A 57375-nucleotide genomic window follows, 5' to 3' on the forward strand; every position below is an offset into this window, starting at 1 on the left:
ATGCTTCGCGGGTAAACCCGCACCCACAGGGGGGTATCGCATGCTTGCTAAATCAGTTTCCTGCGCTACAGCGCAGCCCCTGGGGCAGGGCTGTTTCCTCCCACCTGGCCACTCGTCTGGTCTACGCCTTCTGGGCTATTCCAGCACCGACCAAAGGCGCCTATGCTCGCCACGGCAAAAAACAATTACACGCGTGCGGCGTACAACACTGTCGGCAGCCCCTTGAGTGGAGCGTAGTTGCTGGGCATCAGGGAGCTTTCATGAATCAGCGTACCAAGCCGGCGCCTTCCGGCTTCAGTGACCAGCAACTGCATACCTTGTTCGAGTTGATCAGCGATGGCGTCTGGGATTGGGACGCCAATACCGGCTACGTTTACCGCAACCCAGGTTGGTACGCCATGCTCGGTTACCCCGTGCATTCCATGGACAACTCGGTGCTCACGTGGGAGAACGTTATACACCCAGAGGACTACCCCAGGGTGATGGCGCACTTCGATGCGTACATCAACCAGCGCAACGAGCGCTACCTGGTCGAGTATCGCTGCCGCTGCAGCGATGGCAGTTACCTGTGGATCGAGGATCGCGGCTATGTCATCGCCCGCAACCCGGATGGCTCGGTAGCCCGTATGCTCGGTGCTCACCGCGACATTGATGTTGGCAAGCGCCAGCTGGCGCAGCTGGAGCGTCGCAACCAGTCGCTCGAAGAGCTGGTTGCCGAGCGCACCCGTGAACTGTCGAAGGTCAATGAGCAGCTGCAACGCCAACTGAACGAGAACCGCGAGCTCGCCGAGCGCGATGCCCTGACCCGCCTTGCCAACCGCTACCGGCTGGAGGATTCGCTCAAGCGTGAGTGTGAGCGTGCCCAGCGCTTTCGCCAGCCGTTTTCGGTCATCGCCATGGACATGGACGACTTCAAGCCCATCAATGACCACTTCGGTCATGCCCGCGGTGATGCCGCCTTGGTACAGGTGGCCGACACCTTGCGCCACGGTTTGCGCGCTGCAGACCTGCTGGCCCGCTGGGGCGGTGACGAATTCGTGGTGGTACTGCCGCATACCACGCTGCCAGAGGCGAAAAGCCGTGCGGCCCAGTTACGCCAGGGCCTGGCGCAACTGGCGCCGGTGGGGGACTGGCCGCTGACCATGAGCTACGGTGTGGTGCAGTGGCAGGAGGGTGACGACCGCCAGTCGGTGCTGGCGCGTGCCGACAAGGCGCTCTACCGGGCCAAAGGGGCCGGCAAGAACGCCATTGCCGAGTAGCCTGCCAGGCGCAGGCAAAGGTTAGATGTGCAGTGCGTGCCCCAGGGCGCGCAACGCTGCCTCCTGCACCGCCTCACCCAACGTGGGGTGAGCATGGATGGTGCCCGCCACGTCTTCCAGGCGTGCGCCCATCTCCAGCGACTGGGCAAACGCCGTGCACAGCTCCGATACCGCCACGCCCACCGCCTGCCAGCCGACAATCAGGTGGTTGTCACGTCGTGCCACCACGCGTACGAAGCCGGTTTTCGACTCCAGGCTCATGGCCCGACCATTGGCGGCAAAAGGGAACTGCGCGACGATGCAGTCCAGGCCCTGAGCCTTGGCCTGTTCTGGCGTCGTGCCGGCTACCACCACCTCCGGGTCGGTGAAGCACACGGCGGCGATGGCAGCAGGCTCGAAGCGGCGAGCCTTGCCTGCGATCAGCTCGGCGACCATCTCGCCCTGGGCCATGGCACGGTGGGCCAGCATGGGCTCCCCTGCCACGTCGCCAATCGCCCACACATTGCGCATGCTGGTCTGGCACTGCGCGTCGATGGCGATGGCCGCGCCGTTCATCTTCAAGTCCAGGCATTGCAGGTTGTAGCCCTGGGTGCGTGGGCGACGACCCACTGCCACCAGTACCCTGTCGGCTTCCAGGCGCAGCAGCGCCCCTTGGCCGTCACGGGCCAGCAGGTTGCCGGCCTCATACGCTTCGACACTGTGATTGACGTGCACGGCGATACCCAGCGCCTTGAGCGACTCGGCCACCGGTGCGGTCAGTTCGCTGTCGTAGGTGGGCAGGATGCGTTCACGCGCCTCCACCACGCTGACCTGAGCGCCCAACTTGCGATAGGCGATACCCAGCTCCAGGCCGATGTAGCCCCCACCCACCACCACCAGGTGACGGGGCAGGGCCTGGGGCGACAGGGCTTCGGTGGACGAGATCACTGCCCCGCCCAGTGGCAGCATGGGCAGTTCGACGCTGCTGGAACCTGTGGCCAGCAACAGGTGCTCGCACTGGATGCGCTGGCCGTCGACCTCCACCTGCTTGCCGTCCAGAATCTTCGCCCAGCCGTGAATCACCTTTACCCCGTGCTTTTTCAGCAAGGCCGCAACACCGGTGGTCAGCCGGTCAACGATACCGTCTTTCCAGGCCACGCTGCGGCTGATGTCGAGCTGTGGCGAGCTGACGCTGATACCCAGTTGCGAGCCCGTTGCATAACCGGTGGCGTGGTGGAACTGTTCTGCCACGTGAATCAGCGCCTTCGAGGGAATGCAGCCGATGTTCAGGCACGTGCCGCCCAGTGCCTGCCCTTCGACCAGCACGGTCGGGATGCCCAACTGCCCGGCGCGGATGGCCGCCACGTAGCCGCCAGGGCCGCCGCCGATGATCAGCAGTGTCGTTTGAATGATCGGTTGCATGCTTACTCCACGAACAGGCAGGCGGGTTGCTCCAATAGGCCGCGCACGGCCTGGATGAACAACGCGGCGTCCATGCCATCGACCACCCGGTGGTCGAACGAGCTGGACAGGTTCATCATCTTGCGCACAACGATCTGGCCATCGACCACTACGGGCCGCTCGACCATGCGGTTCACGCCAACAATGGCCACTTCCGGCGTGTTCACCACCGGTGTGCTTACGATGCCGCCCAGTGCGCCCAGGCTGGTAAGGGTGATGGTGGAGCCGGTCAGCTCATCGCGGCTGGCCTTGTTGGTGCGCGCTGCATTCGCCACCCGTGCGATCTCGCCGGCATTGGCCCACAGGCTGCCGGCCTCGGCGTGGCGCAACACCGGCACCATCAGGCCGTTGTCGCCCTGGGTGGCGATACCCACATGCACCGCCCCATGGCGGGTGATCACCTGTGCTTCGTCGTCGTAGGTGGCGTTGATCTGCGGGAAATCGCGCAGCGCAACCACCAGTGCACGCACCAGAAACGGCAGCAAGGTCAGCTTGCCGCGGCTGTCGCCATGCTTGGCATTGAGTTGCTGGCGCAGGGCTTCCAGGGCCGTGACGTCGATTTCTTCCACATAACTGAAATGAGCGACCCGGCGCTTGGCGTCCTGCATGCGCTGGGCGATCTTGCGGCGCAGGCCGATGACCGGCACCTGCTCGCTGTCGGTGCGTTTGGCATAACCACCGGGTGCCTGCCCGGCAGCGCTGTGCGGCTTGCTCATGAAGCCATCGAGGTCCTCGTGCAGAATGCGCCCGGCCGGCCCGCTGCCGTGCACGTAGCGCAATTCGATGCCGGCATCCAGTGCACGCTTACGCACAGCCGGTGAGGCCAACGGCTTGTCGCCCGCCTGGCGCGGCACCAGGGCGGCAGCCTCATGCTCGGCCGCTTTCTGCGGTGCTGCCCGTACCGCCTGGGGCCTGGCCGCCTCAGGCACTGGCTCGGCGGCCTTGGCCTGCGGCGCGTCCGTGTGGTTGCCGTTGCCCTCCACCTCGATGCGGATCAGTTCACTGCCCACCGGCATCACTTCACCGGGTTGGCCGCCCAACGCCAGCACCTTGCCGCTGACCGGCGACGGGATTTCTACCGTAGCCTTGTCGGTCATGACATCGGCCACCACCTGGTCTTCTGCGATCACGTCGCCGACCTTCACGAACCACTCCACCAACTCCACCTGGGCGATGCCTTCGCCAATGTCCGGCATCTTGATGACGTGCGTACCCATTCAGACCTCCATGACCTTTTTCAATGCCGCGCCTACCCGTGAAGGGCCGGGGAAGTACGCCCATTCCTGGGCGTGCGGGTAGGGGGTATCCCAGCCGGTCACGCGCTGGGTCGGCGCTTCCAGGTGGTGGAAGCAGTGCTCCTGCACCAGCGACACCAGCTCGGCGCCAAAACCGCAGGTGCGGGTGGCTTCGTGCACCACCACGCAACGACCGGTCTTTTTCACCGAGTCGACGATGGTGTCCAGGTCCAGCGGCCACAGGCTGCGCAGGTCGATCACTTCCGCGTCGACACCGGTTTCCTCCGCAGCCACCTGGGCAACGTACACCGTGGTGCCGTAGGTGAGCACCGTCACATCACTGCCCGGGCGGGTGATCACGGCCTTGTCCAGCGGCACGCTGTAGTAGCCATCGGGCACGGCGCTTTGCGGGTGCTTGGCCCACGGTGTTACCGGGCGGTCGTGATGGCCGTCGAATGGCCCGTTGTACAGGCGCTTGGGCTCGAGGAAGATGACCGGGTCGTCGCACTCGATCGAGGCGATCAGCAGGCCTTTGGCGTCGTAAGGGTTGGAGGGCATGACGGTGCGCAGGCCGCATACCTGGGTGAACATCGCTTCGGGGCTCTGGCTATGGGTCTGGCCACCGTAGATGCCGCCGCCGCAGGGCATGCGCAGGGTCAGCGGGGCGATGAATTCGCCGGCAGAGCGGTAACGCAGGCGCGCCATTTCCGACACGATCTGGTCAGACGCAGGGTAGAAATAGTCGGCGAACTGGATCTCTACCACGGGGCGCAGGCCGTAGGCCCCCATCCCCACCGCCGTGCCGACGATGCCACTCTCCGAGATAGGCGCATCGAACACCCGGGCCTTGCCGTATTTGTTCTGCAGGCCTTCGGTGCAGCGGAACACGCCGCCGAAGTAGCCGACGTCCTGCCCGTACACGACCACGTTGTCGTCGCGCTCAAGCATGATGTCCATGGCCGAGCGCAGGGCCTGGATCATGGTCATGGTGGTGGTGGCCATGGCGGTTTCCGGGTTGATGCCGTTGGTATGGTCGTTCATCTCAAACCCCCAGTTCCTGGCGCTGACGGCGCAGGTGGTCGGGCATGTCCTTGTACACGTCCTCGAACATCGAGGCCGCGCTCGGGATGTGGCCGTTGGCCAGCGTGCCGTACTGCTCGGCTTCCTTCTGCGCGGCCAGCACGGCCGCTTCGAACTCGGCCGTGGTGGCCTGGTGTTCTTCCTCGGACCAGTGGCCGGTCTTGATCAGGTGCTGCTTCAGGCGGGCGATCGGGTCGCCCAGCGGGAAATGGCTCCAGTCGTCAGCGGGGCGGTACTTGGAAGGGTCGTCGGAGGTGGAGTGGGGGCCGGCGCGGTAGGTGACCCATTCGATCAGGCTCGGGCCCAGGCCGCGACGGGCGCGCTCGGCCGCCCAGCGCGAGGCCGCGTACACCGCGATGAAGTCGTTGCCGTCCACCCGCAGCGAGGCAATGCCACAGCCCACGCCCCGCCCGGCAAAGGTGGTGGACTCGCCCCCGGCGATGGCCTGGAAGGTCGAGATCGCCCACTGGTTGTTGACCACGTTGAGGATTACGGGGGCGCGGTAGACGTGGGCAAAGGTGAGGGCGGTGTGGAAGTCCGATTCTGCGGTGGCGCCATCGCCGATCCAGGCCGAGGCGATCTTGGTATCCCCCTTGATCGCCGAAGCCATCGCCCAGCCCACCGCCTGCACGAACTGGGTGGCCAGGTTGCCGCTGATGGTGAAGAAACCGGCCTCGCGTACCGAGTACATGATCGGCAGTTGGCGGCCTTTGAGCGGGTCACGTTCGTTGGACAGCAACTGGCAGATCATGTCGACCAGTGACACGTCGCGGGCAATCAGGATGCTTTGCTGGCGGTAGGTGGGGAAGCACATGTCGGTGCGGTTCAGCGCCAGCGCCTGGGCGCTGCCGATGGCTTCTTCACCCAGGCTCTGCATGTAGAAGGACATTTTTTTCTGGCGCTGGGCGACCACCATGCGGCTGTCGAAGATACGCGTCTTGAGCATGGCTCGCATACCTTGGCGCAGCACCTGCGGGTCGATGCCCTCGGCCCACGGGCCCTGGGCATTGCCGTGCTCGTCCAGCACGCGCACCAGGCTGCCCGAGAGGTCGGAGGTGTCGGCAGCGTCCACATCGACGGGAGGTTTACGGACCTGGCCCGCGTCGTTCAGGCGCAGGTAGGAAAAATCGGTCTGGCAGCCTGGCCGGCCTGTAGGCTCGGGCACATGCAAACGCAGGGGGGCGTACTCGTTCATGCTGTTTACGCTCGCTCGGGGTATTTGTTTTTGTGAGCTTTGAAGCGGTCGCGGCTGAGCACCGGCTTGTGACCAGTAGGTCAGCGTCACCTACATGGTAGTTGCCCTGCGGAAGAATTTTTCTCTCTAGTTGATTGCCTTTGCCGAACAGGCCAGATAAACATTCCGCATAAATACAATAAACCGGTGATTTTGTCTCATGCGCAAACTCGATCGTACCGATATCGGCATCCTCAACAGCCTGCAGGAAAACGCCCGCATCACCAATGCCGAGCTGGCCCGCTCGGTCAACCTGTCACCCACGCCGTGCTTCAACCGCGTGCGGTCGATGGAAGAACTGGGGGTGATTCGCCAGCAGGTCACGCTGCTGTCGCCTGAGGTGCTGGGGCTCGATGTGAATGTGTTCATCCATGTCAGCCTGGAAAAACAGGTCGAGCAGTCTCTGCACCGGTTCGAGGAAGAAATTGCCGAGCGCCCCGAAGTGATGGAGTGCTACCTCATGACCGGTGACCCGGACTACCTGCTGCGCGTGCTGCTGCCCAGCATCCAGGCCCTGGAGCGGTTTCTGGATTACCTCACGCGCTTGCCGGGCGTGGCCAATATCCGCTCAAGCTTTGCCTTGAAGCAGGTGCGTTACAAGACCGCGTTGCCGCTGCCGCCAAATGGTCTGACCTTGCGCGAATAACGGTGGTCCAAGGCTGTCGGCGCCCTACGGCGCCCGACACTATTGTGATTCGCAAGCGGGGCCTGCAAACCGGCAACATTTGCCATTATGCTGCTAGCACCCACCGCCTGTTGACGAGGGAGCCTGAAGGGACGTATGCGCACTATCTGGAAGCCGTTTCAGTCGTTGTATTTTGCTGCGCTGATGATGTTGATCGGCTCGGGCCTGCTCAGTACCTACCTGGCCTTGCGCCTGGCGGCCGACCATGTCGACAGCCTGTGGGTGGGTGCGCTGATGGCGGCCAACTACTTTGGCCTGGCCGTGGGCGGCAAGGTCGGCCACCGGCTGATCGGCCGGGTGGGGCACATCCGCGCCTACGCCACCTGTGCCGGCATCGTCGGCGCGGCGGTGCTGGGCCACGGCCTGACCAACTGGCTGCCGGCCTGGGTGGGGCTGCGCATGATCGTCGGCCTCGGCATGATGTGCCAGTACATGGTCATCGAAAGTTGGCTGAACGAGCAGGCGGACGTCAAATACCGGGGTGCCGTGTTCAGCGGGTACATGATCGCGTCTTATCTGGGCCTGGTACTTGGCCAGTTGATCCTGGTGGTACACCCGGAGCTCGGCCCTGAATTGCTGATGTTGGTGGCGATGTGTTTTGCCCTGTGCCTGGTGCCGGTCGCCATGACCCGCCGCATCCACCCCGCACCGTTACGGCCGGCCCCCATGGAGCCCAGGTTCTTCATCAAGCGGGTGCCGCAGTCGCTCAGTACCGTATTGGGGGCGGGGCTGATCGTAGGCTCGTTCTATGGCCTCGCGCCCCTGTACGCGGCCAGCCAGGGGCTGAGCACCGAGCAGGTCGGCCTGTTCATGGGTAGCTGCATTTTCGCTGGCCTGGTGGTGCAGTACCCCTTGGGCTGGTTGTCCGACCGCTACGACCGGGCTGTGCTGATCCGCAGTGTGGCAGGCGGGCTGGCGCTGGTGGCAGCGCCGTTGGCCATTCTGCCCAGCGTGCCGCTGGAGTTGTTGTTCGGTATCGGCTTTCTGGTGTCGCTGCTGCAATTCTGCCTGTACCCGCTGGCGGTTGCGTTTTCCAACGACCATGTGGAAAGCGAACGGCGCGTGTCGCTGACGGCCATGCTGCTGGTCACCTATGGCGTGGGGGCATGTATCGGCCCGTTGGCGACCGGCGTGCTGATGAAGCTGCTGGGTGTGCAGATGCTGTATGCCTTCTTCGTGTTCTTTGCCCTGGTGCTGGTATGGCGTATCCGCCCCAAAGCGGTTACCGGGCTGCACCAGGTGCAGGACGCGCCACTGGGCCACGTGGCAATGCCGGCCGCTGGCTCGCCGCTGTCGGCAGCACTGGACCCGAGGGTGGATGGGCAGACGGTGCAGGATGTGATGCAGGCCCCGGTGGCGGCAGAAGACACCGAAGCTCCCGAAAAGCAACCGGAGCAACCCGCAAACGATAGGGAATCTGCCAGATAGGGACGGTGGGGCTCGCCTGGCCCTGTCGGCCTTTTGGCGACGGGTTCACCCGCTGGTGTTTGCGGGTGAACCCTTCAGCCCTCAATAGTCGTCTTTGTCGAACCGCCGTGCTTCGCGCTGCAGTTGGTACACGAAGCTTTCCACCTTACGCTGCGCAGGGCCGCTCAGGTTATGGAAGCGCACGCCGGCAAACGTGGTGTTGATGCGTTCTTCGTAATGCAGGTGGCGCAACTCGACCATGGTGTCGACCAGGCCAAGCGGGCTGCCCGCCTTGAACCGCTCGTACACCTGGCCCAGTTGCAGGCGGTCTTCGACATTGCCGTCGAAACGCAGCTTGCAGCCCGTGGCCGACACGTCCAGCAGTTTGCCGCGCAGGGCGCCATTGCCTTTGAGGTGGCTGCCGTCGAGGATGATGTCGACCAGTTGCGACAGTTTCAGCGCGGCGCGGAAAGCGTTGCGGCGCTGGTGGTAGGTCATCTCGACCGGCAGGGCACCCACGTAGCAGCGGTGCCCGTTGACTTCGCTGATCTTCAGCGCATGGTCGCATTCCCAGGCGATACGCACGCCATCATGGAAACCTTCGACGCGAAAGTGCTCGCCGTTCTCGATGAACTTCTCGCCATCGCGGGGGATCATTTCATCCAATGCGAGGGTGTTGCCTTCACGGTCCACGTGCACCACGTAACTCTGGAAGCGGTGGCCGCGGTCGTGGAAGGTGATGATCAGTGGGTCGTGGCTTTCCTGAAGCTGCCGCAGGTTGGCCGCAATTTCCAAAGGGGTGGTCAACACCTTTGGCGGTTGCGGGGCATCGGATTCATTGAACACGGCTTATCGGTCTCCAGGCAAAAGCGACACAGGCAAATTAGCGGCATTTTGCCAGTATGTACGGTGCCTTGATAGAAAAATCACACTTGGTTGAGGGCGCGCGGTTTGGCCAGAGGTGAGGTGTTGCCACGGCTGTTGTACAGCGATGGAGAATCGCCGCCCATGAGGATACGCACCTGGTTGTTGGTGACGTGTTGCTGGACCTGAATGATGCGGCCGTTGGTCTGGTTGACCTGTTGGCACGCTTCCATCAACTGCGAGAGCATGTCCAGGCGCTGCAGCATGGCCTCGCCATGCACGGAAGTGTCAGCGACTGCCTGCACGCCGGCCCGGTCTGCGCTCAGCCCCAGGCTGACCAGCAACTGGCTGCGGCGCTGGCCGTGCTGTTCGAGCAGAATGATCAACGACTGCTTGCGAGCGAGAATCTGCTCCAGCAAGGGCATGTCGCGACCATGCAGGGCCACCGCCTCGTTCTGCAGCAGCTCGAGCAGCTCCTGCATGGGGGCGATGTCTTCTTCGATCAGTTGCAGCAGGGTAGTGTCGTGCATGGCTAACTCTTGGTTTTTTCAAGCGTCCATGAAGTCAGCGCACCGAGCGGTCAGCGCTGTGCTTCAAAATTCAGCAGCTTGCTGGCGACCCGGCCGGCATCGACCTGGTAGCTGCCGTCGGCGATGGCCTGTTTCAGCTCGGCCACACGGGCGTTGTTGACCACGGGCTCATCACGCAGCTTGTCGCTGATCTTTTGCAATTGTTGGGCCTCAGGGCTCAGGTGCACCGTCTCGCCACTGGCGCTGGTGTCTTTTACCGCTTCTTGGCTGGCCGCCGGTTTTTCGGCGCTGCCGGGTGCGCTGTTACCGCGCACACCGCCCGTTACGGACGGGGAATTATTCAAACGACTGAAGTCGATGACCATGATCAGAAACCTCTGGGTTTATGGACGCTTGCCTTGTTTTCGGCCAACCCGCAATAAACTTTAGGCACAAAATGCGTGGCCGGCGTTCCGTCAGCACACAACCCGATTTCTGACACAGTTTAGAAAAAGCGCCTCCTCACCGCCAGTACCCTCCGGCCGCTGGCCTACATGCTAACCTCGACCTGGCCCGGGCCGGTCACCATGGCTTTTACCACGCGCTTGGAATTGAGGTTGCGCACCCGTATCTGTTCGCTGAGGCCTCCCTTGCTCAAGGCTTCGCCCGGCATGCGCACGCTCAGGCTGCCGCTGCGGGCCACGATTACCACGTGGTCGCCTTTGCGCACCACTTCGGCCTGCTCAAGGTGTTGCGGGGTCAGTACCTGGTCGATCACCGTGGGCCGCAGCATTTTCATGCCCACCGCCTGGTCCAGTTCAGTCAGAAAGCCCTGGCCCAGCGTGCCCACATCGCGTTCGCGCAGGGCAACATCGCCGGCGCCCACCACGTTGTCGCGCCTGAGGGGGCGTGTGACCACCACCACGTCCCGGAACAGGCGCACGGTTGCCGGCACGAATACTGTCCATGGCGCCGCGCTGTCGCAGCGCACGCGCACGGTCACCCGGCCAAGCGGTACGTTGGGGCTTTCCAGTGACGCGTCAAGCGCCTGACTGCACAGTGGCATGCGCAGGCGAGGGTCCAGCGGGTTGACCTGGATTTCGTAACGCCCCGCCGTCTGGGTGGTGGCCAGATAATCTTCAACGGTGAATTCAAGAAACCCTTGGGTGACACCGATAAGCTGTTCAGGCATGGTGAACGCGTCCGCCAACGTGCGAACAGGCACCAGCAGGCACAGCGTGGCCAGCAAGCCGGTCAGCAGGCGCGTCAGTCGTCGGGAAAATGTCGTTTTCGTGTACATGGCGCTCAAAAAAGCAAAGCCCGTGCCGACTCACCTGGTGAGTTGCAACGAATGGCTGAAAGGTTAAGGAGTCTGGCATGGCGGGGGTTATGGATTCGGTCAACCAGCGCACACAGCTGGTAGGGCAGAATCGCCTGGAACTGCTGCTGTTCCGCCTCAATGGCGAGCAGCTTTATGGCATCAACGTTTTCAAGGTCAGAGAAGTGCTGCAGTGCCCTGCACTGACCCTGCTGCCCAAGGCCCACCCGGTGGTGCGGGGTGTGGCCAACATTCGCGGGGCGACCATCCCGATCCTCGACCTGTCGATGGCCACCGGTTTGCGGCCGCTGCAGGAGGACACGCGCAGCAGCTTCGTGATCATCACCGAGTACAACACCAAGACCCAGGGCTTTCTGGTGCATTCGGTAGAGCGCATCGTCAACATGAACTGGGAGGAGATCCATCCGCCACCCAAGGGCACTGGCCGCGACCATTACCTGACTGCCGTCACCCGTGTGGACAACCGCATGGTCGAGATCATCGACGTGGAAAAGGTACTGGCCGAGGTGGCGCCGTCTTCGGAGTCGGTGTCCGCCGGGGTGGTGGACGCCGAAGTGCAGGACAAGGCCGTGCTGTTGCGGGTGCTCACCGTCGACGATTCGTCGGTGGCGCGCAAGCAGGTCAGCCGTTGCCTGCAAACGGTCGGTGTGGAGGTTGTGGCACTAAATGATGGTCGCCAGGCTCTCAACTACCTGCACCAACTGGTGGAGGAGGGCAAGAAGCCCGAAGAGGAGTTCCTGATGATGATCTCCGACATCGAAATGCCGGAGATGGACGGCTACACCTTGACCGCAGAAATCCGCAGCGACCCACGCATGCAAAAACTGCACATCTGCCTGCATACTTCGCTGTCCGGGGTATTCAACCAGGCGATGGTGAAAAAAGTGGGCGCCGACGACTTCCTGGCCAAGTTCAGGCCGGATGACCTGGCCCAGCGTGTGGTCGACCGGATCAAGGCAACGCATTGAAAGCAGCCGGGGCAAGCCCCGGCCACAGTGATTGAAAAGAGGCGGCAGTAGTGTCTACGGGTAATTTGGATTTCGAACAGTTCCGGGTATTCCTGGAGAAAGCCTGTGGCATTCTGCTGGGCGAGAATAAGCAATACCTGGTGTCCAGCCGTCTCAACAAGCTGATGGAACAGCAGGGCATCAAGAGCCTGGGCGAGCTGGTGCAGCGTATCCAGACCCAGCCGCGCAGCGGCCTGCGCGAACAGGTGGTGGATGCGATGACCACCAACGAAACCTTGTGGTTTCGCGATACCTACCCGTTCGAGGTGCTGAAGAACAAGGTCATCCCCGAGTTCATCCGCGCCAACCCGGGGCAACGCCTGCGCATGTGGTCGGCCGCGTGCTCGTCGGGGCAGGAGCCGTACTCCATTTCGATGGCCATCGACGAGTTCGAACGCAGCAACCTGGGCCAGTTGAAGATGGGGGCGCAAATTGTCGCCACCGACCTGTCAGGCACCATGCTGACCAACTGCAAGGCCGGTGAGTACGACAGCCTGGCCATCGCGCGCGGCCTATCCCAAGAGCGCTTGCAACGGTACTTCGAGACCAAGGGGCCAGGGCGCTGGGCGGTCAAGCCCGCGATCCGCAGCCGGGTCGAATTCCGCTCGTTCAACCTGCTGGACAGCTACGCCAGCCTCGGCAAGTTCGATGTGGTGTTCTGCCGCAACGTGCTGATCTACTTCTCGGCCCAGGTGAAGAAAGACATCCTGCTGCGCATTCACAGCACGCTGAAGCCGGGCGGGTACCTGTTCCTCGGTGCCTCCGAAGCCCTTAACGGCCTGCCTGACCACTACCAGATGGTGCAATGCAGCCCGGGTATCATCTACCAGGCCAAATAAAGTACTTCAGGCCGGCAACCAGGGTTGCCGGCCTTTTTCGTTGCAGGTGCTGTCAATTTTTTGTTTTGCCACTTATGGCGCCCTGCAATTGCCGCTTTCGGCACGCCTGGCGGCAGCCCTTTGCCGCTTTTCTGGCATCACGGTTGGCGCACTTCTCGCTCAGCCCCCCTATCTAAAGGCTTTCGGCCGATTGGCACAGCCTTTGCTATAGCTTGCTCAACGTAATTCCGGTCAACCTCTGAAGGTTTCCCCGATATGAGCATCAGCTTCGACAAGGCGCTTGGCATCCACGAGAAGGCCCTGGGCTTCCGCGCCCAACGTGCCGAGGTATTGGCCAACAACATCGCCAACGCCGACACGCCCAACTACAAGGCCCGTGACATGGATTTCGCCTCGGTACTGGCTGCCGAGAGCGAGAAACAGCAGAACAATGGGCGCATCGGCCTGGAGCGGACCAACAGCCGGCACATCGAAGCCGAAGGCATGGCACTGGCGGACGACAGCCTCAAGTTCCGCACGCCGGCGCAGCCCTCGATCGACCAGAACACCGTGGATGCGCAGATCGAGCAGTCCAACTACACCGAGAATGCCATCGGCTTCCAGGCCAGCTTCACGCTGCTCAACAGTAAATTCAAAGGGCTGGTTTCGGCCCTGCGGGGAGAATGACCATGTCGCTGTCCAGTGTCTTCAACATTGCCGGTAGCGGCATGAGCGCGCAGAACACGCGCCTGAACACCGTTGCCTCCAACATCGCCAACGCCGAAACCGTGTCTTCGAGCATCGACCAGACTTACCGCGCCCGCCACCCGGTGTTCGCCACCACGTTCCAGAACGCGCAGGCCGGCAGCAGCCAGTCGCTGTTCGAAGACCAGGGCGAAGCCGGGCAGGGCGTGCAGGTGACCGGCATTGTCGAGGACCAGAGCAACCTGGAGGCACGCTACGAGCCGAACCATCCAGCCGCCAACAAGGACGGGTATGTGTACTACCCCAATGTCAATGTGGTGGAAGAGATGGCCGACATGATTTCTGCCAGCCGTGCGTTCCAGACCAATGCCGAGCTGATGAACACCGCCAAAAGCATGATGCAGAAGGTCCTGACCCTGGGCCAGTGATAGGAAGCCGACATGACCACCACCAACTCCACGGCTGACGTCGGTAGTGCCTACCTGACGTCGCTGCAGCAACAGCAGAGCAAGAACAACAGCAACACCGGTGCGGCCGGCAGCGCCCTGGGCAAGGACGCGTTCCTGCAGTTGCTGGTTACCCAGATGAAAAACCAGAACCCGCTCGATCCCCAGCAGAACGGCGAGTTCGTGGCCCAGTTGGCACAGTTCAGCAGCCTTGAAGGTATTCAGACGCTCAACAGTTCGGTGACCTCCATCGCTGCTGCGTTCCAGTCCTCCCAGGCCTTGCAGGCCTCATCACTGGTAGGCCGCAACGTGATGGTGCAAACCGACAAGGCCATGGTGGACACCAGCAAGGACATGAAAGGCTCGGTGAACCTGACCGCGTCCAGCACCGCCACTTCGGTGGGGGTGTACGACAAGGATGGCAAGCTGGTGCGCACGCTCGAGCTGGGTAGCCAGGCGGGCGGCAAGGTCGATTTCACCTGGGATGGCAAGGACGACGACGGCAAGGCGCTGGCGGCGGGCACCTATTCGTTCAAGGCCACGGCCTCGGTCGACGGCACCGCCACCGCCATGACCACCAACCTGCCGGCCAGTGTCACCAGCGTGACCATGGGCAGCAATGGCGCAGAAATGACGCTCAACCTCGCCGGGCTGGGCAGTGTTCCGCTCTCCAAAATCCAGAGCATCGGCATCTAGGGCCTTCAGCAACCTTCAGGAGTTAGCACATGTCTTACAACATCGGCCTTAGCGGCCTCAACGCAGCGAACAAGGCCCTGAACGTCACCGGCAACAACATTGCCAACGTCGCCACCACCGGCTTCAAGTCGTCCCGTGCCGAATTCGCCGACCAGTATTCCAGCTCCATTCGGGGTACCAGCGCCGGGCGCACCACCATCGGTACCGGGGTGACCACCGCGGCGGTGTCGCAGCGCTTCACTTCGGGCAACATCAACGGCACCGGCCAGGCGCTGGACATGGCCATCGACGGCAACGGCTTTTTTGCCTTGAACGACAACGGCTCGAAAATCTACACCCGCGCCGGTGCGTTCTACAGCGACAAGCAGGGCTTCGTGGTCAACTCGTCTGGTGCGAACCTGCAAGGGTATGCTGTGGATGCCAACGGCCAGATCATCCAGGGTGTGCTGACCAACCTGCAAATCGACACCGCCAACCTGACCCCCAAGGCCACTGGCAAGATCGAGCAGACCATCAACCTGAAGTCCAGCGATGCGGCGCCCACCGTTACCCCGTTCGACCCGTCCGATGTGAAAAGCTACAACTACACGTTCAGCAGCGACGTGTATGACAGCCAGGGCAATGCGCATCAGCTGAACCAGTACTTCCTCAAGGACGACACGTCCAACTCCTGGAAGATGTACACCACCATCGACGGCCGCAACCCCACCGACCCGACCTCCACCCAGCCACTGATCAATGACTTGCCGTTCAAGTCCGACGGCACACTGAACGCCGATGGCCTGACTGCAGGGCCGGTGACCGGCGGCCTGAGCGTTAATGCCAACAAAACCTTCAACCTCGACAATTGGATCCCTGCGCAGAAAAACGCTGCTGGCCAGTGGTCGTCCAATGGCGCGAGCGCCAATGCCGGTGGTATCAGCCTGGACATGCTCAAGACCACACAGTACAACGCGGCCTCTGCCGTAACTGCCAAGAACCAGGACGGTTTCGCCACCGGTGAGCTGTCGGGCCTGAACGTCGACAAGAGCGGTGTGCTGTTTGCCAGCTTCACCAACGGCCAGAACAAGGTCATCGGCCAGGTGGCCGTCGCCAGCTTCGCCAACATGCAGGGGCTTACCCCGATTGGCGGTACCAACTGGCAGGAGTCCTACTCGTCGGGCGTGCCGGTGATCGGTGCGCCAGACACCGGCACCCTGGGCCAGATTGCCGGCGCTTCGCTGGAAGACTCCAACGTCGACCTCACCGGTGAGCTGGTCAACCTGATCAAGGCCCAGAGCAACTACCAGGCCAACGCCAAGACCATCTCCACTGAAAGCACCATCATGCAGACCATCATCCAGATGAGCTGAGTGAGGTAGCGCCGCCGGGTGACCGGCGGCGGTTGGAGGGGTATGTAATGAACAAGGCATGGGCGCTGGCCCTGCTCACGGCCCTGGGGGTTGGCTTGGCCCTATCGGCCTATGCGGCACCCAGGCCTTTCTATCTTTGGCAGAGCGTGGCCACCGGCCGCTATTTCTGCACCGAGAACAATCCGGGCCCAGGCTGGATGAAGTTTTCGGGGCCTTACAACAACGCGGCCTGCCGCGATCAGTGATGCAACCTGCCTTCTGCAGCCCGACGACAACAAACTGACACTGCTAAGCCCTGAACGGGCTGTAGCGCCCGATTCTAAAGGCTTGCAAAGCTGGTTCGATTTTTGCTTTACCCTGCCCAGGTGACAGCGCGGCAGTGGCGCGCGGAGGAAATGCTGTGGACAAACTGCTTTATGTGGCCATGACCGGTGCCAGCCAGAATGCCCTGGCGCAAAAGGCTCATGCCAACAACCTGGCGAACGTATCCACCAACGGTTTTCAACGGGACCTGGAACAGGCCCGCTCGATGCCGGTGTTTGGTGACAGCTTTCCGGCGCGTGCTTTTGCCATGACCGAGCGCCCGGCAACCGACTTCAGCGAAGGGCCGATGGTTGAAACCGGCCGTGACCTGGATGTGGCGGTTACCGGCAAAGGGTTTATCGCCGTGCAGGCCCCTGACGGCAGCGAAGCGTACGTGCGCACCGGTAGCCTGAACATCGACGCCCTGGGCGTGCTGCGTGCCGGCAACGGCATGCCGGTGATCGGCAATGGCGGCCCCATTGCCATCCCGCCCGAGCAGAAGGTGGAAGTGGGGGAAGACGGCACCATCAGTATCCGATCCATGGGTGAAGGCCCACGGGTGATGGCTGAAGTGGACCGCATCAAGCTGGTCAACCCGGACACCAAAGGCATGACCAAAGGGCTGGACGGCTTGATCCATACCGCTTCCGGGCGGCCCGCCGATGCCGACGTCAATGTGCGGGTGGTGTCGGGTTTTCTGGAAGGCAGCAACGTCAACGCCGTCGAGGAAATGACCTCGGTGCTGGCGTTATCCAGGCAGTTCGAACTGCACGTCAAGATGATGAACACGGCCAAGGAAGGCGACGAAGCCATGGCTCGGGTTTTGCAAATCGGCTAATCACATTTGAACGGGTGCCGTAAAACAGGCGCGCGAGGAGAACACACATGCTTCCAGCCCTTTGGGTCGCCAAGACGGGTTTGTCCGCCCAGGACACCAACCTGACGGTCATTTCCAACAACCTGGCCAACGTGTCCACCACCGGCTTCAAGCGTGACCGTGCCGAGTTCCAGGACCTGCTGTACCAGATCCGTCGCCAGCCTGGCGCCCAGTCGACCCAGGACAGCGAACTGCCTTCCGGCCTGCAGGTGGGTACGGGCGTGCGCATCGTCGGCACCCAGAAGAGCTTCGTGGCCGGCAGCCTGCAGACCACCGAGAACCCCTTGGACATGGCGGTCAACGGCCGTGGCTTCTTCCAGATCCTGCAACCTGACGGCACCGTTTCGTACACCCGTGACGGCACCTTCCACCTGAACTCCGATGGCCAGATCGTCACCGCCAACGGTTACGCGCTGGAGCCTGCGGTGGTGGTGCCCAACGACGCACAGACCTTCACCGTGGGCCAGGACGGCACCGTGTCGATCACCACTGCCGGCAACCCGGCTGCACAGGTGATCGGCAACATCCAGACCGCCGACTTCATCAACCCGGCCGGCCTGCAGGCCATCGGCGGCAACCTGTTCCTGGAAACCGCGGCCAGTGGCGCGCCCCAGGTGGGTACCCCGGGCCTGAACGGCTTCGGTACCACCCTGCAGCAAACCCTGGAGAACTCTAACGTCAGCACCGTGGAAGAACTGGTCAACATGATCACCACCCAGCGTGCCTACGAGATGAACTCCAAGGTGATCTCCACCGCCGACTCCATGCTGCAGTTCGTGACCCAGCAGCTGTAACCCTTGCAACCCCGTTGCACCCGTGAGGTAAGCATCATGAATCGTCTGTTGTCCGTTTTCGCCCTGGGCGGGGCGGTGTTGCTGGCAGGTTGTGTCGCCCCGGTGGCCAAGCCCAACGACCCGTACTATGCGCCGGTACTGCCGCGCACCCCATTGCCGGCAGCGGCCAACAACGGCTCGATCTACCAGGCCGGGTTCGAACAGAACCTGTATGGCGACCGCAAGGCCTTCCGCGTGGGTGACATCATCACCATCACGCTGAATGAACGCACCTCGGCCAGCAAGAACGCCGGCTCGCAGATCCAGAAGAACAGCAAGGCCAACCTGGGCCTTACGTCGCTGTTCGGCGGCAAGCCCAATACCAACAACCCGTTCGGCGGTGGCGACCTGTCGCTGGACGCCGGCTACAGTGGCGACCGCACCACCAAGGGCGACAGCAAGGCCACCCAAGGCAACACCCTGACCGGTTCGGTGACCGTCACCGTGGCCGAGGTGCTGCCCAACGGCATCATCGCCGTGCGCGGCGAGAAGTGGCTGACGCTCAATACCGGTGAAGAACTGGTGCGCATTGCCGGCCTGATCCGGGCGGATGACATCGCCACCGACAACACCGTACCGTCCACCCGGGTAGCCGATGCGCGCATCACCTATTCCGGTACCGGCTCGTTTGCCGACGCCAGTCAGCCCGGCTGGCTGGACCGCTTCTTCATGAGCCCGCTTTGGCCCTTCTGAGTACACACACCATGCTCAACCTGAGGCAGCTGATTGCCGCAACCTTGCTCCTGTCCTGCGCCTTTGCCGCGCAGGCCGAGCGCTTGAAGGACATCGCCAGTATTTCCGGCGTGCGCTCCAACCAGCTGATCGGTTACGGCCTGGTGGTGGGGCTCAACGGCACGGGTGACCAGACCACCCAGACGCCGTTCACCCTGCAAACCTTCAACAACATGCTGTCGCAGTTCGGTATCAAGGTGCCGGCCGGGTCTGGCAACGTGCAGTTGAAGAACGTGGCGGCGGTGTCGGTGCACGCTGACCTGCCGGCGTTCGCCAAGCCGGGCCAGGTGGTGGACATCACGGTGTCGTCGATCGGTAACTCCAAGAGCCTGCGCGGCGGCAGCCTGCTGATGACGCCGCTCAAGGGTATCGACGGCAACGTCTACGCCATCGCCCAGGGCAACCTGGTGGTGGGCGGTTTCGACGCCGAGGGCCGCGACGGGTCCAAGATCACTGTCAACGTACCGTCTGCTGGCCGTATTCCAGGCGGGGCCAGTGTCGAGCGTGCAGTGCCGAGCGGGTTCAACCAGGGCAACACCCTAACCCTGAACCTGAACCGCCCCGACTTCACCACCGCCAAGCACATCGTCGACAAGGTCAACGAACTGCTCGGCCCAGGTGTGGCCCAGGCGCTGGACGGTGGTTCGGTGCGGGTCAGCGCGCCCATGGACCCCAGCCAGCGGGTGGACTACCTGTCGATTCTGGAAAACCTCGAAATCGACCCCGGCCAGGCCGTGGCCAAGGTCATCATCAATTCGCGTACCGGTACCATCGTCATCGGCCAGAACGTCAAGGTGTCGCCTGCGGCGGTCACCCACGGCAGCCTGACCGTCACCATCACCGAAGACCCTATCGTCAGCCAGCCAGGGCCGCTGTCCAACGGCCAGACCGCCGTGGTGCCGCGCTCCCGGGTGAACGCCGAGCAGGAGGCCAAGCCGATGTTCAAGTTCGGCCCGGGTACCACGCTGGATGAAATTGTCCGGGCGGTGAACCAGGTGGGCGCAGCGCCCGGTGACCTGATGGCCATCCTTGAAGCCCTGAAACAGGCCGGCGCGTTGCAAGCCGACCTGATCGTGATCTGAGGACGCCACTGATGAACAGCAAGAGCCTGGTGTCTGGCAGTGGCGACAGTGGTGCCTTCACCGACCTCAACCGCCTCAACGCCCTCAAGCACGGGGACCGCGACAGCGCCGCCAACGTGCGCAAGGTGGCCCAGGAATTCGAATCGCTGTTCATCAGCGAAATGCTCAAGGCTTCGCGCAAGGCCAGCGATGTGCTGGCCGACGACAACCCGATGAACACCGAGACGGTGAAACAGTACCGCGACATGTACGACCAGCAGTTGGCCGTGAGCATGTCCCGCGAGGGCGGTGGCATCGGCCTGCAGGATGTGCTGGTGCGCCAGTTGACCAAGAGCCGTGGCACCTCTGCCAACACCAGCCCGTTCCCGCGTGGCGAAAGCGGCGGCCCGGCGTTGTGGGGCAACAAGGTGGCAGCGCCGGTGCACGGCAATGATGCCGTTGGCACCCGCAACGATGTGGCCGCGCTGAATGCGCGGCGCCTGGCGTTGCCGAGCAGGCTCACCGACCGCCTGCTGGCAGGCATCGTGCCGTCTGCTACCGCAAGCGACGCCGCTACTGTCAACACCGCCGCCGTGCCTGCCCGTGATGGCCAGCAGCCGGCCAGGGCCTTTGCGGTGCCGGATAACGGCTTGCGCATCGTCGGCCGTGCAGTTGCCCAGCCGCCGCTGGCCCCCAACAAGGCGTTCAGCGACAGCGACACGTTCATCGCCACCATGCTGCCCATGGCCGAACAGGCGGCCAAGCGCATCGGTATCGACCCGCGCTACCTGGTGGCCCAGGCAGCGCTGGAAACCGGTTGGGGCAAATCGGTGATGCGCAACAGCGACGGCAGCAGCAGCCACAACCTGTTCGGCATCAAGGCCACCGGTAATTGGCAGGGTGAGCAGGCGAGGGCGATCACCAGCGAGTTCCGCGACGGGCAGTTCGTCAAGGAAACGGCCGCCTTCCGCAGCTACGACTCCTACCAGGACAGCTTCCACGACCTGGTCACCTTGTTGCAGAGCAATTCACGCTATCAAGATGCACTCAACTCGGCCGATAACCCCGAACAGTTTGCACGCGAGCTGCAAAAAGCAGGTTATGCGACCGACCCGGGCTATGCGAAGAAGATCATCAGCATTGCCCAGCAGATGCAGAACACCCCGCAATACGCCATGGCTGGCAGACCCACGAATCTTTAAAAGGACTAAATCATGTCGAGCCTGATTTCCATCGGCCTGAGTGGCCTGAGTGCCAGCCAGGCGGCCTTGTCGGTAACCAGTAACAACATCGCCAACGCTGCCACCAGCGGCTATTCGCGCCAGCAGGCGATGCAGCAGGCGGGCCCGTCGCAGTACATCGGTGCGGGGTTTCTGGGCAGTGGCACCACACTGGCCGACGTGCGCCGGGTGTACAGTGCCTACCTGGACAACCAGCTGCAGACCGCCACGTCGCTGCAGGCCGATTCGGCTGCCTTCCAGGACCAGATCACCAGCGTCGACAAACTGCTGGCCGACCGCGACACCGGCATCAGCTCGGTGCTCACCGCGTTTTTCTCGGCCTTGCAGACAGCATCCGCCAAGCCAGGTGACGTCGCTTCGCGGCAATTGCTGCTGACCCAGGCGCAAACCCTGAGCAACCGCTTCAACGCCGTCAGCACCCAGCTGACCCAGCAGAACGAAGTGATCAACTCACAGCTCGATACGCTGGCCGGGCAGGTCAACAAGCTCACCACCAGCATCGCCGAGTACAACAAGCAGATCGTCGCGGCCACGGCCACTGGCAGTACCCCCAACAACCTGCTCGATGCCCGCAGCGAAGCGGTGCGCCAGTTGAATGGGCTGGTGGGCGTGACCGTGCAGGAGCGCGAAGGTAACTACGATGTCATTCTGGGCAGCGGCCAGTCGCTGGTCACCGGCGGCAAGGCCAACCCCCTGTCGGTACAGCCGGGGGTGGCGGACAAGAGCCAGGCCACCCTGCGCATCAACTATGAGTCGTTCAGCTCGGACGTGACCTCGGTCGCCACCGGCGGCACCATTGGCGGCCTGCTGCGCTACCGTCAGGATGTGCTGACCCCGTCCATGAACGAGCTGGGCCGCGTTGCCCTGGTGGTCACTGACAGCATCAACAGCCAGCTGGGCCAGGGCCTGGATGCCAACGGTCAGTTTGGCAGCTCGCTGTTCACCAGCATCAACAGCGCCTCTGCCATCGCCCAGCGTAGCCTGGCGTCGTCCAACAACAGCGCGGGCTCCGGCAACCTCGACGTGACCATCGCCAACAGTGGCGCGGTCAGTACCTATGACTACGAGGTCAAGTTCACCAGCGCCAACCAGTACAGCGTGCGCCGTTCCGACGGCACCAGCATGGGTTCGTTCGACCTCAATGCCGACCCTGCGCCGGTGATCGACGGCTTCAGCCTCTCGCTCAAAGGCGGGGCGTTGGCGGCAGGCGACAGCTTCAAGGTGATCCCCACCCGGTCGGCGGCAGGTGCCATCAATACGGTGCTCACCGATGCCAACAAGCTGGCCTTCGCCGGCCCGGTCAGTGCCACCACCGGCAGTGGCAACAGCGGTACCGGCACCATCACTCAGCCTACGCTGGGCCAGCCCCTGAATATTTATGGCGGCGCCGACAATGCCCTTGTGCAGCAGGCGATTCGCGACTCCATGCCGGTACGGGTGGTGATGGACACCGCCAGCGGTGGCTCCCAGGGTTACAAGGTGTTCGATGCCAAGGGCACGCAAATCGGTACCGGCACCGTGGTGCCGGGGCAGGACAACAAGCTCTCCATCTCGGTGCCCATGCGCGACGGGGCTGGCAACCCGATTGTCGATGGCAGCGGCAACCCGCGCACCTTCGCGCTGGAAACCACCGTTGGCGGCAGCCCGGCAGCCAACGACAGCTTTACCCTGTCGTTCAATGCCGATGGCAAGGCGGACAACCGCAACGCCACGGCTCTGCTGGGCTTGCAGACCAAGTCTACGGTCAATACCGGGTCCGGCGGTGGCACCAGCTTCACCTCGGCCTATGCGTCGTTGGTCGAGCGGGTAGGGGCCAAAGCCAGCCAGGCCACCATCGATACCACCGCCACCCAGGCGGTGCTCAAGTCGGCCAGCGAAAGCCGCAGTGCGGTGTCTGGGGTGAACCTGGACGACGAGGCGGCCAGCCTGGTCAAGTTCCAGCACTACTACACCGCGTCGTCGCAGATCATCAAGGCGGCGCAAGAAACCTTCAGCACCCTGATCAACGCCTTGTAAGGAGTAGCGACCGTGCGTATTTCCACTGCTCAGTTCTATGAAGCCAGCGCCAGCAGCTATTCCAAGAACTTCTCGGACATGAACAAGACCAGCGCCCAGGTAACGTCGGGCGTGCGTATCCAGACCGCCGGCGATGACCCGGTGGGCGCGGCGCGGTTGCTGCTGCTGCAACAGCAGCAGTCGCTGCTGGACCAGTACAGCGGCAACATGAACACGGTAAGCAATGCGCTGCTGCAGGAAGAGAGCGTGCTTTCCACCATCAATGACGCGATGCAGCGGGCCAGCGAGCTGGCCATCCGTGCCGGCGGCGCGGGTGTGACAGACGCTGACCGGGTATCGATCAGCACCGAGCTGAAGGAAATCGAGGCCAATATCTTTGGCTTGCTCAACTCGCGCGATGCCAATGGCGACTACATGTTCGCCGGCTCCAAGAGCACTACACCGCCCTACGTGCGCAACTCCGATGGCACCTACAGCTACCACGGTGACCAGACCCAGTTGAGCCTGCAGGTTTCCGACACCCTGAACCTGGCCACCAACGACAGCGGTGCCAGCGTGTTCGATGCAGCGAAGAACAAAAGCCGTACCCAGTCGACCTTGCTGGTGCCGGCCACCGATGATGGCGTGGTCGGCGTTTCGCCGGGTCTGTTGAAGTCGAGCAACAGCTACAACGACAGCTTCACTGCCGGGCAGCCGTACAAGCTCACGTTCACCAGCGCTACCCAGTATTCGATCACCGATGCCAATGGCAACGACATTACGGCCGAAACCCCCACCAACGGTCATTTCGACAGCAAGACCGAGGGTGCCAACCGTATTGCCCTGCGCGGTGTCGAGTTCGAAATCACCGTCACGCTGGAGGAGGGCAAGGACGCCGACGCGGCCGTGGCCGGGCGCGAGTTCTCATTGGCAGCGCGCCCGGACTCCTTCACCACGACCCGTGGGGCTGGCAACCCGTCCACGGCGCAAGTGACCAATAGCGCTGTCACGGACCCCACTGCCTACCGCAGCACGTTCCCCAGCAACGGGGCGGTGATCAAGTTCACCGGGCCAGACACGTACGAGTTCTATGCGCAGCCCATGAAAGCTGACAGCAAGCCGGTGGCCACCGGTACCTTCACTGCGCCGCAGTTGACGGTGGCGGGGGTGACCTATGACGTGAACGGCGCGCCGCAGGCCGGCGACCAGTTCGCGGTCACGGCCAACACCCACCAGAACCAGAACGTGCTGGAAACCATCAGCCAGCTGCGTGCGGCGCTGGACACCCCCGTGACTGGCGCGGGCGTGGCCAACGGCCTGAAGGATGCGGTGGCCTCGGCCATTGCCAACCTGGCCAGTGCGCGTGAGCAGGTGGACATCACCCGGGGTTCGATCGGTGCGCGGGGCAGTTCGCTGGAAATCCAGCGGCAGGAAAACACCAGCCTGGGTCTGGCCAACAAGACCACCCAGGATGCGATCGGCAACACCGACATGTCTCAGGCTGCGATCACCCTGACCCTGCAGCAGGCCATGCTGGAGGCCTCCCAGCTGGCCTTCTCGCGCATTTCCCAGTTGAGTTTGTTCAACAAGCTCTGATCACTCATGCAATGCGGGGCTGCTGCGCAGCCCATCGCGAGCTGCGCTCGCTCCTACGGGGGCGGGGCGGCGCACCTCTGTGCTGCGCCGCATTACCCGGCTTTCATTGCATTTCAATGTGACCAATGAGTCAAAACGGTCATCTTCCCTGTATTCTATGCAGCAGCATTTTGTTACCGGTGTGCAGGAAAGCGCTGCTTTCCTCCCCCAGCGGTGACGCCCCGGTATTTGGCGCCCTCAATTTATCGAGTGGTGGTCTTTGGCTGTTTTCATTGGGAAGCCAGAATGATTGGCATCAAAAGCATCGCGAGTTACGTGCCCACCGCTGGCCTGGACAACTACGTCCAGGGTGCGAAGTTCGGCAAGGACGAAGAGTTCATGTTCGGCAAGATCGGCGCGTCCTTCCTGCCGCGCAAGGCCCCGGAGCAGGAGACCTCCGACCTGTGCGTAGAGGCCGCACGGGCCCTGTTCGCCAGCAACCCCGATCTTGATCCGCAGTCGATCGACGCGTTGATCGTGGTCACCCAGAACGGCGATGAAGAAGGCCTGCCGCACACGGCCGCCATCGTTCAGAGCAAGCTTGGCCTGTCCACCCGCGTGGCGGCCTTCGATGTATCGCTGGGCTGTTCCGGTTACGTGTACGGCTTGTACGCGATCAAGGGCTTCATGGAGGCGGCGGGGCTGAAGAACGGCCTGCTGATTACCGCAGACCCGTACTCCAAGATCGTGGACCCCGAAGACCGCAACACCACCATGCTGTTCGGCGACGCCGCCACCGCCACGTGGATGGCCGAAGATGCCGTGTGGAACCTGGGCCAGGCCCGCTTCGGCACCGACGGTTCGGGTGCCGAGCACCTGAAGGTGAGCGATGGCAAGTTCTTCATGAATGGACGCCAGGTGTTCAACTTCGCGCTGGTCAAGGTGCCGGCGCACCTGCACGAGCTGCTCGACGCCAGCGGGCTGCAGTCTGCGGATATCGACGCCTTCTGCATTCACCAGGGCAGCGCGGCGATCGTCGATGCCGTGGCGCGGCGCTTCGAAGAGCATCACCCTGAGAAATTCGTGAAGGACATGCTGGAAACCGGCAACACGGTGTCCTCCAGCGTGCCGCTGTTGCTGCAGAAGCACATGCTCGATGGCAACTGGAAACGCGTGGCCATCAGTGGCTTCGGTGTGGGGCTGTCGTGGGGCTCGGCGATTCTTTATCGCAATTAAGGCCTCTCCCGGCGTGGCCTCGTAGGAGCGAGCGCAGCTCGCGATGGGCTGCATAGCAGCCCCCAGCCATCTCGGCAGTCATGCGCAATCTGATGGGGATGCTTTACACCCCATCGCGAGCTTTGCTCGCTCCCACATACCCGCTATGCATTATTTCTGGCGCCAACAAACCGCCCTCAACCCCTTGATTTCAAAGGCTGGCCGCGTGCCAGCATTTTTTTTTTGAAAAACCCCTCAAGCAACCAGGCCATCCGACGATAACTATTACGAAGGTTCTCTAGGCCAATCCGGCGGTTGCCAAGGCCGGAAGCCGCAGTACCCATACAACGAGGATTTCGTCATGGCTTTAACTGTAAACACCAACATTGCTTCGGTTACTACCCAAGTAAACCTGAACAAGGCCAGCAACGCTCAGGCCACCGCGATGCAGCGTCTGTCCTCGGGTCTGCGTATCAACAGCGCTAAAGACGACGCTGCTGGCCTGCAGATCGCCAACCGCCTGACCAGCCAGATCAACGGCCTGGGCCAGGCTGTAAAGAACGCCAACGACGGTATCTCGATCGCGCAGACCGCTGAAGGTGCAATGCAGGCTTCCACCGACATCCTGCAAAAAATGCGTACTCTGGCACTGTCCTCGGCCACTGGCTCCCTGAGCCCCGAAGACCGCAAGTCGAACAACGACGAGTATCAGGCTCTGACTGCAGAACTGAACCGTATTTCCGACACCACCACCTTTGGTGGCCAGAAGCTTCTGGACGGTTCTTATGGCACCAAGGCTATTCAGGTAGGTGCTAATGCTAACGAAACTATTAACCTGTCGCTGGATAACGTATCGGCCAAGAGCATTGGTTCGCAGCAGGTCAAGAGTGTAGGTATCGTTCCATCGACAGCTGGTATCGCGGGTGGGCCTGTCACCGTCACTGGTAGCGGTCAAACTAAGACTGTAACCCTTGATGCAGGCTCGTCAGCCAAAACCACTGCGGCAGCGCTGAATGGCGCTGTGGGTGGTCTGACCGCCACAGCAAGTACTGAAGTCCAGTTCAGTCTGGCAACTAAAACTATCGCTGCGGCCAACTTTGATCTTGAAGTGGGTGGACAGAAGGTTAGCTTCGTCGGTGTGACCGATACTGCTGGCCTTGCCGATCAGCTCAAATCTAACGCTGCCAAACTGGGTATCAGCGTCAATTTTGACGAGTCTAATGAGACTTTGTCGGTTAAGTCGGATACCGGTGAGAACTTAAAGTTCTCTAATTTTGCCGGCACAGCTGATGACATCACAGTCGCTGCTAAAGGTGGTGACGGCAAGTATGCTGGGAGTGCAAGTTTGGTTGCTGCGAATCTGACTGTTACAGGTCAGGTCTCGCTAGATTCGGCAAAAGGTTATTCCATGACTGGCGATGGGGTAGAGGGGCTGTTTGCAGCCACTGGTACTAAGTCCGTGACCTCGGAAAAGACCTCGATCGCTGAAACGGACGTCACTGACTCTACCAACGCTCAAAACGCCCTTGCCGTAATCGACAAGGCCATCGGTTCGATCGACAGCGTGCGCTCGGGCCTGGGTGCTACCCAGAACCGTCTGCAAACCACCGTTGACAACCTGCAGAACATCCAGAAGAACTCCACCGCTGCACGCTCCACCGTGCAGGATGTGGACTTCGCTTCGGAAACTGCCGAGCTGACCAAGCAGCAGACCCTGCAACAGGCCTCCACCGCGATCCTGTCCCAGGCCAACCAGCTGCCTTCCTCGGTCCTGAAACTGCTCCAGTAATTCAGGCGCCTGAGTAAAGGGTGAAAGGGCGCGTTTACGTGCCCTTTCACCTTTTTTGCCATGAGGAGTTCAGAACATGGACATCAGTCTCAAGCTGGGCCAAGTCTATGCATCCGTGTTGCCCCAGTCCCCAACGGTTGAGCGGGAACAGTCGGTGCCTGTCAAGGTCAAGGAAGTTTCCCCGACCGAGGACAGGCCGCACACGCGTGAAGACCTGGAAAAGGCAGTAGGTGACATCCGTGATTTTGTACAGTCCAGTCAGCGACAGCTGGATTTTTCCATCGATGACTCGACTGGCTTGGTCGTGGTCAAAGTCATCGCCACTGATTCTGGTGAGGTTATCCGCCAGCTCCCATCAGAAACGGCGCTAAAGCTGGCACAGAGCCTTAGCGAGGCGGGTAGCCTGCTGTTCGAGGACCGTGCCTGACGCTGGCACGGGTTTTGTTAGTAGTGGTTCTTTAATGGATATCTCCGCCAAGGATCTGGCAGCTTACGTACAAGGAGAGCAATGATGGCAGGTACAACAGTCAGCGGTATTGGCTCGGGCATCGATACCCAGGCTATCGTCGATTCGCTGGTCGCGGCCCAAAAAGCCCCCAAACAAGCGCAGATCAATACCCAAACGCTGAAGGCAACCACCACGTTGTCCTCTATCGGCAAGATACAGGCAGCACTGGATGCTTTCAGAGGCGCGCTCAGCAATATGAGTGACACCAATAGCTTCGGTGGCCTTAGCCTGAAGTCTTCGGACGAAAAAGTCGCCACGGTTACTATGGGTACCGGCGCTGCCAACGGTTCATTCTCACTGGTGGTCAGTAAGCTGGCAGCCGCGTCGAAGGTTTCGACGAAAGTCTATTCCGGTGGCGCAGGATCGGTAGTGAATTCTGGAACCAGCCCAACAACTCTGAGCATCACGCAGAATGGCAAAAAACATGATCTGAGCGTTCCGGCAGGGGCTACCTTGCAGAAGGTGCGTGACAGTATTAACAGCCAGTTTGGTGTGGCAGGGCTGAGTGCAAATATCCTGACCGATGCAAATGGTTCGCGGCTGGTCATTACCTCGACCAAGATGGGGGAGGGGTCTGATATCACGTTGTCCGGTGATTCCGGTATCGACATGGGCTACTCGGTAATCGAAAAACCCTCTGACGCTGAGTACACCCTCGACGGCGTGGCGATGAAGTCCAAGACCAACGACATTACCGATGCGGTCAGTGGCTTGAATATAAAACTGCTGGGTACTTCACCCAAGAACTCGGCGGGTGGGGATACGCCCACTGTCTTGTCGCTAACGACCAGCAGTACTGCGTTAAAGTCGGGCCTCAAAGGATTCATTGATACCTACAATGCGTTGCTGACTGTCATCAACGCAGAGACTAAGGTCACCAAAAATGCTGACGGCACCATGACCGCCGGGGCATTGACGGGGGATGCCTCCATGCGTTCTTTGTTGACTTCCATTCGCGAAGAAATGAATGCGGTTTCGGGTAATGGCACCCTAAAATCTTTGGCTGCTTTTGGCGTTACATCGGCACAGGACGGTGGGGCGCTCAGTCTTGATGACAAAAAATGGGACAAAGCAGCCAGCACCAACGCAGCGGATCTGACCAGCATCTTCAACGGTAAAGACGGCCTGCTCGCACGGTTACAAAATGTGACGGAGCCGTTTGCCAAGGCCGCGACAGGCACCTTGGCGGCGCGCTCCAAAACGTTGAGTGAAAGCCTGACAAAACTCAAGACTGAGCAAGACACATTGGACACCCGCATGGATGCCCTGAAAAAGAGCCTGCAGGACAAGTACAACAACATGGACACCCTGGTGACCCAGCTGCGCCAGCAGCAGAACTCGGTGCTCAGCACATTGAATGCGCTGAACAAGTCCAAGGATGATTAACGGCTAGACGTTGCTCGAAGCCGGTTTTTATCGCTGGTTTCGGGCAATAACCCGTAAAGTTTTCCGTGTGTTGCCCGATACATAAAGTATCAACCTTCCAGAAGCATGCCCGCCACGAGGTCGCAAGATGAATCCCATGAGAGCCCTTCGTCAGTACCAGAAGGTCAATTCCCATGCCCAGATTTCCGAAGCAACGCCGCACCGCCTGGTGCAGATGCTGATGGAAGGTGGCCTTGATCGCATGGCGCAGGCCAAAGGGGCAATGGCGCGGGGTGACGTGGCTGAGAAGGGGCTGATGCTGGGCAAGGCGATCGACATCATCATCGGCTTGCGCGACGGCCTCTCGCCTGAGAAGAGCGAGAACCCGCAATACGTCGAAAACCTCGATGCCCTCTACGTGTACATGACCAACCGCCTGATGCAGGCCAACATCGACAACGATGCCGGCATCATCGATGAAGTGGCCCGGCTGCTGATCACCGTGAAGAGCGGTTGGGACGGCATCGCCGACATCCAGCCTGCCAGCTGACGGCAAGGAGACGACCATGACTGCACTGCAACGCCTCGACGATACGTGTGATGCCCTGCTTGGCGCCTTGGGCGAGCGTGACTGGGATTCCATTGCGAAGCTGGACGTTGCATGCCGTACCTGTATCGACGAAGTGCTCGAAACGCACGCGTACGACCAAGGCTTGCTGCGGGAAAAGCTCGAAGGGGTGATGGAGGTCTACCGCAGCCTCATCGAAGTGACAACCGGCGAGCGCCAGGCAATTGCCGAAGAGATGACACAGATCAACCAAGCGAAGAATGCTTCAAAGGTTTATCATTTGTTCAGTTAAGATGCGAACAACTGAACAAAAGGCGCCATAAATTTGACTGTGCGACCCTTTTTGACTTAACTAGTGGCTGTTTTCGTATTTCAGACGTCCGAACACTGACCATTCAGTCGGAATGATGTCGAGCATGCCTTCGGGCGCCGATATGACTAGGGAAGTTGCTATTGCATGTGGCGTGAAACCAAGATTCTCCTGATCGATGACGACAGCACCCGCCGCCGCGATCTGGCGGTGGTGCTGAACTTCCTGGGCGAAGACAACCTGCCCTGCACCAGTGCTGACTGGCAGCAGGTGGTCGAGCCGCTGTCTTCCAGCCGCGAGGTACTGTGCGTACTCGTCGGCGCTGTGGATGCGCCTGGCACCCTGCTTGGGTTACTTAAGACAGTGGCAACCTGGGATGAGTTCCTTCCGGTCTTGCTTTTAGGCGATATTTCTTCTGGCGAGTTGCCTGAAGACCTGCGCCGCCGCGTGCTTTCGAACCTCGAAATGCCGCCCAGCTACAGCCAGTTGCTGGATTCGCTGCACCGCGCCCAGGTGTACCGTGAGATGTATGACCAGGCCCGTGAGCGGGGGCGTCAGCGCGAGCCCAACCTGTTCCGCAGCCTGGTCGGTACCAGCCGCGCCATCCAGCACGTGCGCCAGATGATGCAGCAGGTGGCCGATACCGACGCCAGCGTGCTCATCCTGGGCGAGTCGGGCACCGGCAAGGAGGTGGTCGCGCGCAACCTGCATTACCACTCCAAGCGCCGTGAGGCACCTTTCGTGCCGGTCAACTGTGGTGCTATTCCTGCTGAGCTGCTGGAAAGCGAGTTGTTTGGCCATGAAAAGGGCGCATTCACCGGGGCCATCACCAGCCGGGCAGGGCGCTTCGAACTGGCCAACGGGGGTACGCTGTTCCTGGATGAAATCGGCGACATGCCGTTGCCCATGCAGGTGAAGCTGCTGCGCGTGCTGCAGGAGCGCACTTTTGAGCGCGTGGGCAGCAACAAGACCCAGAGCATCGATGTGCGCATCATCGCCGCCACGCACAAGAACCTCGAAAACATGATCGAGGACGGCACTTTCCGCGAAGACCTGTACTACCGCCTTAACGTGTTCCCCATCGAGATGGCCCCCCTGCGCGAGCGCGTCGAGGACATCCCGCTGCTGATGAACGAGCTGATCTCGCGCATGGAGCACGAGAAACGGGGTTCCATCCGCTTCAACTCGGCTTCGATCATGTCCCTGTGCCGCCATGGCTGGCCGGGTAACGTGCGCGAACTGGCCAACCTGGTCGAGCGCATGGCGATCATGCACCCGTACGGGGTGATTGGTGTGTCGGAGTTGCCGAAGAAATTCCGCTACATCGACGACGAAGACGAGCAGATGGTCGACAGCCTGCGCAGTGACCTGGAAGAGCGCGTGGCCATCAACGGCCACACCCCCAACTTCAGCAACACTGCCATGCTTCCACCAGAGGGGCTCGACCTCAAGGACTACCTGGGCAGCCTGGAGCAAGGCCTGATCCAGCAGGCGCTGGACGATGCCAATGGTATCGTTGCCCGTGCCGCCGAACGCCTGCGCATCCGCCGTACCACCCTGGTGGAGAAGATGCGCAAATACGGCATGAGCCGCCAAGGTGGCGAAGAACAACAGGAAGATTGAGGCACCACCCGCCGCTGCCTTCACGCTGAGGCGATGTGTAATGGCTTCTATCCGGCACGGCTATTGCTTCATCGCTGGCAACACACCGTTTTTATGACGGTCAGCCATGCGAGAGAGCACGATGCCCCAGGCCGCCCAAGTATCCCCGTCCCTGGCCGAGCAGGAGAGCCGGCAGGGTGTCGAGCAGGCGTTCGCCCTGTTCGACCAGGTCTCCAGCCAGCTCAGCCAGTCCTACAGCCTGCTCGAAGCCAGGGTCAGCGAGCTGAAAGGCGAGCTGGCCGTGGTCAGCGCCCAGCGCATCGAGGAGTTGAACGAAAAGGAGCGCCTGGCCAACCGCCTGCAGAACCTGCTGGACCTGCTGCCGGGTGGCGTTATCGTGATCGACGGGCAAGGGCGGGTACGCGAGGCAAACCCGGCTGCCTGCGAGCTGCTGGGCGAGCCGTTGCTCGGCCAGCTGTGGCGGCACGTGATCGCGCGCAGCTTCGCCCCGCGTGAGGACGACGGCCACGAGGTTTCGCTGCGCGACGGGCGCCGCTTGTCCATTGCAACCCGTTCGCTGGACGCCGAGCCCGGGCAGTTGGTGCTGCTCAATGACCTGACCGAAACCCGTCGCCTGCAAGATCAACTGGCCCGTCATGAACGCCTGTCGTCCCTTGGGCGCATGGTGGCCTCGCTGGCGCACCAGATCCGTACGCCATTGTCGGCCGCCATGCTGTACGCCAGCCACCTGGCAGACCCCGAGCAGGCCCTGACTACCCAAACCCGCCAGCGCTTTGCCGGCAGCCTGAAGGAACGCCTTCACGAGCTGGAACAGCAAGTGCGCGACATGCTGGTGTTTGCCCGCGGAGAGTTGCCGCTACAGGACCGTGTGACCCCCAAGGCGCTGTTCCAGGCGCTGCAGCAAGCGGCCCAGACCCACGTTCAGGGCCATGCCGTACGCTGGCAGTGCGACAGCCGCCTGGGCGAGTTGCTGTGCAACCGCGACACCCTGGTGGGCGCGTTGCTCAACCTGATCGAGAATGCCCTGCAGGCCAGCCCGGCGCCGGCAAGGCTCAAGGTTCACCTGTGGCGCCGCCAGAGCACCCTGCACCTGTGCGTCAGTGATGCCGGGAGTGGCATCGCGCCCGAGTTGATCGGGCGCCTGGGTGAACCGTTCCTCACCACCAAATCCACGGGTACCGGCCTGGGCCTGGCGGTGGTGAAGGCCGTGGTCAAGGCCCATGACGGCGCGCTCAGCCTGCGCTCCAAGGTTGGCCGTGGCACCTGCGTGCGCATCGAGCTGCCGCTGATCGATGGGGCAGACGGCCCGTGATGCCCGTTACGGTGTTGCTGGTCGAGGATGACCGCGTGTTGCGTGAGGCGCTGGCCGATACCCTCGACCTCGGCGGCGTCGCCCACCAGGCGGTGAGCAGTGCCGAGCAGGCCCTGCAGGCCGTGCGCGAACGGTCGTTCCACCTGGTGATCAGCGATGTGAACATGCCAGGTATGGACGGGCACCAATTGTTGACGCAATTACGCCGCCAGCAACCGCAGTTGCCGGTGTTGCTGATGACCGCCCACGCCGCCGTGGAGCGCGCCGTAGAGGCCATGCGCCAAGGCGCCGTTGATTACCTGGTCAAGCCCTTCGAACCCAAGGCCTTGCTCAGCCTGGTGCAACAGCACGCGGCAGGGCGCGCCGAGGACGCGGACGGCCCGATTGCCTGCGAACCCGCCAGCCGCCAATTGCTGGAGCTGGCCGCACGGGTGGCCCGCAGCGATTCCACGGTGCTGATCTCTGGTGAGTCCGGCACGGGCAAGGAAGTGCTGGCGCGCTACATTCACCAGCAGTCCACCCGTGCCAGCCAACCGTTCGTGGCCATCAACTGCGCAGCCATCCCCGACAACATGCTGGAAGCCACGCTGTTTGGCCACGAGAAGGGGGCCTTCACCGGGGCTATTGCCGCCCAGCCCGGCAAGTTCGAGCAGGCCGACGGCGGCACCCTGCTGCTTGACGAGATTTCGGAGATGCCCCTGGGCTTGCAGGCCAAGCTGTTGCGGGTGCTGCAGGAGCGTGAGGTGGAGCGGGTGGGTGGGCGCCGGCCCATTCAGTTGGATATCCGCGTGCTGGCCACCACCAACCGCGACCTCGCGGGCGAAGTGGCGGCGGGGCGCTTCCGGGAAGACCTGTACTATCGGCTTTCGGTGTTCCCGCTGGCCTGGCGACCACTGCGCGAGCGCCAGGGCGACATCCTGCCGCTTGCCGAAAAATTGCTGGCGCGGCATGCGCAGAAGATGAAGCACCCGCCCGTACGGCTGTCTGCACAAGCCCGTGCCTGCCTGCAGGCCTGGGCCTGGCCGGGTAACGTGCGGGAATTGGACAACGCCTTGCAGCGTGCGCTGATCCTGCAGCAGGGCGGGATTATCGAGGCGGCGGATTTTTGTCTGGAAGGCGCCATTCCGTTGGCAGCTGGCACTGAGCCATTACTTGAGAGCGCCGGGCTGGAGGGCGATGTTCGCCGGCACGAGTACCAGATGATCATTGACACCCTGCGTGCCGAGCGCGGTCGGCGCAAGGAAGCCGCCGAACGCCTGGGCATCAGCCCGCGCACCTTGCGCTACAAGCTTGCACAGATGCGTGATGCCGGCTTCGATGTGGAAGCCAGCTTGTACGGTGAGTGAGCCTGGCTGCAGGCTGGCAGCGGCGCTCGGTTTCATAGGTGCAGACCCAGGCAAGAAGAACACCTCCCCTCCAACATCCCGACCGCTCCTGCCAAGGCTGGCACCTTTGTTGCTTAGGTAGGGTATCTGCCGCATCACTGTCAAAAAAATGCGGCCGCAGGAGAGAGAAGGTCATGAGCCAAGGTGTTGAATTCAATCGTCTGATGCTGGACATGCGCGCCATGCAGGCCGACGCCATGTCGTTGCCGAAGGTGGCTGTCGCCCCTGAACTGGCACCTGGGCAAAGCACCTTCGCCGACATGCTCGGCCAGGCTATCGGCAAGGTGAACGAAACCCAGCAGGCTTCTAACCAGCTGGCCAACGCCTTCGAAATCGGCAAGAGCGGCGTTGACCTGACCGATGTGATGATCGCTTCGCAGAAGGCCAGCGTCTCGATGCAGGCCTTGACCCAGGTACGCAACAAGCTGGTCCAGGCGTACCAGGACATCATGCAGATGCCGGTGTGAGGGCGGACGTAGACCATGGCTGAAGCAGTCGTCGACAACGCGCCCGCCAAAAGTGGCCCGCCAGCGTCCAAGCCGCCGATGCTGCGCCTGGCGTTTCTGGAAAACATCGCGCAGATGCCCATCCTGCGTCAGATCGGCCTCATGGTCGGCCTGGCCGCCAGCGTGGCCATCGGCTTTGCCGTGGTGCTGTGGTCGCAGCAGCCTGATTACCGCCCCCTGTACGGCAGCCTGTCGGGCATGGACACCAAGCAGGTCATGGATACCCTGTCGGCCGCTGACATCCCCTACAACGTGGAACCCAATTCCGGCGCCCTGCTGGTGAAGGCCGACGACCTCTCCCGTGCGCGCCTGAAACTGGCAGCGGCCGGCGTGGCACCCAGCGACGGCAATGTCGGCTTCGAACTGCTGGACAAGGAACAGGGGCTGGGCACCAGCCAGTTCATGGAAGCCACCCGCTACCGCCGCAGCCTGGAAGGCGAGCTGGCGCGGACCGTGTCGAGCCTGAACAACGTCAAGGCCGCCCGCGTGCACCTGGCCATCCCGAAAAGCTCGGTGTTTGTCCGTGATGAACGCAAACCCAGTGCCTCGGTACTGGTTGAGCTGTACCCAGGCCGTGCCCTGGAGCCTGGGCAGGTGATGGCGATCGTCAACCTGGTTGCCACCAGCGTGCCGGAGCTGGACAAGTCCCAGGTGACCGTGGTCGACCAGAAGGGCAACCTGCTGTCTGACCAGATCCAGGACTCTGCGCTGACCCAGGCAGGCAAGCAGTTCGACTACAGCCGCCGTGTGGAGAGCATGCTCACCCAGCGCGTGCACAACATTCTGCAGCCGGTGCTGGGCAATGACCGCTACAAGGCCGAGGTGTCTGCCGACCTGGATTTCAGTGCGGTCGAGTCCACCTCCGAGCAGTTCAACCCTGACCAGCCCGCGCTGCGCAGCGAGCAGTCGGTAGACGAGCAGCGTGCCAGCAGCCAAGGCCCGCAGGGTGTGCCCGGTGCCTTGAGCAACCAGCCGCCGGGCGCTGCGTCCGCGCCGCAGACCACCGGTGGCGCGGCCACCGCGGCCGGGGCGATCCAGCCTGGCCAGCCGTTGGTCGATGCCAATGGCCAGCAGATCATGGACCCGGCCACCGGCCAGCCCATGCTCGCGCCCTATCCGTCGGACAAGCGTCAGCAAAGCACCAAGAATTTCGAGCTGGACCGCTCCATCAGCCATACTCGTCAGCAGCAGGGGCGCACCATGCGCCTGTCGGTGGCGGTGGTGGTGGATGACCAGGTCAAGGTCGATGCAGCCAATGGCAATACCACCCATGTGCCATGGGGCGCCGAAGACCTGGCACGCTTCACGCGCCTGGTACAGGATGCGGTGGGCTACGATGCCAGCCGGGGCGACAGCGTCACGGTGATCAACGTGCCGTTCGCACCGGACCGCGGTGAAGAAATTGCCGACATCGCGTTCTACCAGCAACCGTGGTTCTGGGATATCGTCAAGCAGGTGCTGGGTGTGCTGTTCATCCTGGTGCTGGTGTTCGGCGTGCTGCGCCCGGTACTCAACAACCTCACAGGGGGTGGCAAGCAGGCTGCCCCGGACAGCGACATGGAGCTGGGCGGCATGATCGGGCTCGATGGCGAACTGGCCAGCGACCGCGTCAGCCTGGGTGGCCCGACAAGCATTCTGCTGCCAAGCCCCACCGAGGGCTACGAGGCACAGCTCAACGCAATCAAAGGCCTTGTGGCCGAGGACCCGGGCCGTGTCGCCCAGGTCGTGAAAGACTGGATCAACGCCGATGAGTGATAACCGAGCCGTTACCGCCAAGCTGAGCCGCGTCGACAAGGCAGCCATCCTGCTGCTTTCACTGGGCGAAACCGATGCCGCGCAGGTGCTGCGCCACATGGGGCCCAAGGAAGTGCAGCGGGTGGGGGTGGCCATGGCGCAGATGGGCAACATTCACCGCGACCAGGTCGAGCAGGTGATGAGCGAGTTTGTCGAAGTGGTCGGCGACCAGACCAGTCTGGGCGTGGGTTCCGATGCCTATATCCGCAAGATGCTCAACCAGGCGCTGGGTGAAGACAAGGCCAATGGCCTGGTCGACCGCATTCTGCTGGGCGGCAACACCAGCGGCCTGGACAGCCTGAAATGGATGGAACCGCGCGCGGTTGCCGACGTGATCCGCTACGAACACCCGCAGATCCAGGCCATCGTGGTGGCCTACCTCGACCCGGACCAGGCGGGTGAAGTGCTGAGCAACTTCGACCACAAGGTGCGTTTGGACATTGTGTTGCGGGTATCGTCGCTGAACACCGTGCAACCGGCTGCGCTTAAAGAGCTGAACCAGATTCTGGAGAAGCAGTTCTCCGGCAACTCCAATGCCGCGCGTACCACCCTGGGTGGCATCAAGCGCGCTGCCGACATCATGAACTTCCTCGACAGCTCGGTGGAAGGCGCGTTGATGGACTCGATCCGCGAGATCGACAGCGACCTGTCCGAGCAGATCGAAGACTTGATGTTCGTGTTCAACAACCTGGCCGACGTCGACGACCGTGGTATCCAGGCGCTGTTGCGCGAGGTGTCTTCGGACGTGCTGGTGGTGTCGCTCAAGGGTGCAGACGAGCGGGTCAAGGACAAGATCTTCAAGAACATGTCCAAGCGTGCCTCCGAGCTGCTGCGCGACGACCTCGAGGCCAAGGGCCCGGTGCGGGTCAGCGACGTGGAAACGGCGCAGAAGGAAATCCTCACCATCGCCCGCCGCATGGCCGACGCCGGCGAAATCGTCCTCGGCGGCAAGGGCGCCGAAGAAATGATCTAAAAGCGGCAAGCATTAAGCTGCAAGCTGCAAGACAAAGCAGCCCCGATGCAGCCTGCTTAGGCTTGTAGCTTTAAGCTGCAAGATACAAGCTTCAAGGGGTAAGAAAAAAGCAGCCCTCATGCAGTCTGCTTTGGCTTGCAGCTTGCAGCTTGCCACTTGTAGCTATTTAAACAGGCGAGTTCATGTCCACCAAAGAACACCATCCCAGCGACCTGATCCGTGCCCGTGACCTTGAGGGGGTGGACGTATGGGCGCTGCCCAGTTTTGACCCCCAGCCGCCGCCTCGGTCCGAACCCGAACAACCGGTAGAAGTGGAAGAAGAGGTCGAGGAAGTGCCGCTGGAAGACGTCCAGCCGCTTACCCTCGAAGAACTCGAAGCCATTCGCCAGGAAGCCTACAACGAGGGCTTCGCCACCGGGGAGCGTGAAGGTTTTCACAGCACCCAGCTGAAGGTGCGTCAAGAAGCCGACGAAGCCCTCAAGGTGAAGCTGGCCAGCCTCGAGCGCTTGATGACCCACCTGATGGAACCGATCGCCGAGCAGGACACGCACATCGAGAAAACCCTGGTGCACTTGGTGGCTCACATCACCCGGCAGGTGATTGGCCGCGAGCTGCACAACGATTCCAGCCAGATCACCCAGGTACTGCGCGGCGCGCTGAAACTGCTGCCGATGGGCGCTGACAACATCCGCATCCACCTCAACCCGCAGGACTTCGAGCTGGCCAAAGCCCTGCGCGAGCGCCATGAAGAAAACTGGCGGCTGCTGGAAGACAGCACCTTGCTGCCGGGCGGCTGCCGCATCGAAACGGCCCAAAGCCGCATCGACGCGACCATGGAAACCCGCATCGAAAAAGCGGTGGCACAACTGTTCGATCAACTGCACGACCATTCCCTGCACCCTGCCGCCGCTGACCTTTCGGTAGACCTGGATGCACCGGTGGAGCCAGCGGATGCGCCTTGAACGCACCAGCTTCGGCAAGCGCCTGGGCACTTACGCCGAGGCCATCGAGCTGCCGGCGCAACCGGTGGTAGAAGGCCGCCTGCTGCGCATGGTGGGCCTGACCCTGGAAGCCGAAGGCCTGCGCGCTGCCGTGGGCAGCCGTTGCCTGGTCATCAACGATGACAGCTACCACCCAGTGCAGGTCGAAGCCGAGGTGATGGGCTTCGCCGGGCCCAAGGTGTTCCTGATGCCGGTGGGCAGCATTGTCGGCATTGCCCCTGGCGCGCGGGTGGTGCCGCTGGACGACGGCGGTCGCCTGCCCATGGGCATGAGCATGCTGGGCCGGGTGCTCGATGGCGCCGGCCGTGCACTGGATGGCAAGGGTGGCATGAAGGCCGAGGACTGGGTGCCCATGGACGGCCCGGTGATCAACCCGCTCAACCGCGACCCTATCAGCAAGCCCCTGGACGTGGGCATTCGCAGTATCAATGGCCTGCTTACCGTAGGCCGCGGCCAGCGCCTTGGCCTGTTTGCCGGCACCGGTGTGGGTAAGTCGGTGTTGCTGGGCATGATGACCCGTTTCACCGAAGCCGAGATCATTGTGGTGGGCCTGATTGGCGAACGGGGGCGCGAGGTGAAGGAGTTCATCGAGCACATCCTCGGCGAGGAGGGCATCAAGCGCTCGGTGGTGGTGGCATCGCCTGCCGATGATGCGCCGCTGATGCGTCTGCGCGCTGCCATGTACTGCACGCGCATCGCCGAGTACTTCCGCGACAAGGGTAAAAACGTGCTGCTGCTGATGGACTCGCTGACCCGCTTCGCCCAGGCCCAGCGGGAAATTGCCCTGGCCATCGGCGAACCGCCGGCTACCCGCGGTTACCCGCCGTCAGTGTTCGCCAAGCTGCCCAAGCTGGTGGAGCGGGCCGGCAACGGGGAGGCGGGTGGCGGCTCCATCACCGCGTTCTACACGGTATTGTCCGAAGGCGATGACCAGCAGGACCCCATCGCCGACTCGGCGCGGGGCGTGCTGGACGGTCACTTCGTGCTGTCGCGGCGCCTGGCCGAAGAGGGCCATTACCCGGCCATTGATATCGAGGCCTCCATCAGCCGGGTGATGCCGCAGGTGGTGGATGCCGATCACCTGCGCGAAGCGCAGAAGTTCAAGCAGCTGTGGTCGCGCCTGTCGCAAAGCCGCGACCTGATCAGCGTGGGGGCCTATGTGGCCGGTGGCGACCCCGAAACGGATTTGGCCATCGCCTTGCAGTCACGCCTGGTCGAGTATTTGCGCCAGGGGTTGCAGGAGAACGTGGGCATGGCGCAAAGCCGCGACCAGTTGGGGGCGATTTTCACGCCCCCGGCAGGCTGATAGCCGGTGGCGCTGCCAGGGCGCGCCGCGCGCCTTGCGCCGGTGGTGGGCATGGCCGAAGAAGCCGAGCGCAAGGCCGCCCAGCGCCTGGGGCAGTTCCAGCAGCAGGTGGCCACGGCCCAGGCCAAGCTGGCAGAGCTGGAGCGCTTTCGCGAGGATTACCAGCAGCAGTGGATCAACCGCGGTGGCCAGGGCGTGAATGGCAGTTGGCTGGTCAATTACCAGCGCTTTCTCGGGCAGCTCGAAACCGCCATGACCCAGCAGCGTCAGAGCCTGGTGTGGCACCAGAACAACCTCAACAATGCCCGGGGCATGTGGCAGCAGGCCTACGCGCGGGTTGAAGGGTTGCGCAAACTGGTGCAGCGCTACATGGACGAAGCCCGGCGTGCCGAAGACAAGCGTGAGCAGCGCCTGCTCGATGAACTGTCCCAGCGCCTGCCGCGCCAGGAACCGCTCTAGCCTCCACCACTTGCGGCCTCCACCTGTGGCTGCTACACCTTCATGAGGACGCACCCGCCATCATCGAAGGAATCGCTGAAATGGCAGTTGAAACGGATTTTTCGCAGGACGGCAAAAAGCTCACGATCAGGATCAAAGGGCGCTTCGATTTCGGCAGGCACCAGGAATTTCGCGATGCCTACGAGCGTCAGCCAAGCCGCCCCGATGCGGTGGTGGTCGACCTGCAAGACACCACTTACCTCGACAGTTCGGCGCTGGGCATGCTGTTGATGCTGCGCGACTACGCCGGGGGCGATGAAGCCGATGTGCGGGTGGTGCACGCCAGCTCGGATGTGCGCAAGATCCTCGCCATCTCCAATTTCGACAAACTCTTCGACATCAGTTGAGCGCCAATATGCCGGCCGGGCAGGGTTTGACGGTGCTGGTTGCTGAGGACAGTGACGTCGACCGCATGCTCCTGGCGCGGATCGTCAAGCGCCAGGGGCACCAGGTGGTCACTGCGCAGAACGGCCAGGAAGCGGTGGCATTGTTCAGCGAACGGCGCCCGCAGCTGGTGCTGCTCGATGCGCTGATGCCGGTGATGGATGGTTTCGAGGCCGCGCGGCAGATCAAGGCCCTGGCCGGCGAGGCGCTGGTGCCGATCATCTTTCTGACATCCCTCAATGAAGAGCAGGCGCTGGTGCGGTGCCTGGAGGCGGGCGGCGATGACTTCATGGCCAAGCCGTACAGTGCCGTGATCCTGGCCGCCAAGATCCGCGCCATGGACCGCCTGCGCCGGCTGCAGGACACGGTGCTCCAGCAGCGTGACCAGATCGCCCGGCACCACCACCACCTGCTGAATGAGCAGCGGGTAGCCAAGGCGGTATTCGACAAGGTCGCCCACTCCGGTTGCCTTGGCGCGCCCAACATCCGCTCTGTGCAGTCGCCTTACGCACTGTTCAATGGCGACCTGATGCTCGCGGCCTTTACGCCGTCCGGTGACATGCGCGTATTCCTCGGGGATTTCACCGGCCATGGCCTGCCGGCAGCGGTCGGCGCCATGCCCCTGGCCGAGGTGTTCTACGGCATGACGGCCAAGGGCTACACCATGCCCCAGGTGCTGCGCGAGATGAACGCCAAGCTCAAACGCATCCTGCCCGTGGACATGTTCTGCTGCGCGCTGTTGCTCAACCTCAGCCAGCAGCGGGCGGTAGTGGAGGTATGGAACGGCGGCATGCCCGACGGCTACCGCCTGTCGGCGGAAGGTGCTGTACTGACGCCATTGCAGTCACGTCATCTACCGTTGGGTATTCTGGGGCCTGGGCAGTTCGATGACGCTGTCGAGGTATGGCCGCTGGCCGCAGGCGAGCGGGTTCTGTTGCTGTCTGACGGCGTGCTGGAAACAGCAGATGCCCAGGAGCGCCTGTTCGGCGAGCAGCGCCTGCGGTCGGTGTTGGCCGGCAATCGCGAGCCAGCGCTGCTGTTCAGTGAGCTGATGCAGGCGCTGGCGCTGTTTGGTGGGCAGCCACGGGATGACATCAGTTTGTGCGATATCCGCATGCCCGGCGCCCAAGAGCCGTTGCCGGCTCCTGTAAACTACCCGGACAGCGGCCCGACCAGCCCGGCAGACTGGTCGCTGGGGTTCGAGGTTCGCGGGCAAAGCCTGCGTCAGTTCAACCCCGTACCGTACCTGGTGCAGTTGTTGCAGCAGGTTCATGGCCTGCGTACCCGTGGCGGGAACCTGTACAGTGTGCTCAGCGAGTTGTACTCCAACGCGCTTGAACATGGCGTGCTTGGCCTGGATTCGCAGCTCAAGCGGGATGTGCAGGGGTTTGCCGACTATTATCAGGAGCGCGCTCGGCGCCTGGCATTGTTGAGCGAGGGCTTCGTGCGCATCGACCTTGTGGTTGAACCGCATGCCCAGGGCGGGCGTCTGAAGATCGACGTGCGTGACAGCGGTGAGGGTTTCGACGTGCAGCAGGTGCTGTCACGGGCGGCATTGCAACAAGGGCTGAGTGGGCGCGGGCTGGAACTGGTCCGGCGCCTGTCCAGCAGTGCAACCTGGGCCGAAGGTGGCCGGTGCGCACGCGTGGAGTTCGCCTGGTGAGCCTGGGGCGGGCTCGGGCATTTATCTGGCTTGATCAAGGAGCGAACAAGTGGCTGACATGCATATCGACCACAAGGTACTCAGCGACCTGCGAGAAGTCATGGAAGATGGCTATCTGCAGCTGGTACAGACCTTTCTAGACGACTCCGAGCGACGCCTGGGGCAACTGCATGCGGCGCGCAGCGCCCAGGAGCTGGGCGCCGCTGCCCACAGTTTCAAGGGCAGCAGCAGCAACATGGGCGCCGTTGCGCTGGCGGGCCTGTGCCAGCAACTGGAGGACCGTGCCCGCCGCCCCCCTTTGTTCGGCATCGAAGACCTGATCAGCCGTATCGATCAGGAGTTCGCCGAGGTGCAGCGCTTCTACCGTGCCGAGCAGCAGGGAATATCCGCAGGCTGACAGGTAACTTGGCGCGACTTTTGCTCATACACCGATGTGATCATTCAGTTTATGGCGCGGAGACCGCTCAATGCCTGTCGCATCCAACCCCTTGTTGCAAGCCAATACCCTTGGCGATGCCTCCCGTACGGCGCCCGCGTCAGCGGGCAAAACGCCGCAGGTACAGGGCAACAACGGCGATGGTTTCGGCCAGGTAATGGCGCGTCAGGGGCGCGACAAGGTTGCCGGCCCTGCCGATAAAACTGTTGCCGGCAAACCGTCGGACAAGAGCGATGGGGCTGTAAGCGGCAAGCAGTCGGCAGCCGACAAGGGCAAGGTTGCCGATGACGGCAATAAGTTGCCGGCCGAGGACACCACTGCGGCCGATACCGGCATGCGTGATGCCAGCCTCGTCGCTGGGCAGGTCACCGACGCCCCACCAGGCGCGCAACTGATCCAGGCCCAGGCACAGGCCGTGGCACCCGTGCTCCAGGCCGCCGGCCCGCAGCCTGAAGAGTCACCTGCCGAGCAGGCGTTTGACCCAGATGCTGACCCGCTCGCCAATCTACCGACGCTGCGCCTGGCACTTGAGCACAGCGCCCAGGCCAAAGGCAGTACATCGGCTCATGCGCTGGACGCGGACCGTACCCAGGGCGAAAGCAATGCTGCTGCCGTCAATACCTTGGCGGGTGGCGTGACCAGTGCCGAGGGCGAGGCCGACGGTGCTGGCGGCAAGGCCTTCGGCGCCCTGCTTGAAGATGGCCTCAAGGATACCAAGAGCGCCGCCAGCGATACCCGGGTTGATGATTTCGCCAGCCGCCTGGCCAACCTGACCCAGGCGGCCACAGCGAAGACCGCCAATGCCGTACCGGTCAACGCCAACCCGCTGCACCAGCCTCTGCCGATGAACCAGGGTGCCTGGACCGAAGGTTTGGTGAACCGGGTGATGTACCTGTCCAGCCAGAACCTGAAGTCGGCGGATATCCAACTGGAACCGGCCGAGCTGGGCCGCCTGGATATCCGTGTCAATGTGGCCGCCGACCAGCCCACCCAGGTGACCTTCATCAGCGGCCACGCTGGCGTACGCGACGCCCTGGACAGCCAGGTGCACCGGCTGCGGGAGTTGTTCACCCAGCAGGGCCTGGCGCAGCCGGACGTCAACGTTGCCGACCAGTCCCGCGGCCAGCAGCAAGGCCAGGCGCAGCAGCAGGGCAGCCAGCTGTCCGGGGTGGCTGCGCGCCGAGCGGAGCAGGGCGCCGCTGAAGCGACCGAGGCATCCAGGCCCGTCGAGCAGCAGGTGGTCATCGGCGACAGCGCGGTCGATTACTACGCCTGATTCGCCAACACGGCGATTCCCCCTTCGCGCAGCCGTAACCAGGGCTGCGCGCAATCTGGCATAACACTTGCTCAAGCCATCCCATTCTTCCTATAACCCCTGATGGACGACGGATTATTGGCATGGCGAATACCGAAGCAGTGAAAGACCCCGCCGCTAAAGGCAAACTCAAGCTGATCCTGCTCATCGTTGCCGGCTTGTTGCTGGCCGTTGGCCTGTCGGTGGGCGCCACTTGGTTCTTCATGCACAAGAGCGAGCCAGCCCCGGCTGCCGATGCCGCCGCTACCAACGTGAAGCCCGCCGCCATCTACGAGGCACTGACGCCGGCATTCGTCGTCAATTTCAACCAGAACGGCCGCCAGCGCTACATGCAGGTCAGCATCACCCTGCAGGCCCGCAACCAGGCGGACCTGGACGCGCTCAAGGTGCACATGCCGGTGATCCGCAACAACCTGGTGATGATGTTCTCCGGGGTTGGCTTCGATACCTTGGCCAGCAGTGCAGTGGGGCAAGAGATGCTGCGCCAGAAGGCTACCGTGGTGGTGCAGGAAGTGGCCCAGAAGGAAGTCGGCAAGCCGGTAATCGACCAGTTGCTGTTCACCAATTTCGTATTGCAGTAGGAGTGGGCAATGGCCGTACAGGACCTGCTGTCCCAGGATGAGATCGATGCCCTGTTGCATGGCGTCGACGACGGTCTGGTACAGACCGAGAGTGCATCCGAGCCTGGCAGCATCAAAAGCTACGACCTGACCAGCCAGGACCGCATTGTTCGGGGGCGCATGCCTACCCTCGAAATGATCAACGAACGCTTTGCCCGCTACACCCGCATCAGTATGTTCAACCTGTTGCGCCGCTCTGCCGACGTGGCAGTGGGGGGCGTGCAGGTGATGAAGTTCGGTGAGTACGTGCATTCGTTGTACGTGCCCACCAGCCTGAACCTGGTGAAGATCAAGCCACTGCGCGGCACGTCGCTGTTCATCCTCGACGCCAAGCTGGTGTTCAAGCTGGTGGACAACTTCTTTGGCGGCGACGGCCGCCACGCCAAGATCGAAGGCCGCGAGTTCACCCCTACCGAATTGCGGGTGGTGCGCATGGTGCTGGACCAGTGCTTCATCGACCTTAAAGAGGCCTGGCAGGCGATCATGCCGGTGAACTTCGAGTACATGAACTCCGAGGTCAACCCGGCCATGGCCAACATCGTCGGCCCCAGCGAGGCGGTGGTGGTGTCCACCTTCCACATCGAACTGGACGGCGGTGGCGGCGACCTGCACGTGACCATGCCGTACTCGATGATCGAGCCGGTGCGCGAGATGCTCGATGCGGGCTTCCAGTCCGACCTGGACGACCAGGACGAGCGCTGGGTCAAGGCCTTGCGCGAAGACGTGCTGGACGTTGCCGTGCCGGTGACCGCCACCGTCGCCCGCCGCCAGCTGAAACTGCGCGACATTCTGCACATGCAGCCTGGTGATGTGATCCCGGTCGAGCTGCCCGAGCACCTGGTGCTGCGCGCCAATGGCGTACCCGCGTTCAAGGCGCGCCTGGGCTCGCACAAGGGCAACCTGGCCCTGCAGATCATCGACCCGATCGAACGCCGCTGAGCGCGTGCCGCTCGCTTTTACCGAATTGAATGCCTGTCGAGGAAACCATGGCTAACGAAAACGAGATCACCTCTCCAGAAGACCAGGCGCTGGCCGATGAGTGGGCCGCGGCGCTGGAGGAAACCGGCGCGGCCGGCCAGGCCGATATCGATGCACTGCTGGGCGATACCAGCAACAACCCAGGGCCGGGTCGCCTGCCCATGGAAGAGTTTGCCAGCTCGCCCAAGCCCAACCCCAACGTCAGCCTGGAAGGCCCGAACCTTGATGTGATCCTGGACATCCCGGTGAGCATTTCCATGGAAGTGGGCAGCACCGAAATCAACATCCGCAACTTGCTGCAGCTCAACCAGGGCTCTGTGATCGAGCTCGACCGCCTGGCGGGTGAGCCGCTGGACGTGCTGGTCAACGGTACGCTGATCGCCCATGGCGAGGTGGTGGTGGTCAACGAGAAGTTCGGCATTCGCCTGACCGACGTGATCAGCCCCAGCGAACGTATCAAGAAGCTGCGCTGAGTGAAGGGCATGAGGCGCGCCATCGCGGCACCCATCGCACTGTTGGCCAGCCAGCTGTGCCAGGCCGCCGCCACGCCGGCACTGACCTCGGCGGCGCCACCGGGCAGCCTGAGCGGCCAGCTGGCGCAGATGGTGTTCGGCCTGCTGCTGGTAGTGGGGCTGATCTTTCTGCTGGCATGGCTGCTGCGGCGTGTGCAGGGCTCGGCGGTCAAGGGCGGGCAGGTGATCGAGATCGTCGGCAGCCGCGCCATCGGCCCGCGGGACCGGTTGCTGCTGGTGCAGGTGGGCAAGGAGCAGATCCTGATCGGTCACAGCCCCGGCAGCATCGAGACCCTGCATGTACTGGCAGAGCCGGTCGAGGTCCCGCAGGGGGCGCGCCAGGCAACGCCTGAGTTTGCCCAACGGCTGATGGAACTGATGGGCAAGGACCCTAAGGACAAGACGCGATGAGCGCCACGCTGCGTACGTTGTTCACCCTGCTGCTGTTGCTGGCCGCGCCGCTGGCCCTGGCCGCCGACCCCTTGTCGATCCCCGCCATCACCTTGTCCAACGGGGCGAACGGGCAGCAGGAGTATTCGGTCAGCCTGCAGATTCTGCTGATCATGACGGCGCTGAGCTTCATCCCTGCGTTCGTCATCCTGATGACCAGCTTCACCCGCATCATCATTGTGTTCTCCATCCTGCGTCAGGCCCTGGGCCTGCAGCAGACACCGTCCAACCAGATCCTGACGGGGATGGCGCTGTTCCTCACCCTGTTCATCATGGCGCCGGTGTTCGACCGGGTGAACCAGACCGCCCTGCAGCCTTACCTGAACGAGCAGATGACCGCGCAGGAGGCCATCGACAAGGCCCAGGGGCCGCTGAAGGACTTCATGCTTGCGCAGACCCGGCAAAGCGACCTGGACCTGTTCATGCGCCTGTCCAAGCGCACCGACATCACCGGCCCCGACCAGGTGCCGCTGACCATTCTGGTGCCGTCGTTTGTCACCTCCGAGCTGAAGACGGCGTTCCAGATCGGCTTCATGATCTTCATTCCCTTTCTGATCATCGACATGGTGGTGGCCAGTGTGTTGATGGCCATGGGTATGATGATGCTGTCGCCGCTGATCATCTCGTTGCCGTTCAAGATCATGCTGTTCGTGCTGGTGGATGGCTGGGCGCTGATCATGGGTACGCTGGCTGGCAGTTTTGGTGGCGTGTGATGCCGCCTGGGAGCGCTGTGAATGACGCCTGAAGTTGCTGTCGACCTGTTCCGCGATGCCTTGTGGCTGACCACGCTGATGGTGGCCGTGCTGGTGGTGCCGAGCCTGCTGGTGGGGTTGATGGTGGCCATGTTCCAGGCCGCCACGCAGATCAACGAACAGACCCTGAGCTTTCTGCCGCGCCTGCTGGTGATGCTGGTCACGCTGATCGTGGCCGGGCCCTGGCTGGTGCAGAAGTTCATGGAGTACATCACCAACCTGTACACCAACATTCCGCAACTGATCGGTTGACGGCCTGATGCTGGAACTGACTGACACGCAGATCGGCACCTGGGTAGCCACGTTCATCCTGCCGTTGTTCAGGGTGACGGCGGTGCTGATGACCATGCCCATCTTCGGCACGCGCATGCTGCCGGCGCGGGTGCGCCTGTACGTTGCGGTGGCGATTACCGTGGTGATCGTGCCAGCGCTACCGCCATTGCCCCAGTTCGACCCCCTGAGCCTGCGCGGGCTGCTGCTGTGCGCCGAGCAGATCATCGTGGGCGCGCTGTTCGGCTTGGCCCTGCAGTTGCTGTTCCAGGCGTTCGTCATTGCCGGGCAGATCGTGGCGGTGCAGATGGGCATGGCGTTCGCGTCGATGGTGGACCCGGCCAACGGCGTGAACGTGGCGGTCATCAGCCAGTTCATGACCATGCTGGTGAGTGTGCTGTTTCTGCTGATGAACGGGCACCTGGTGGTGTTCGAGGTGCTGACCGAAAGCTTCACCACCTTGCCGGTGGGCAGTGCACTGATGGTGAACCACTTCTGGGAGTTGGCCGGGCGCATGAGCTGGATGTTCGCGGCCGGGTTGATTTTGATTTTGCCGGTGATTGCCGCCTTGCTGGTGGTGAACGTCGCTTTTGGCGTAATGACACGGGCGGCGCCGCAACTGAACATCTTCTCCATCGGTTTGCCGCTGACACTGGTCATGGGCATGCTGATCTTCTGGGTGGGCCTGGCCGATGTGTTGTCCCATTACCAGGCATTGGCCAGCGAGACGCTGCAATGGCTGCGTGAACTGGCGAGGGCGCGCTGAGCATGTCAGAGAGCGAGAGCGGTCAGGACAAGACAGAAGACCCCACCGAGAAACGCAAGCGCGACGCCCGCGAAAAGGGCGAGATCGCGCGCTCCAAAGAGCTGAACACGGTGGCGGTGACCCTGGCGGGCGCCGGCGGGCTGCTGGCGTTTGGCGGAAACCTGGCCGAGACGTTGCTGACGCTGATGCGCATGAACTTCAGCCTCACCCGTGAGGTGATTGTCGATGAGCGGTCGATGGGTGCGTTTTTGCTGGTGTCCGGCAAGATGGCCATCTGGGCTGTACAGCCTTTGCTCATCCTGTTGTTCGTGATCTCCTTCGTGGCCCCGATCGCCCTGGGCGGCTTTGTGTTTTCCGGTAGCCTGCTGCAACCCAAGTTCAGCCGCATGAACCCGCTGTCGGGGCTCAAGCGCATGTTCTCGATGCACGGCCTGACCGAACTGCTGAAGGCCATGGCGAAGTTTTGCGTGATTCTGATCGTGGCCGTGGTGGTGCTGGTCAACGACCGCCAGGCCTTGTTGTCGATTGCCAACGAGCCGCTGGAGCAGGCGATCATTCACAGCTTGCAGGTGGTGGGCTGGAGTGCCTTGTGGATGTCTGCCGGGCTGCTGCTGATTGCGGCAGCGGACGCGCCGTACCAGCTGTGGCAGACGCACAAGAAAATGAAGATGACCAAGCAGGAAGTGCGCGACGAATACAAGGACAGCGAAGGCAAACCTGAGGTCAAGCAACGTATCCGCCAGTTGCAGCGCGAGGTGTCGCAGCGGCGCATGATGGCGGCCGTGCCCCAGGCCGACGTGATCATCACCAACCCCACCCATTACGCAGTGGCGTTGCAATACGACCCCGAAAACGGCAATGCGGCGCCTTTGCTGCTGGCCAAGGGCAGCGACTTCATGGCGCTCAAGATCCGGGAGATCGGGGTAGAGCACAAGGTGCAGATTCTGGAGTCACCAGCGCTGGCGCGGGCGATCTACTATTCCACCGACGTGGAGCATGAAATCCCTGCGGGCCTGTACCTGGCCGTTGCCCAGGTGTTGGCCTATGTGTTCCAGATCCGCCAGTACCGCGCTGGCAAGGGCAAGCGCCCGGATCCGCTTAAGGATGACCTGCCGATTCCGGCGGACTTGCGGCGGGATAATTGACCCGGCGCATGGCTGTACACAGCTTCGCGCATCCTGCCACAGGCAACACTGGCCAGAAAAAAACGTAGGAGCGAGCGCAGCTCGCGATGCGCCGCGCGGGCGGCGCTCGATCTCCCAAGCGCTGCACCTGTAAAGGCGAACACCTGCCAGCCCAACCGCATTTTGCCGGTGAAGGGTCCCAGGCCGAGATTGCATCAGGGCCGCCAAGTGCTCGCCACAACGCGGTCTGCGCCTATTAGACCGAGCGCCGCCCGCGCGGCGCATCGCGAGCTTTGCTCGCTCCTACGCTTACTTCGGGCCAGTCACGCCTATGACAGGCGCGCGCGACTGCCTAGTGGGTACGGCACGATGTCGCGTGATGCGCAAGGGGGTTGCGCGCAAACGCCACCGGCATAACTGGCCTCAAACAAACATAAATTCTGGATTCCCCGGCGCTGGCCGTGGCGGGGCGATCTACTAGTCCACCGAAGTGAAGCGCAAAATCCCTGAGGGCCTGTACTTGGTCGTCGCCCAGGTGTCGGCCTATGTGTTCCTAAGCCTCCAGTACGTCCTCCGATTTGCGCCAGATACGCTGCGTGCCTGCAGGCATTAAATAGGCTCACAGGCTCGCAGCTATTCAAGGCTCGGGTGGATTTTGCGCCCTTGGGAGACTCGGGAGCTGAAACAGCGACGGCCCGGATCTGGCGGCTGTACGCCCAGCCAGAGCGTCGAGAGGCAGGATTGTTGGTGGAGGAGGTGGGTGAGGTAGACAAGGGCATAGATCATCCATTTCGTTGAGAAAAGGCGTCCGTGCCGTTGCGCTTTATTGGATATTGGATACAGTAGCCGAGCCGAACCGTACCTTGAGATCTAAAATGAAACAAAATGTTATTGCGCTAATTTTTGGTGGGCGAAGCACTGAGCACGCCGTATCTCTCATGTCGGCCCGCAACCTTCACCAGGCCCTGATTTCTCTGGGTCACTCAGTGCATTGCGTTGGAATCGACAGAACCGGCGTATGGCGTTACCAAGGCCGACCACGTGAGTTCCCGGGGGAGGTGGACACAACTGCACCTGTACTGACGCTGCAGCCTGGTAGGTCAGCGTTGATCCATTCAGGCCCGGGATCTGCTTCAGAAGAAATCGCGGTCGACCTGATTTTTCCGGCACTTCATGGACTGTATGGGGAAGACGGTGCGATCCAGGGGCTGAGTGCTATGTGTGGTATTCCGTGCGTCGGCTCGGGAATACTCGGCTCTGCGGTTTCCATGGACAAAGACGTCACCAAGCGACTCGTAAGCGCAGCGGGGATCAAGGTGGCTCCCTGGATTGCGGATTATGAGATGCACCCCTGGTCTTGGTTGTTAGATTCCCTGGGCGGAGAGGTGCTCTTCGTGAAGCCTGCCACTTCTGGATCTTCCATTGGTGTGGCGCGAGTGACCTGCGAGTCCGAATACCGTGAGGCTTACGCGGCGGCTCGACACTTGGATCCAAAGGTGATCGTGGAAAAAGAGATCAAAGGCAGGGAAATTGAGTGTGGAATCCTAGAGCGGCGTGGGCGAGCCATTGCATCACTGCCCGGTGAAATTGTGCCCGTCACTGGCCATGATTTTTATAACTACGATGCCAAGTACACTGCTCATCAGCCCTCGACGCTGCTTGTGCCTAGCCCTGTCTCTTTGACGCTGTCCATGAGCATCCAACAGCTGTCTTTGGAGGTATTCCGATGCTTGGGCCTGACAGGCTTGGCCAGGATCGATTTTTTCCTTCAGAACAATGATGAGCTTATTCTGAATGAAGTGAACACATTGCCTGGATTCACCAAAGCGAGTATGTACCCTAAAATGTTCCAAGCCACAGGCTATTCGCTTGAAAGCATCGTAGACGAGTTGGTCAGCGCTGTGATCAGGGCATCGTCGGAACCTTGACTGCTACGAATTAATGCCCTGATGGCGACTCAGGAAATTAACGATCTCATCTCTTCCCGCTTCTAGGTGGTGCCGTAGCACGTGTTTGGCTAATTCACGGTCCCCCCTACGGCAAGCCTCGAGAATGGTAAAATGGTCCTCTTCGGATTTCTGGTGATAGTCCAAGTTGCTGAGCAAAAAACGGAGGTGTCTGTCGACGGCTTGATGAAGCGACTTTATGAGTGCCAGCAGCCGAGGGCGTTTTGACCGCGCGTACAGAAAATTGTGAAATTGCTCATTTAGCTCGCCTAGCGTGTGGGGATCTCGCTGGGTAGCCATTGCTTGGATGCATTTTTCCATCTCCAAGATATCTTCATTGGAAATGTCGCCAAACCCAAAATCCAATGCAGTCGTTTCTGCCATGATGCGCATGTCGTAAATCTCGACCACATCGTCAATCGTCATAACGGAGACAAACGCACCTTTGTTGCGCTCGGTGGTAACCAATCCTTCCGCTTCGAGTTGTCTTATAGCATCACGGATCGGCATGCGGCTTACACCGAATTTGGCCGCTAATTCATCTTGGCGCAATTGTGCACCCTCTGGAATCTTGCCTGAAAGGATGCCATTGCGAAGTGAGTCAGCAACAAACGCCATCGCGGTTTTTTGCTGATAACCTGTTGGCACTGTGAAGCTGTCAGGAAGCGGGGACACGCTAATCTCCGAGATCGTTATAAAAGCATGCCGAAGGTAGCACAACGCTGAAACCTCAGCCATCTTCACGGGCGTTTCTATATAACGGATTGGATGGCTTCAACGTCAGCGATGTTCCAATGTCTTTAGCATCCTGCGTTGGGCGAGCTTGCATGTTAAGCATTAAGTCGAGGCATCTACAATCCGCGGCGCGTCTTTACCTCTGGGTGAGGATTGAGTCATTCAAAACGTCGTACGATAAGCTTTGAGAATGTCAACGCTGCGTGGCAACGGCTCTCGGCTGCGGGCCCCGTCAGGGCATGCTCATCGCAATGCTCATTCATCTCGACGGGGAAATGCAGAACCCTGATGGCTCCCGCTACTGGCGTCCCACGCTGTTGGCCGGAGTGATGCAGTGACCTTGTCCGACCGTCACCATGGGTTTCATCCATGCAAACCTCGCTTTTATACGGTGGCGGTCATCGATAGGTCATGCATTTCAGTCCCTGTGCTGGGACAAACCGATTTATCTCTCAGCCCCCCAAAGTTGGAAAGCTTCTTGCAATGCCAGCGCCAGGCGCCCATCTGGCGTCAAAGTTTTGCATCAAGAGGACTCGCGGTGGATCGCACTCAGTTAATCAGCAACGCCCGCCACAACCTGGCCGGGCTTGGCCGGGGCAACCTGGGCGTGCCGATTTTGTTGCTGGTGATGCTGGCAATGATGATGCTGCCGATCCCCCCGTTCCTGCTGGACGTGTTCTTCACCTTCAACATCGCCCTGTCGATCGTGGTGCTGCTGGTGTGCGTCTACGCCCTGCGCCCGCTCGACTTCGCTGCGTTCCCCACCATCCTGCTAGTGGCCACGCTGCTGCGCCTAGCCCTGAACGTGGCATCCACCCGGGTGGTGATGCTGCACGGCCAAGAGGGCCACGGCGCTGCGGGCAAGGTGATACAGGCCTTTGGCGAAGTAGTGATCGGCGGCAACTACGTGGTCGGTGCCGTGGTGTTCGCCATCCTCATGATCATCAACTTCGTGGTGGTGACCAAGGGCGCGGGGCGTATCTCCGAGGTAAGTGCGCGGTTCACCCTGGACGCCATGCCCGGCAAGCAGATGGCAATCGACGCCGACCTCAACGCTGGCCTGATCGATCAGGCCCAGGCCAAGGCGCGCCGTAGCGAGGTGGCCCAGGAGGCCGAGTTCTACGGCTCGATGGACGGTGCCAGCAAGTTCGTGCGCGGTGACGCCATTGCCGGCCTGCTGATTCTGTTCATTAACCTGATCGGCGGCATGCTGATCGGCATGCTGCAGCATGGCATGAGCTTCGGCGACGCCGGTAAGGTGTACGCACTGTTGACCATCGGTGACGGTTTGGTGGCGCAGTTGCCATCGCTGTTGCTGTCCACTGCCGCCGCCATCATGGTTACCCGCGCCTCGGGCTCCGAGGACATGGGCAAGCTGATCAACCGGCAGATGTTCGACTCGCCCAAGGCGCTGGCGGTGTCGGGGGGGCTGATGATCGTCATGGGCCTGGTACCCGGCATGCCCCATGTCGCCTTCCTCAGCCTTGGCCTGATGGCGGGCGGTGGCGCCTACCTGGTCTGGAAAAAGCAGCAGAAAACCAAACAGCTGGCGGTGCAGGAAGCGCAACGCCAACAAGACCTGCTACCCTCGCCACAGCGCGCAGCCGAAACCAAGGAACTGGGCTGGGACGACGTCACCCCGATCGACATGATCGGCCTGGAAGTGGGCTACCGCCTGATCCCCCTGGTGGACCGCAACCAGGGCGGGCAGTTGCTGGCGCGTATCAAGGGCGTGCGCAAGAAGTTGTCCCAGGACCTGGGCTTCCTCATGCCCACTGTGCATATTCGCGACAACCTCGACCTGCAGCCCAGTGCCTATCGCCTGACCCTCATGGGCGTGATCCTGGCCGAAGCTGAGATCTACCCGGACCGCGAGCTGGCCATCAACCCCGGCCAGGTGTTCGGCACCCTCAACGGCATCGCCGCCCGTGACCCGGCCTTCGGCCTGGAAGCGGTGTGGATCGACGTGGGCCAGCGCTCCCAGGCGCAGTCACTGGGCTACACCGTGGTTGATGCCAGCACCGTGGTGGCCACCCACCTTAACCAGATCCTGCAGAAACACTGCCACGAACTGATCGGCCACGAGGAAGTTCAGCAACTGCTGCAGGTGCTGGCCAAGGCTTCGCCTAAACTGGCTGAAGAACTGGTGCCGGGTGTCATTTCCTTGTCGGGGCTGTTGAAGGTATTGCAGGCGCTGTTGTCAGAGCAGGTGCCGGTGCGGGACATTCGCAGCATTGCCGAGTCCATCGCCAACAATGCGGCCAAGAGTCAAGATACCGCCGCGCTGGTAGCGGCAGTGCGCGTCGGATTGTGTCGCGCCATCGTGCAAAGCATTGTAGGCGTTGAGTCCGAGCTGCCTGTGATCACCCTTGAGCCCAGGTTGGAACAGATTTTGCTCAATAGTCTGCAACGGGCCGGGCAAGGTCAGGAAGACGGTGTTCTTCTGGAGCCGAGCATGGCCGAAAAGCTGCAGCGTTCGCTGATCGAAGCCGCCCAGCGTCAGGAGATGCAGGGCCAACCGGCCATCCTCCTGGTCGCCGGCCCGATCCGCGCCATGCTCTCGCGTTTTGGCCGGCTGGCTGTACCGAACCTGCACGTGCTGGCGTATCAGGAAATTCCTGACAACAAGCAAGTCACCATCGTTGCCACCGTGGGCCCTAACGGCTGAGGTAGTGGATAATGCAAGTTAAGCGATTTTTCGCTGCTGATATGCGTCAGGCCATGAAGCTGGTTCGCGATGAGCTGGGCGCTGATGCGGCCATCATCGGTAACCGCCGCATTGCCGGCGGTGTCGAGCTGACGGCGGCGCTCGACTACAAATTGTCCGCCCTGGCACCGCGGGTGCCCAATGCCGAGCTTGAAGAAGAACTGCGCAAGACCCACTCGCGCATTGCCACGGTTCAGGCCGAGCTCGACCAGCGTCAGGACAACAGCGAGAGCAACCGCCAATTGTTTGCCGGGCAATCGTTGACCGCTGCCGAACCGCTGGTTGAACCCCATGTGGATGCCCCTCAGCCGGCCGCTGCCCCTGCGCAGGCGTCGGTAGACCCGCGCCTGTTCGAGGCCATGCGCTCCGAGCTTTCGGGCCTGCGCCAGTTGCTTGAAGTGCAACTGGGCTCACTGGCGTGGACCCAGCTGCAAGGCAGCAAGCCGCAACAGGCTACGCTGTGGCGCCGGCTGCAGCGCCTGGGCCTGTCCGGGCCGATCGCCCGTGAGCTGCTGGCGCTGACCGGCGAGATTGAGGAGCCGCGCCATGCCTGGCGCATGCTGCTGGCGCACCTGGCACGCATGATCGATATCCCGGAGGTGGAGCCGATCGAGGCGGGCGGTGTGATTGCCGTGGTCGGCCCGGCCGGCATGGGCAAGACCACCACCCTGGCCAAGCTGGCCGCGCGCTATGTGCTCAAGTACGGCGCGAACAACCTGGCGCTGGTGAGCATGGACAGTTTTCGCATCGGTGCCCAGGAGCAGCTCAAGACCCTGGGCCGCATCCTCAACGTGCCTGTCACCTACGTCGACCCCGGTCAGTCCCTGGCGGCGGCGCTGGAGCCGCTGCTGCGCAAGCGCGTGGTGCTCATCGACACTGCTGGCCTGCAGGCCAGCGACCCGGCCCTGCGCATGCAGCTCGAAACCCTGGCAGGGCGGGGCATCGCCGCGAAGAATTACCTGGTGCTGGCCACCACCAGCCAGAAGCAGGTGCTCACCGCCGCCTACCACAGCTACAGCCGCTGTGGCCTGGCCGGTTGCATTTTGACCAAACTTGATGAATCGGCAAGCCTCGGCGATGTGCTGAGCCTTGCCATCAGCTACCGGCTGCCGGTGGCCTATCTGACCGATGGGCCGCGCATTCCGGACGATCTTCACCTGCCACGCGGGCACCAGTTGGTCACCCGGGCGGTCAGTGTGCAACAGCAGGATGAGCCCAGCGAAGAGGCCATGGCCGACATGTTCGCTGATCTCTACCACAACCCTCGGCGAGTGGGTTGAACATGAAGTGTGTGCAAGGTAGCTATGCCAAGGGGCACGCAGAATTGCCCTTCGTGTGGCCTGAGTCCCAGCGAGACAAGGTAAAGAACAGACATGGGTAGCATGCATCCCGTACAGGTGATCGCCGTGACCGGCGGCAAAGGTGGCGTCGGCAAGACCAACGTTTCAGTGAACCTGTCCCTGGCACTGGCCGAACTGGGCCGCAGGGTTATGCTGCTGGACGCCGACCTGGGCCTGGCCAATGTCGACGTCCTGCTGGGCCTCACCCCCAAACGCACCCTCGCAGACGTGATCGAGGGGCGCTGCGAGCTGCGCGATGTGATGCTGCAGGGCCCTGGCGGGGTGCGTATCGTGCCGGCCGCCTCGGGCACCCAGAGCATGGTGCACCTGGCGCCCGCCCAGCACGCGGGGCTTATCCAGGCGTTCAGCGAGATCGGTGACAACCTTGACGTGCTGGTGATCGACACCGCTGCCGGTATTGGTGACTCGGTGGTCAGCTTTGTGCGCGCCGCCCAGGAGGTCCTGCTGGTGGTGTGCGACGAGCCCACGTCCATCACCGACGCCTATGCGCTGATCAAGCTGCTGAACCGC

Annotated in this window: 57 protein-coding genes (1 of these 57 only partly in view); 48 read left to right on the forward strand and 9 right to left on the reverse strand. The window is 62.1% G+C overall.

Translation table 11 applies throughout. The features are described 5' to 3' along the window. Positions 1–260: 260 nt before the first annotated feature. A complete protein-coding gene (locus PPA02S_RS19125) occupies positions 261–1259 on the forward strand; it encodes a sensor domain-containing diguanylate cyclase (protein ID WP_028633507.1) in 999 nt (332 codons plus the stop codon). A 21-nt stretch (positions 1260–1280) separates the two neighbouring features. Here PPA02S_RS19125 and lpdA read toward each other — a convergent pair whose 3' ends face one another. From lpdA to PPA02S_RS19145, 4 genes are read right to left on the reverse strand one after another with little or no spacing between them, the layout of a single operon-like run. Beyond that, positions 1281–2660 carry a dihydrolipoyl dehydrogenase gene (gene lpdA / locus PPA02S_RS19130; RefSeq protein WP_028633506.1) on the reverse strand — a complete coding sequence of 460 codons (1380 nt, stop codon included), beginning with the start codon at positions 2658–2660 and terminating at the stop codon, positions 1281–1283. Positions 2661–2662: 2 nt separating this feature from the next. Then, a complete protein-coding gene (locus tag PPA02S_RS19135) occupies positions 2663–3916 on the reverse strand; it encodes a dihydrolipoamide acetyltransferase family protein (protein WP_028633505.1) in 1254 nt (417 codons plus the stop codon). Then, positions 3917–4975: an alpha-ketoacid dehydrogenase subunit beta gene (locus PPA02S_RS19140; RefSeq protein ID WP_028633504.1), complete on the reverse strand. Its 1059-nt coding sequence runs from the start codon at positions 4973–4975 to the stop codon at positions 3917–3919. It lies immediately after the preceding gene. 1 nt (position 4976) lies between these two features. Continuing rightward, positions 4977–6209 (reverse strand): 3-methyl-2-oxobutanoate dehydrogenase (2-methylpropanoyl-transferring) subunit alpha, encoded by a 1233-nt coding sequence (locus PPA02S_RS19145; RefSeq protein ID WP_028633503.1) that lies wholly within the window; start codon positions 6207–6209, stop codon positions 4977–4979. A 199-nt stretch (positions 6210–6408) separates the two neighbouring features. Here PPA02S_RS19145 and bkdR point away from each other — a divergent pair, with 199 nt between their 5' ends. Both bkdR and PPA02S_RS19155 read left to right on the forward strand, forming a co-directional pair. Beyond that, a complete protein-coding gene (bkdR, locus tag PPA02S_RS19150; RefSeq protein ID WP_028633502.1) occupies positions 6409–6894 on the forward strand; it encodes a Bkd operon transcriptional regulator BkdR in 486 nt (161 codons plus the stop codon). Between the two features lie 135 nt (positions 6895–7029). Beyond that, entirely contained in the window at positions 7030–8361 is a 1332-nt protein-coding gene (locus PPA02S_RS19155; RefSeq protein WP_028633501.1) for an MFS transporter, read from the forward strand. Positions 8362–8442: 81 nt separating this feature from the next. On the opposite strand, the gene PPA02S_RS19160 is transcribed toward PPA02S_RS19155, so the two are convergent. From PPA02S_RS19160 to flgA, 4 genes are all read right to left on the reverse strand, one after another. Then, complete coding sequence (locus PPA02S_RS19160; RefSeq protein ID WP_028633500.1) at positions 8443–9186, reverse strand: flagellar brake protein; 744 nt, start codon at positions 9184–9186, stop codon at positions 8443–8445. 80 nt (positions 9187–9266) lie between these two features. After that, complete coding sequence (locus tag PPA02S_RS19165) at positions 9267–9734, reverse strand: flagella synthesis protein FlgN (RefSeq protein ID WP_028633499.1); 468 nt, start codon at positions 9732–9734, stop codon at positions 9267–9269. Positions 9735–9784: 50 nt separating this feature from the next. After that, positions 9785–10099 carry a flagellar biosynthesis anti-sigma factor FlgM gene (gene flgM, locus PPA02S_RS19170; protein ID WP_028633498.1) on the reverse strand — a complete coding sequence of 105 codons (315 nt, stop codon included), beginning with the start codon at positions 10097–10099 and terminating at the stop codon, positions 9785–9787. 164 nt (positions 10100–10263) lie between these two features. Continuing rightward, a complete protein-coding gene (flgA, locus tag PPA02S_RS19175; RefSeq protein ID WP_028633497.1) occupies positions 10264–11013 on the reverse strand; it encodes a flagellar basal body P-ring formation chaperone FlgA in 750 nt (249 codons plus the stop codon). Between the two features lie 77 nt (positions 11014–11090). Between flgA and PPA02S_RS19180 the strand changes: the two genes are divergently transcribed. The 42 genes from PPA02S_RS19180 (at position 11091) to PPA02S_RS19385 (ending at position 52044) form a co-directional block, all read left to right on the forward strand. Beyond that, a complete protein-coding gene (locus PPA02S_RS19180; protein ID WP_028633496.1) occupies positions 11091–12020 on the forward strand; it encodes a chemotaxis protein CheV in 930 nt (309 codons plus the stop codon). 50 nt (positions 12021–12070) lie between these two features. Continuing rightward, on the forward strand, positions 12071–12898 hold the full coding sequence (gene cheR, locus PPA02S_RS19185; protein WP_028633495.1) for a protein-glutamate O-methyltransferase CheR: 828 nt from the start codon (positions 12071–12073) through the stop codon (positions 12896–12898). 255 nt (positions 12899–13153) lie between these two features. After that, a complete protein-coding gene (gene flgB / locus PPA02S_RS19190; RefSeq protein WP_028633494.1) occupies positions 13154–13564 on the forward strand; it encodes a flagellar basal body rod protein FlgB in 411 nt (136 codons plus the stop codon). 2 nt (positions 13565–13566) lie between these two features. Next, complete coding sequence (flgC, locus tag PPA02S_RS19195) at positions 13567–14010, forward strand: flagellar basal body rod protein FlgC (protein ID WP_028633493.1); 444 nt, start codon at positions 13567–13569, stop codon at positions 14008–14010. A 12-nt stretch (positions 14011–14022) separates the two neighbouring features. Further along, the gene (gene flgD / locus PPA02S_RS19200; RefSeq protein WP_028633492.1) at positions 14023–14724 is read left to right on the forward strand and encodes a flagellar hook assembly protein FlgD; all 702 of its coding nucleotides are present in this window, start codon (positions 14023–14025) and stop codon (positions 14722–14724) included. Positions 14725–14753: 29 nt separating this feature from the next. Further along, positions 14754–16076 carry a flagellar hook protein FlgE gene (gene flgE / locus PPA02S_RS19205; protein ID WP_028633491.1) on the forward strand — a complete coding sequence of 441 codons (1323 nt, stop codon included), beginning with the start codon at positions 14754–14756 and terminating at the stop codon, positions 16074–16076. A 47-nt stretch (positions 16077–16123) separates the two neighbouring features. After that, complete coding sequence (locus PPA02S_RS19210; protein ID WP_028633490.1) at positions 16124–16321, forward strand: hypothetical protein; 198 nt, start codon at positions 16124–16126, stop codon at positions 16319–16321. A gap of 155 nt (positions 16322–16476) precedes the next feature. Continuing rightward, positions 16477–17217 carry a flagellar basal body rod protein FlgF gene (locus tag PPA02S_RS19215; protein WP_028633489.1) on the forward strand — a complete coding sequence of 247 codons (741 nt, stop codon included), beginning with the start codon at positions 16477–16479 and terminating at the stop codon, positions 17215–17217. Positions 17218–17264: 47 nt separating this feature from the next. After that, positions 17265–18050: a flagellar basal-body rod protein FlgG gene (gene flgG, locus PPA02S_RS19220; protein ID WP_028633488.1), complete on the forward strand. Its 786-nt coding sequence runs from the start codon at positions 17265–17267 to the stop codon at positions 18048–18050. Positions 18051–18086: 36 nt separating this feature from the next. Continuing rightward, positions 18087–18782, forward strand: a complete 696-nt coding sequence (gene flgH, locus PPA02S_RS19225) for a flagellar basal body L-ring protein FlgH (RefSeq protein WP_028633487.1) — start codon at positions 18087–18089, stop codon at positions 18780–18782. Between the two features lie 11 nt (positions 18783–18793). After that, a complete protein-coding gene (locus PPA02S_RS19230) occupies positions 18794–19903 on the forward strand; it encodes a flagellar basal body P-ring protein FlgI (protein WP_028633486.1) in 1110 nt (369 codons plus the stop codon). 11 nt (positions 19904–19914) lie between these two features. After that, positions 19915–21084, forward strand: a complete 1170-nt coding sequence (gene flgJ, locus PPA02S_RS19235; protein WP_028633485.1) for a flagellar assembly peptidoglycan hydrolase FlgJ — start codon at positions 19915–19917, stop codon at positions 21082–21084. Positions 21085–21096: 12 nt separating this feature from the next. Next, positions 21097–23139, forward strand: coding sequence for a flagellar hook-associated protein FlgK (gene flgK / locus PPA02S_RS19240; protein ID WP_028633484.1), 2043 nt, complete (start codon positions 21097–21099; stop codon positions 23137–23139). 12 nt (positions 23140–23151) lie between these two features. Next, positions 23152–24714 (forward strand): flagellar hook-associated protein 3, encoded by a 1563-nt coding sequence (locus PPA02S_RS19245; RefSeq protein ID WP_028633483.1) that lies wholly within the window; start codon positions 23152–23154, stop codon positions 24712–24714. 285 nt (positions 24715–24999) lie between these two features. Further along, positions 25000–25929, forward strand: coding sequence for a ketoacyl-ACP synthase III (locus PPA02S_RS19250; protein ID WP_028633482.1), 930 nt, complete (start codon positions 25000–25002; stop codon positions 25927–25929). 340 nt (positions 25930–26269) lie between these two features. Further along, positions 26270–27697, forward strand: a complete 1428-nt coding sequence (locus tag PPA02S_RS19255) for a flagellin N-terminal helical domain-containing protein (RefSeq protein WP_028633481.1) — start codon at positions 26270–26272, stop codon at positions 27695–27697. Between the two features lie 76 nt (positions 27698–27773). Continuing rightward, positions 27774–28124: a flagellar protein FlaG gene (locus PPA02S_RS19260; protein ID WP_028633480.1), complete on the forward strand. Its 351-nt coding sequence runs from the start codon at positions 27774–27776 to the stop codon at positions 28122–28124. 84 nt (positions 28125–28208) lie between these two features. After that, the gene (gene fliD, locus PPA02S_RS19265; protein WP_028633479.1) at positions 28209–29591 is read left to right on the forward strand and encodes a flagellar filament capping protein FliD; all 1383 of its coding nucleotides are present in this window, start codon (positions 28209–28211) and stop codon (positions 29589–29591) included. 127 nt (positions 29592–29718) lie between these two features. Further along, entirely contained in the window at positions 29719–30120 is a 402-nt protein-coding gene (fliS, locus tag PPA02S_RS19270; protein WP_028633478.1) for a flagellar export chaperone FliS, read from the forward strand. A gap of 16 nt (positions 30121–30136) precedes the next feature. Further along, positions 30137–30430: a flagellar protein FliT gene (gene fliT / locus PPA02S_RS19275; RefSeq protein ID WP_028633477.1), complete on the forward strand. Its 294-nt coding sequence runs from the start codon at positions 30137–30139 to the stop codon at positions 30428–30430. A 165-nt stretch (positions 30431–30595) separates the two neighbouring features. After that, entirely contained in the window at positions 30596–32071 is a 1476-nt protein-coding gene (fleQ, locus tag PPA02S_RS19280; RefSeq protein WP_028633476.1) for a transcriptional regulator FleQ, read from the forward strand. Positions 32072–32192: 121 nt separating this feature from the next. Beyond that, entirely contained in the window at positions 32193–33383 is a 1191-nt protein-coding gene (locus PPA02S_RS19285; RefSeq protein ID WP_028633475.1) for a sensor histidine kinase, read from the forward strand. Further along, positions 33383–34729: a sigma-54-dependent transcriptional regulator gene (locus tag PPA02S_RS19290; protein WP_028633474.1), complete on the forward strand. Its 1347-nt coding sequence runs from the start codon at positions 33383–33385 to the stop codon at positions 34727–34729. The genes PPA02S_RS19285 and PPA02S_RS19290 overlap by 1 nt, the downstream gene beginning before the upstream one ends. A 173-nt stretch (positions 34730–34902) precedes the next feature. Further along, positions 34903–35235, forward strand: a complete 333-nt coding sequence (gene fliE, locus PPA02S_RS19295; protein WP_028633473.1) for a flagellar hook-basal body complex protein FliE — start codon at positions 34903–34905, stop codon at positions 35233–35235. 15 nt (positions 35236–35250) lie between these two features. Continuing rightward, positions 35251–37029, forward strand: coding sequence for a flagellar basal-body MS-ring/collar protein FliF (gene fliF, locus PPA02S_RS19300; protein WP_028633472.1), 1779 nt, complete (start codon positions 35251–35253; stop codon positions 37027–37029). Then, a complete protein-coding gene (gene fliG / locus PPA02S_RS19305; protein WP_028633471.1) occupies positions 37022–38041 on the forward strand; it encodes a flagellar motor switch protein FliG in 1020 nt (339 codons plus the stop codon). Before fliF ends, fliG begins: the two co-directional genes overlap by 8 nt. A gap of 182 nt (positions 38042–38223) precedes the next feature. Beyond that, the gene (fliH, locus tag PPA02S_RS19310; protein WP_028633470.1) at positions 38224–39003 is read left to right on the forward strand and encodes a flagellar assembly protein FliH; all 780 of its coding nucleotides are present in this window, start codon (positions 38224–38226) and stop codon (positions 39001–39003) included. After that, positions 38993–40348, forward strand: a complete 1356-nt coding sequence (fliI, locus tag PPA02S_RS19315) for a flagellar protein export ATPase FliI (protein WP_028633469.1) — start codon at positions 38993–38995, stop codon at positions 40346–40348. Before fliH ends, fliI begins: the two co-directional genes overlap by 11 nt. A gap of 6 nt (positions 40349–40354) precedes the next feature. Continuing rightward, complete coding sequence (gene fliJ / locus PPA02S_RS19320; RefSeq protein WP_028633468.1) at positions 40355–40807, forward strand: flagellar export protein FliJ; 453 nt, start codon at positions 40355–40357, stop codon at positions 40805–40807. A gap of 80 nt (positions 40808–40887) precedes the next feature. Next, the gene (locus tag PPA02S_RS19325; protein ID WP_028633467.1) at positions 40888–41193 is read left to right on the forward strand and encodes an STAS domain-containing protein; all 306 of its coding nucleotides are present in this window, start codon (positions 40888–40890) and stop codon (positions 41191–41193) included. A gap of 8 nt (positions 41194–41201) precedes the next feature. Next, positions 41202–42893 carry a fused response regulator/phosphatase gene (locus PPA02S_RS19330; protein ID WP_028633466.1) on the forward strand — a complete coding sequence of 564 codons (1692 nt, stop codon included), beginning with the start codon at positions 41202–41204 and terminating at the stop codon, positions 42891–42893. 49 nt (positions 42894–42942) lie between these two features. Further along, positions 42943–43290, forward strand: coding sequence for an Hpt domain-containing protein (locus PPA02S_RS19335; RefSeq protein ID WP_028633465.1), 348 nt, complete (start codon positions 42943–42945; stop codon positions 43288–43290). Between the two features lie 70 nt (positions 43291–43360). Continuing rightward, on the forward strand, positions 43361–44605 hold the full coding sequence (locus PPA02S_RS19340) for a flagellar hook-length control protein FliK (RefSeq protein ID WP_028633464.1): 1245 nt from the start codon (positions 43361–43363) through the stop codon (positions 44603–44605). A gap of 122 nt (positions 44606–44727) precedes the next feature. Continuing rightward, complete coding sequence (gene fliL / locus PPA02S_RS19345) at positions 44728–45225, forward strand: flagellar basal body-associated protein FliL (protein ID WP_028633463.1); 498 nt, start codon at positions 44728–44730, stop codon at positions 45223–45225. 9 nt (positions 45226–45234) lie between these two features. Further along, the gene (fliM, locus tag PPA02S_RS19350) at positions 45235–46203 is read left to right on the forward strand and encodes a flagellar motor switch protein FliM (RefSeq protein ID WP_028633462.1); all 969 of its coding nucleotides are present in this window, start codon (positions 45235–45237) and stop codon (positions 46201–46203) included. A gap of 47 nt (positions 46204–46250) precedes the next feature. Further along, positions 46251–46715 carry a flagellar motor switch protein FliN gene (fliN, locus tag PPA02S_RS19355; protein ID WP_028633461.1) on the forward strand — a complete coding sequence of 155 codons (465 nt, stop codon included), beginning with the start codon at positions 46251–46253 and terminating at the stop codon, positions 46713–46715. After that, on the forward strand, positions 46716–47165 hold the full coding sequence (gene fliO / locus PPA02S_RS19360; RefSeq protein WP_028633460.1) for a flagellar biosynthetic protein FliO: 450 nt from the start codon (positions 46716–46718) through the stop codon (positions 47163–47165). After that, complete coding sequence (gene fliP, locus PPA02S_RS19365) at positions 47162–47917, forward strand: flagellar type III secretion system pore protein FliP (protein WP_028633459.1); 756 nt, start codon at positions 47162–47164, stop codon at positions 47915–47917. The genes fliO and fliP overlap by 4 nt, the downstream gene beginning before the upstream one ends. 21 nt (positions 47918–47938) lie before the next feature. Further along, a complete protein-coding gene (fliQ, locus tag PPA02S_RS19370) occupies positions 47939–48208 on the forward strand; it encodes a flagellar biosynthesis protein FliQ (RefSeq protein ID WP_028633458.1) in 270 nt (89 codons plus the stop codon). A gap of 7 nt (positions 48209–48215) precedes the next feature. After that, a complete protein-coding gene (gene fliR, locus PPA02S_RS19375; protein ID WP_028633457.1) occupies positions 48216–48992 on the forward strand; it encodes a flagellar biosynthetic protein FliR in 777 nt (258 codons plus the stop codon). Positions 48993–48994: 2 nt separating this feature from the next. Further along, a complete protein-coding gene (flhB, locus tag PPA02S_RS19380; RefSeq protein ID WP_028633456.1) occupies positions 48995–50137 on the forward strand; it encodes a flagellar biosynthesis protein FlhB in 1143 nt (380 codons plus the stop codon). An 854-nt stretch (positions 50138–50991) separates the two neighbouring features. Next, complete coding sequence (locus tag PPA02S_RS19385) at positions 50992–52044, forward strand: D-alanine--D-alanine ligase family protein (protein WP_042141844.1); 1053 nt, start codon at positions 50992–50994, stop codon at positions 52042–52044. 3 nt (positions 52045–52047) lie between these two features. On the opposite strand, the gene PPA02S_RS19390 is transcribed toward PPA02S_RS19385, so the two are convergent. Then, positions 52048–52737: a GntR family transcriptional regulator gene (locus tag PPA02S_RS19390; protein ID WP_033728009.1), complete on the reverse strand. Its 690-nt coding sequence runs from the start codon at positions 52735–52737 to the stop codon at positions 52048–52050. Positions 52738–53335: 598 nt separating this feature from the next. Here PPA02S_RS19390 and flhA point away from each other — a divergent pair. From flhA to fleN, 3 genes are all read left to right on the forward strand, one after another. Further along, positions 53336–55465: a flagellar biosynthesis protein FlhA gene (gene flhA / locus PPA02S_RS19395; RefSeq protein ID WP_028633453.1), complete on the forward strand. Its 2130-nt coding sequence runs from the start codon at positions 53336–53338 to the stop codon at positions 55463–55465. 11 nt (positions 55466–55476) lie between these two features. Next, positions 55477–56784, forward strand: coding sequence for a flagellar biosynthesis GTPase FlhF (gene flhF / locus PPA02S_RS19400; protein ID WP_028633452.1), 1308 nt, complete (start codon positions 55477–55479; stop codon positions 56782–56784). Between the two features lie 93 nt (positions 56785–56877). Further along, positions 56878–57375 carry the 5' portion of a flagellar synthesis regulator FleN gene (fleN, locus tag PPA02S_RS19405; protein WP_028633451.1) on the forward strand. It continues 336 nt past the right edge of the window, so the window shows 498 of its 834 coding nt (coding positions 1–498); its start codon is at positions 56878–56880; its stop codon lies off the right edge, out of view.

The sequence above is a fragment of the Pseudomonas parafulva NBRC 16636 = DSM 17004 genome (genome assembly GCF_000730645.1).
Lineage (GTDB): Bacteria > Pseudomonadota > Gammaproteobacteria > Pseudomonadales > Pseudomonadaceae > Aquipseudomonas > Aquipseudomonas parafulva.

Coding starts and splice junctions, on each gene's coding strand:
- fliR (WP_028633457.1), top strand. CDS start 48,216: ATGCTGGAACTGACTGACACGCAGATCGGCACCTGGGTAGCCACGTTC.
- PPA02S_RS19385 (WP_042141844.1), top strand. CDS start 50,992: ATGAAACAAAATGTTATTGCGCTAATTTTTGGTGGGCGAAGCACTGAG.
- fliS (WP_028633478.1), top strand. CDS start 29,719: ATGAATCCCATGAGAGCCCTTCGTCAGTACCAGAAGGTCAATTCCCAT.
- flgD (WP_028633492.1), top strand. CDS start 14,023: ATGACCACCACCAACTCCACGGCTGACGTCGGTAGTGCCTACCTGACG.
- PPA02S_RS19165 (WP_028633499.1), bottom strand. CDS start 9,734: ATGCACGACACTACCCTGCTGCAACTGATCGAAGAAGACATCGCCCCC.
- flgH (WP_028633487.1), top strand. CDS start 18,087: ATGAATCGTCTGTTGTCCGTTTTCGCCCTGGGCGGGGCGGTGTTGCTG.
- PPA02S_RS19250 (WP_028633482.1), top strand. CDS start 25,000: ATGATTGGCATCAAAAGCATCGCGAGTTACGTGCCCACCGCTGGCCTG.
- PPA02S_RS19230 (WP_028633486.1), top strand. CDS start 18,794: ATGCTCAACCTGAGGCAGCTGATTGCCGCAACCTTGCTCCTGTCCTGC.
- fliG (WP_028633471.1), top strand. CDS start 37,022: ATGAGTGATAACCGAGCCGTTACCGCCAAGCTGAGCCGCGTCGACAAG.
- PPA02S_RS19135 (WP_028633505.1), bottom strand. CDS start 3,916: ATGGGTACGCACGTCATCAAGATGCCGGACATTGGCGAAGGCATCGCC.
- PPA02S_RS19140 (WP_028633504.1), bottom strand. CDS start 4,975: ATGAACGACCATACCAACGGCATCAACCCGGAAACCGCCATGGCCACC.
- PPA02S_RS19210 (WP_028633490.1), top strand. CDS start 16,124: ATGAACAAGGCATGGGCGCTGGCCCTGCTCACGGCCCTGGGGGTTGGC.
- fleQ (WP_028633476.1), top strand. CDS start 30,596: ATGTGGCGTGAAACCAAGATTCTCCTGATCGATGACGACAGCACCCGC.
- fliP (WP_028633459.1), top strand. CDS start 47,162: ATGAGCGCCACGCTGCGTACGTTGTTCACCCTGCTGCTGTTGCTGGCC.
- fliN (WP_028633461.1), top strand. CDS start 46,251: ATGGCTAACGAAAACGAGATCACCTCTCCAGAAGACCAGGCGCTGGCC.
- fliQ (WP_028633458.1), top strand. CDS start 47,939: ATGACGCCTGAAGTTGCTGTCGACCTGTTCCGCGATGCCTTGTGGCTG.
- PPA02S_RS19285 (WP_028633475.1), top strand. CDS start 32,193: ATGCCCCAGGCCGCCCAAGTATCCCCGTCCCTGGCCGAGCAGGAGAGC.
- PPA02S_RS19260 (WP_028633480.1), top strand. CDS start 27,774: ATGGACATCAGTCTCAAGCTGGGCCAAGTCTATGCATCCGTGTTGCCC.
- flgK (WP_028633484.1), top strand. CDS start 21,097: ATGTCGAGCCTGATTTCCATCGGCCTGAGTGGCCTGAGTGCCAGCCAG.
- flhF (WP_028633452.1), top strand. CDS start 55,477: ATGCAAGTTAAGCGATTTTTCGCTGCTGATATGCGTCAGGCCATGAAG.
- fliT (WP_028633477.1), top strand. CDS start 30,137: ATGACTGCACTGCAACGCCTCGACGATACGTGTGATGCCCTGCTTGGC.
- flgA (WP_028633497.1), bottom strand. CDS start 11,013: ATGTACACGAAAACGACATTTTCCCGACGACTGACGCGCCTGCTGACC.
- fliI (WP_028633469.1), top strand. CDS start 38,993: ATGCGCCTTGAACGCACCAGCTTCGGCAAGCGCCTGGGCACTTACGCC.
- lpdA (WP_028633506.1), bottom strand. CDS start 2,660: ATGCAACCGATCATTCAAACGACACTGCTGATCATCGGCGGCGGCCCT.
- fliE (WP_028633473.1), top strand. CDS start 34,903: ATGAGCCAAGGTGTTGAATTCAATCGTCTGATGCTGGACATGCGCGCC.
- flgJ (WP_028633485.1), top strand. CDS start 19,915: ATGAACAGCAAGAGCCTGGTGTCTGGCAGTGGCGACAGTGGTGCCTTC.
- bkdR (WP_028633502.1), top strand. CDS start 6,409: ATGCGCAAACTCGATCGTACCGATATCGGCATCCTCAACAGCCTGCAG.
- fliF (WP_028633472.1), top strand. CDS start 35,251: ATGGCTGAAGCAGTCGTCGACAACGCGCCCGCCAAAAGTGGCCCGCCA.
- flgE (WP_028633491.1), top strand. CDS start 14,754: ATGTCTTACAACATCGGCCTTAGCGGCCTCAACGCAGCGAACAAGGCC.
- PPA02S_RS19290 (WP_028633474.1), top strand. CDS start 33,383: ATGCCCGTTACGGTGTTGCTGGTCGAGGATGACCGCGTGTTGCGTGAG.
- flhB (WP_028633456.1), top strand. CDS start 48,995: ATGTCAGAGAGCGAGAGCGGTCAGGACAAGACAGAAGACCCCACCGAG.
- PPA02S_RS19125 (WP_028633507.1), top strand. CDS start 261: ATGAATCAGCGTACCAAGCCGGCGCCTTCCGGCTTCAGTGACCAGCAA.
- PPA02S_RS19340 (WP_028633464.1), top strand. CDS start 43,361: ATGCCTGTCGCATCCAACCCCTTGTTGCAAGCCAATACCCTTGGCGAT.
- fliD (WP_028633479.1), top strand. CDS start 28,209: ATGGCAGGTACAACAGTCAGCGGTATTGGCTCGGGCATCGATACCCAG.
- flgG (WP_028633488.1), top strand. CDS start 17,265: ATGCTTCCAGCCCTTTGGGTCGCCAAGACGGGTTTGTCCGCCCAGGAC.
- PPA02S_RS19255 (WP_028633481.1), top strand. CDS start 26,270: ATGGCTTTAACTGTAAACACCAACATTGCTTCGGTTACTACCCAAGTA.
- flgM (WP_028633498.1), bottom strand. CDS start 10,099: ATGGTCATCGACTTCAGTCGTTTGAATAATTCCCCGTCCGTAACGGGC.
- PPA02S_RS19325 (WP_028633467.1), top strand. CDS start 40,888: ATGGCAGTTGAAACGGATTTTTCGCAGGACGGCAAAAAGCTCACGATC.
- flgB (WP_028633494.1), top strand. CDS start 13,154: ATGAGCATCAGCTTCGACAAGGCGCTTGGCATCCACGAGAAGGCCCTG.
- PPA02S_RS19330 (WP_028633466.1), top strand. CDS start 41,202: ATGCCGGCCGGGCAGGGTTTGACGGTGCTGGTTGCTGAGGACAGTGAC.
- fliL (WP_028633463.1), top strand. CDS start 44,728: ATGGCGAATACCGAAGCAGTGAAAGACCCCGCCGCTAAAGGCAAACTC.
- PPA02S_RS19145 (WP_028633503.1), bottom strand. CDS start 6,209: ATGAACGAGTACGCCCCCCTGCGTTTGCATGTGCCCGAGCCTACAGGC.
- PPA02S_RS19155 (WP_028633501.1), top strand. CDS start 7,030: ATGCGCACTATCTGGAAGCCGTTTCAGTCGTTGTATTTTGCTGCGCTG.
- flgC (WP_028633493.1), top strand. CDS start 13,567: ATGTCGCTGTCCAGTGTCTTCAACATTGCCGGTAGCGGCATGAGCGCG.
- PPA02S_RS19180 (WP_028633496.1), top strand. CDS start 11,091: ATGGCGGGGGTTATGGATTCGGTCAACCAGCGCACACAGCTGGTAGGG.
- fliH (WP_028633470.1), top strand. CDS start 38,224: ATGTCCACCAAAGAACACCATCCCAGCGACCTGATCCGTGCCCGTGAC.
- fliM (WP_028633462.1), top strand. CDS start 45,235: ATGGCCGTACAGGACCTGCTGTCCCAGGATGAGATCGATGCCCTGTTG.